Raw genomic sequence first — 57,671 nt, forward strand, 5'->3', positions numbered from 1 at the left:
TATTTCTAGCAAAATTCCTCATCCTTCCACATGCAGCCTATTGCTATTATACACCAATCTATTTGTTCTAAAAGTCGACAAAAACACTCAACCTTTTCCCGCCGTCCTTCGTCTAATTCAATGTCCAAGAAGAACAGAAAGCGAATACCGGCCGCGGCGCCAGGGGTGGGGATCCCTTCGCCGGGGCCATCCCCATCCGCCTCTCGTATCTGTTGGAAAGATGAACAGTGGAGGATACCATAATGAGGGGAACCCGATTCTCGCGAACGCGGCGCAGACGCGTCGGCTTGTTCGCCATTCTGTTGCTCGCGGCGACGATCTGCGGATTGACCGCCGCCCACTACTCCGGAGACGCGCTGTTCGCTCGGGGAGGCATCCCGGAAGCGGCCGCGGCCACTTCCGGACCGGCCGTTACGCCGGAACCGACGGCTACGCCGGCTCCGTCCGCGACGACCGATCCGAACGAATCCATGGCAACGCCGGAGCCTCCGGCCACGCAGCCGCCCGCCGAACCGTCGCCTCCGCCGGTTCAAGGAGAGACGAGCGATGACCGCAAGCTGGTCGCGCTGACGTTCGACGACGGCCCCGACGGCAAATACACGCCGCAAGTGCTGGATATTCTGCAAGAGTACGGCGTCAAAGGAACGTTCTTCCTCGTCGGACCGCAAGTCGATAAGTATCCGGATACAGCGAATCGAATCTTGGACGAAGGTCATAGCATCGGCAATCATACTTGGTCTCATAAAGATTTAACGAAGCTAACGGACAAGGAAATCAGCGAACAGATCGACAAGACGCAGCAAGCGATCGCGGACGTCACGGGCTTCACGCCTTCGCTTATGCGCGCGCCGTACGGCGCGATGTCCGACGCGCTCTTGGACGCGCTGCACGAACGCGGCATGTCCCACGTGTATTGGACCGTCGATACCCGCGACTGGGCGGGAACGTCCGTCGCCGACATGCGCAAGGACGTACGCTCGCACGCGAAACCCGGCGCCATCATCCTGATGCATTCGTTCGGCGGCCGCAAGAACGCCCTCGAGCACACGCTCGCCCTGCTCCCTCTCATCATCGAAGACTTGAAGGCGAAAGGCTTCGAGTTCGTCACCGTCGAAGAGATGATCGACGCGGGCAAAGCCTCCAAATCCGTCGTGAAATAATAGAACGCGCAAGCCCCTCCGTACGTTCGTCGCGGAGGGGCTTCTTGCTGTCTATAACTTCTCTCTGTCGGGGTGCCTTTCGGTTAAGGCGGCGACTTCTTGCTCGCGCACCTCGTGCTGGCTATAGCGGGCTTGCTCGTATAGGCGAAGCAACGCTTGCCGGACGTTCGAGAACCAGCTCCAGTACGCGGCTTGTCTTCCGTCGTCTCCGCCGGATCGCGCGACGCGCAGCCGCTCCAGCTCGCCCATCGTCTCGGCTGCCGTGCGATGCGCCTCGTGCGCGTATCCCGTCGCGATGCCGGAAGCCACGGCGTCCGCGTACAATCGCCGAACCTTCTGCGCGTTGTTCAGCCGATGCCAATCCGGTCCGCGCCGCGGCCGATGGAAGAGATCGCTCCATGGCGCTTTGCGCTTCGTCTTCGGCAGACTCCGCCGCTCTTCGACGTAAGGCAGCTTCTCTTCCTTGCGGTCTCGCAGGAACAGTCTGCGCAGGGCATCCTTCCATGCCTTCCACGACCAGGTTCTCTCCCGCCACATCCAATAAGCGAACCAAGCAAGCCCGCACGCCGCCAATCCGCCCACGACGTACGAGAGAATGTCCCAGATCGGGGAAGAACGGTACTCCCCCAGAGGCGGCAACGGCGGTCCGGCATCCTCCGGCGGCGCGGCGGGAGGCTCGGGTATCGTCGGCCCGGAGCTCTCCAGGTTCACGTGCGGCAGTCTCAACCATTGCTGGCCGTAGCTAACCGTCAAGCCGAAGACGATGAGGCCGATCGCGACGAAAGCGATCGCGTACTTGCGGCTGTCCCTTCGGACGGCGCGCGTGACGATAGCGCTGCGCAGTCCCGCTTCGTGGACGGAGACGCGGTTCATGGCGATCAACAGACCGGCTGCCCAGACGATCGCCAGCGCGATGAAGCCCATTCGATAGTCCGCGGCCTTATCCGCGTTCGAAGCGTAGACGACGCCCGCCGCGGCGATCAGGAACGCGATCCCGTATTGCCCCGGCGTAGTTTCCGTATACCGGCCGCGCCAGGCGAGCGTCGCCAGCCATGCGCCGAACGGGAGATACTCCCGATAATCGATCGCTATCGTCGCGGCGACAACCGCGAGCATCGACGCCAATACCGCTAGCAGCCGCCATGGCGGACGAAGCTGCGCGATCAGGACGCCGACGATCCAGCAGCCCGCGGCCGCCGCCAGCCATGCCGCTCTCGCGCCGGCCGTGCGGTCGATCGTGAGCAACAACCATACCGGCATCCACATGAGAAGCTCGAACGTCAATCTTCCGATCGGCTTAACCAACGCCCTTGCAATCGTGCCGTTCATGAGGCCGCCTCCTTATAGAGCAGCAGCACTTCGACCGCATTGCCGTTCTGTCTGAGCTGCTTGACGAGCGCTTCCTGCGCAGCGTCGATGAAGCCGGTCACGAACAGCACGTTCATGCCGCGCGAGCGCTCCGCGACCAACCGCTCCAGCAAGTAGTTCATGCCGAGCTTCGTCGCCGGTTCGAACCGGGCCATCGCTTCCAGCATCACTTCCAGATGCGCCGCACCGCCCTTGACGGGCAGACGGAAGACCGGGTCCGCGTGCCCCGACACCGCGCCGTTATAGATGATCCCCGCCTTGCCTCCGCCCGCGATCAAGTACTGCGCCGCCGAAGCGGCGTAACTGAGGGCGCGTTCGAATTGCTCCTTCGTCAGGCGCCGGTTGTTCGAATGGTCGAGCATCTCCGCGTTAACGAGCAGCGTCAAGTCGTTGTCGCACATACTCTCTCTCCGGTGAACGAGCAGCTCCCCGGTCTTCGCCGTCGCGCTCCAGTTCACGAGCCGGAACGAATCGCCGTCCCGGTACGGACGGACGCCGGCCACGTGGTAATGATCCTCCCGGATCGGCGACAGCATGCTGCGGACGCTGTACACGTACCGGCGCGCGGAGAGCGGCAAGTCGTTAAGCGCCATCAGCTTCGGATAGACGACCAGTTCGCTGGTCGCCGGCGTCCGCGCTTCGGACTTGACCTGCCAGCCGATCATGTCGCCCATGGAGATCGTATAGCTGGATACGGCGTAGCAGCCTCTCTGCGGACAGAGAACCTCGTGCTTGCGCACGATCTCCGTATAGGACGGAATGCTGAACAAGCTGGCATGGTTCTGCAGTTGATCGCCGCGGTTGATCGACGTGTCGGCTTCTTGCTGCTTGAATACGAGCTGCGCGGGCATGAGAGTCTCGACCCGCAGCCAAGGGAGAGGCAGACGCTTGCGGTTGGCGATCTTCTCGCTCAGCCATACCGTCTCTCCCGCGAACACCCGCGAAGAACTGAACGAACGGTCGTACGCGACCGATCGCATGCCGTAATAACGGTATGCCAGCCGCTGCAGCTGATACATGGCGACCAGCACGATCACGATCCACAGGATGATCGCCATCTCTTACTTCGACCCGATGGCCGACTCCGTCGGCACGGCGATGTCCGCCAGCAGCCGATCCAATAGCTGTCGCGTCCGCGACGCCTCGCCGCGGAACGAGTCGCGCAAGATGATGCGGTGCGCGAACGCCGGCGCGACGAGCGCCTTCACGTCGTCCGGAACGACGTAATCCCTGCCGCGTACGATCGCCCTGGCCTGCGCCGCCTTGATAAGCTGCAAGCTGCCGCGCGGGCTGACGCCGAACGCGACGTCCGGATGCGTCCGCGTCGCCGCGACGATCGCGAGGATGTACTGCACGAGCTCGTCGCTCACGAAGACGGCGGCCGCTTGCCGTTGAAGCTTGGCGATGTCCGCTTGTCCGATGACGGCTTGCAACTGCGCGAGCGGGTCGCCCGACGTGAATCTACGCAAGATCGCCTGTTCTTCCTCGGCGGACGGATACCCCATCGAGACGCTAAGCATGAAGCGATCGAGTTGCGCCTCCGGCAACGGGAAAGTGCCGTGGTTATCGATCGGGTTCTGCGTGGCGATGACAAGGAACGGCGACTCCAGCGGATAGGTCTGGCCGTCGATCGTCACCTGCCGCTCCTCCATGCATTCGAGCAACGCGGACTGCGTTCGCGGCGTCGCCCGGTTCAGCTCGTCGGCGAGCAGAACGTTCGTGAACGCCGGCCCGCGGCGAAGCTCGAAGCCGCCGGTCCGTTGGTTATAGAAGTTAATGCCCGTAACGTCCGAGGGCAGCAGATCCGCGGTGAATTGAATCCGCCGCACCTCGCAGTCGAGCGTCTTGGCTAACGTTTTGGCGAGAAGCGTCTTTCCGGTTCCCGGAACGTCCTCGAGAATGATATGCCCGGAAGCGAGCAGCGCGATCAGCAGCTGTTCCAGGACGTGCTCTTTGCCTACGACGACTTTGCCCACGTTCGCGATGACCGTGGACAGTTCATGTTGCGCGTTCGGTTCCTTCATACGAAAAAAAAAGCCCTCCCCCCATTTTCTACATTCTAGCAATGGTGGGGGAGAGCGTAAATTGTAACTTGCGCCGATCTTTTTCGGAGAGGCTCACATGGACGAAGCGGTCTGGACGCTACGCCAATACTTTCTCGCGCGCGACACCGGCAGCGGGCATCGGAGCGATCACGCTCGGCTTCGCCGTCTCCTCCGCGAGTCCGTACGGCAGGCACAGCGGCGCGCCGGTGCGCGGATCCGGAATGACGTCCGCGTCGATGCCGAATACGTCGCGCAGCATCTGGCTCGTCATAACTTCTTGCGGGTTGCCCTCGTACAGGACGGTGCCTCCCTTAAGCGCGACAAGATGCTGCGCGTACCGGGCGGCGTGGTTCAAATCGTGCACGACCATGATGATCGTCCGTTGTTGATCGCGGTTCAGCTTCTCGAGCAGCGTCATGACTTCGATCTGGTGCGCCATGTCGAGGAACGTCGTCGGTTCGTCGAGCAACAGGACGTCCGTGCCCTGCGCGAGCGCCATCGCGATCCAAGCGCGTTGGCGTTGGCCGCCGGACAGCTGATCGACCGAACGGTCGCGGAATTCGACCATGCCGGTTGCCTGAAGCGCCCACTCGATCATGCGATTGTCTTCGGCGGACAAGTTGCCGAAGCCCTTCTGGTGAGGATAGCGGCCGAACGAGACGAGCTCGCGAACCGTCAGCCCTTCCGGAGCGGTCGGGTTCTGCGGCAGAATCGCCAGTTGCTTGGCGACTTCCTTCGTCGGCTGGCGGTGGATGAGCTTGCCGTCCAGATAGACGCCGCCGTCGACTGGGTTCAGGATGCGCGCCATCGACTTCAGAATCGTCGACTTGCCGGAACCGTTGGCGCCCACTAGAGCCGTGATCTTGCCGTCCGGCACCTCTATGTTCAATTGCTGCACGATTTGTCTGCTGCCGTAGCCCAGGCATAACTCCGCCGTCCGCAAACGAGACATCTCTTCATCCTTCTTTCCGTTAATCATTGTGGTATGTATCCGAACTTTATCGTCTTGAGTAATGATAATGGTTCTCATTATCATTGTCAATGCTTAAAATGCTGGATTCGTCCGCTTTTCCGCCTTCCCGGCAACAGAAAAGCCCCGGCGCTAGGCCGGGACTCGCGAGCAAGCGCAAGGTCAATCTCCGCCGAACAAATCGCCGAAGACGTCCATGACGCTTTTCTTTTTCTTCTTGTACGGGTATTGGGAATGCTTGTGCTTGTCGCCGTAATACGGCTGTTGCTGCGGCGGATACCCTTGCTGTTGAGGCGGGTACTGCTGCTGCGGATACGCCTGCTGTTGCGGCGGGTAAGGCTGCTGCGGCTGTTGCGGATACGGCTGCTGCGGCGGATAACGGCGCTTGCGATCGTCGTCGTCGTCATCGTCGTCGCTGTAATACCATTGGTTGTATTGTTGGCGAACTTCCGTTACGCCCTGCATCAGCTTGTCTAACTCGCCGCGGTCTAACCAAACCCCTTTGCAATTCGGGCATACGTCGATGAGAATGCCGTCCTTCTCGACTTCTCTCATGCGAGTGCCTTCGCACACCGGACAATTCATACGAACCGTGCCTCCTCATCCGAATAGGTTACCCTACTTAGTACGGAAGATTCGCCATCCGGTTCCAATTCCGGAATCCGTCGCCCTCTATTGCCCCTTCTTGCCCGCGGCGATCCGTTCGGCCAGCTCGTTCAGCTCGGTCCATCGCTCGAGCAGCTCGTCGAGCTTCGACTCCAACTGCTGCTGCTCCGCCATCAACTGCTGCAGCAACGACGAATCGCTGCTGGCTTCCTCCATCCGGCGCGCCACCGCGGCAATCGCGTCTTCCGTCTCCGCGATCCAGCCGTCGATCTGCTCGAAGTCGCGCTGCTCCTTGAACGACATCTTGAGCGGGCGCTCCTTGCCGTCCGTCCGCGGCCCGGACGCCGCGGGCTTGGCCGATGCCGCCGGTTGGACGGACGCCTTCTCCTTTTCCTTCTCCGCTTCGCGTTCCCGGTATTCGGAATAGTTGCCGACGTGATGCGTGATGACGCCGTCGCCCTCGAACGCCGCGATCCGGTCGACCGTGCGGTCGAGGAAGTAGCGGTCATGCGACACCGTAATGACGACGCCCGGATAATCGTCCAAGTAATCCTCGAGCACCGTCAGCGTCGAGATGTCCAGATCGTTCGTCGGTTCGTCGAGCAGCAGCACGTTCGGAGCTCCCATGAGCACCCGCAGCAGTTGCAACCGGCGCTTCTCGCCGCCGGACAGCTTCGAGATGACGGCCCAATGCGTATTCGGCGGAAAAAGAAACCGTTCCAGCATCTGCCCCGCGGAGATCGTGGAGCCGTCGGACGTCTTCACCTGGTCCGCGCCTTCGCGGATATATTCCATGACCCGCAGCGATTCGTCCATCTCCTCGTGCTCCTGGCTGAACCAACCCAGGTTCACGGTCAGGCCGAGCTCGATCCGCCCCGCGTCCGGCGTCAGCTTGCCCGCGATCAGCTTCAGCAGCGTCGACTTGCCGCTGCCGTTCGGACCTACGATGCCGACGCGGTCTTCGGGCACCGCGATATAGTTAAAGTCGCGGATCAGCTTACGCCCTCCGAGGCTCATTTCCACGTGCTCCGCTTCGATAATCTTCTTGCCGAGCCGCGACGACGCGACCGACACGTCCAGCTTGCCGGCCGCTTGCTTCGGCGTCTGCCCTTTCAGGGCTTCGAACCGGTCGATGCGCGCCTTCTGCTTCGTCGAGCGAGCCTGCGCGCCCCGGCGGATCCAAGCGAGCTCGTTGCGAAGCAGATTCTGCCGCTTCGCTTCGGACGCCGCCTCGCGCTCTTCCCGCTCCAGCTTGAGCTCCAGGAACCGGCTGTAGTTCGCCTCGTAGAAGTAGGCGCGGCCTTGATCCAGCTCGATGACGCGGTTGCTGACGCGGTCGAGGAAGTAGCGGTCGTGCGTTATCATGAGCAGCGCGCCCTTGCGCTTCTGCAGCATGCCTTCCAGCCAAGCGACCGAATCGTTGTCGATATGGTTCGTCGGCTCGTCGAGGATGAGGATGTCCGACGGCTGCAGCAACGCGGCGGCCATCGCGACCCGCTTGCGCTGGCCGCCCGAGAACGTCGCGACCTGCTCGTCGTACCGATCGATGCCGAGTCTCGACAGCGCCGTCTTCGCCTCGCTCTCCATCTGCCACGCGTCCAGCTCGTCCATCCGGGCATTCGCCGCGATGAGGCGCCGTTGCACCGCCGCGTCGTCCGGACTCGATGCCAGCTCTGCCGTTACGTCCGCCAATTCTCTCACCGCCCGCAATTGCGGCGAGTCTCCGCCGAGCACGTGCTCCAGCGCCGTTTCGTTCGGCTGGAATACCGGGTCCTGCGCCAGCATGCGCAGCTTCACCGTCCGGCCGACGGATACGGTGCCCGAATCGGCGGGCAACAGTCCGGCGAGCACCTTCAATAGCGTGGACTTGCCCGTGCCGTTCACGCCGATAATGCCGATTTTGTCGCCCGAGTCCACGCCGAACGTTACGTTTTCGAACAATATTTTATCGCTGAAGCTCTTCGCGATTCGTTCCACGGACATTAAGTGCATGAAAGATCAACCTACTTTAACGTTATTGTGCGGAATCCATCTTACATCATAACACAAATCGCCTGACGCCTAAGCGCCAAGCGATTCGTTCGGGTTTATTCCAGGAAGTCCTTCAACCGCTTGCTGCGGCTCGGATGCCTCAGCTTGCGCAGCGCCTTCGCTTCGATCTGGCGAATCCTCTCGCGCGTGACGCCGAACGCTTGTCCGACTTCCTCCAGCGTCCGGGAACGGCCGTCGTCAAGCCCGAACCGCAGCCGCAACACGCTCTCCTCGCGTTCCGTCAGCGTCTCCAGCACGCCTTCCAGCTGCTCGCGCATGAGCTCGAACGCCGCGGCGTCGGCCGGCTCCATCGCGTCGCGGTCCTCGATGAACTCGCCGAGCTTGGAGTCGTTCTCTTCCCCGATCGGCGTCTCGAGCGACACCGGCTCCTGCGAAATCTTCATGATCTCCCGGATTTTCTCGAGCGGCAGCTCCATCTCCTTGGCGACCTCGTCGGGCGTCGGCTCCCGGCCGAGCTCTTGAAGCAGCTGTCTGGAGATTCGGATGAACTTGTTGATCGTCTCGACCATGTGCACGGGAATGCGGATCGTCCGGCCGTGGTCGGCGATGCTGCGGGTGATCGCTTGGCGAATCCACCACGTCGCGTACGTGCTGAACTTGAAGCCTTTGCGGTAGTCGAACTTCTCCACCGCCTTGATCAGGCCCATATTCCCCTCCTGGATCAAGTCGAGGAACAGCATGCCCCGGCCGACGTAACGTCTGGCGATGCTGACGACGAGGCGAAGATTCGCCTCCGCCAACCGTCGCTTCGCTTCTTCGTCGCCTTGCTCGATGCGGATCGCCAGTTCGACCTCGTCTTCCCCGGACAGCAGCTGGACGCGGCCGATTTCCTTCAAATACATGCGAACGGGGTCGTCGATCTTGACTCCCGGCAGCCATTTCAGGTCTTCGTCGTTCAGTTCGTGCTCTTCGTTGTGTTCGTACGTCATCGTGCAACCCCTCCTTGAGTAATCATCCCCGAGGCGGCTTGCCGCGTTCCGCCCATTGACGCTTCGAAGAAATTATGATATAGTGAAAAGAGACCTTTTTACTTAAAAGCGATTTTTCGTCGCTATCCGCCATTTTAACAAAATTTAATGACCATTTCAACTGTCAAAACCTTCTTGCAGCCCTGCAAGAAGGTTTTTCTACATATACGTATATCGGCCAAAAGGAGTTTCATCTGTATGCCTGTTCCCGTTCTTTCTTCCCGAGCTTTAAATCGGGCGCTGCTCGCCCGCCAGCTGTTGCTCGAGCGGGCGGAACTGCCCGCCCTGACCGCGATCGGGCGGCTCGCCGGCATGCAATCGCAAGCGCCGAACCCGCCGTACGTCGGTCTATGGACGCGTCTCTCCGGGTTCCGCCACGAGGAGCTGTCGCGGTTGATCGCTGACCGTTCGGCCGTGCGCTTGTCGATGATGCGGTCCACGATCCATCTCGTGACCGCCGAGGACGCGCTGGCGTTCCGCCCCTTGCTGCAGCCGGTCATGGGGCGCGCGCTTAAGGGCGCATACGGCAAACGCCTCGACGGCTTGCCGCTCGAAGAGATCGTTGCCGCCGGACGCGAGCTGGTGGAACTCTCGCCGCAGACGCTCGGCGAGCTCGGGGCCGCGCTGCAGGGCCGATGGCCCGACCGCGACCCCGCGGCGCTGGCGAACGCGGTGCGCAACCTGGCGGCGCTCGTCCAGGTGCCGCCGCGAGGCCTGTGGGGCGAGAGCGGACCGTCGGCGCATACGACCGCGGAAGCCTGGCTGGGCCGGCCGCTGGCCGAGGGCGAGATGCAGGAGCTCGTCCGGCGATACTTGGCGGCGTTCGGCCCCGCGTCCCCGAAGGATATGCAGGCTTGGTCCGGGTTAACGGGGCTTCGGGCCGTCTTCGCCGGCATGCGGGACGAGCTCGCCGCGTTCGCGGACGAGAACGGCAACGAGCTGTTCGACTTGCCGGGCAGCCCGCGTCCCGACCCGGAGACGCCAGCGCCGGCCCGCTTCCTGTCGGAGTTCGACAACGTCATCCTGTCCTTCTCCGACTATAGCCGTATCGTCTCCGCGCCCCATCGCAAGCTCGTCTGCTCGGACAACGGCATCATCCGTGCGGCGCTCCTCGTCGACGGCTTCGTCAAGGGACTGTGGCGGGTCGAGCAGAACAAGGGAGGCGCGGCGCTGGTCATCCAACCGTTCGAGACGCTATCGGCCGCCGATCGGGAAGCTTTCGCGGAGGAGGGCGAGCGGTTGTTAAGTTTCGTCGCTCCGGAAGCGGATTCTCGCGACATAAGGATCGAATGAAAATAGCCGGAGCCCAGCGTTGGGAGTCCGGTTTCTTGCGTTCAACGCCTGCGCTTGCCCGCGCTTGAAGCCTGCAGTTTCCGTTCGCCCCGAAATTCGTTAAAATAGGAAACAGTGCGCTCACGGAGCAGCTTAAGCAACCACGAATCGCAGCGGCAATTCATGGTATTGAAAGGAATTCACAAGCGATGATTATCAAACCGAGAACTAGAGGCTTTATTTGCACGACGGCTCATCCGACGGGGTGCGCGGCGCAAGTCCGGCAACAAATCGATTACGTGCAAGGCAAGCCCGGCATTCAAGGTCCGCGCAAGGCGCTCGTCATCGGCGCGTCCGCCGGCTTCGGACTGGCGGCGCGCATCGTGGCCGCTTTCGGCGCGGGAGCGGCTACCGTCGGCGTCTACCGCCAAGGCGAGCGCTCCGCGGGACGGACGGCATCGGCCGGCTGGTACAATTCGGCGGCATTCGAAGCGGCGGCGCAGTCTGCCGGTCTGCCGTCTTTCAGCGTCACGGGCGACGCCTTCACCGACGAAACGAAGCAGAAAACGGTCGACCTGATCCGCGAGAAGCTCGGACAAGTCGACCTCGTCATCTATAGCGTAGCGACCGCTCGCCGCACGAACCCGCGGACGGGAGAAACGTCGAACTCGGTGTTGAAGCCGATCGGCGAGCCTTACACGAACAAGACGGTCAACTTCCATACGGGCGAAGTGAGCCCGATCACGCTCGAACCGGCGACGGAGCAAGAAATCCGCGAGACGGTCGACGTCATGGGCGGCGACGACTGGCAGCTGTGGATCGACGCGCTGCGCGAAGGCGGCGTGCTCGCGGAAGACGCGACGACGGTGTCCTTCTCCTACATCGGATCGGGAATCACGCAGGCGATCTATCGCGAGGGCTCGATCGGCCAAGCGAAGGATCATTTGGAAGCGACCGCCCGGGAGATGCACGGGCAGCTGTCGGCGACCGGCGGCCGCGCGTACGTAACGGTAGCCAAAGCGCTCGTTACCCAATCGAGCTCCGCGATTCCGGTCGTGCCGCTCTACATCTCCGCCTTGTACAAGGTCATGAAGGAGAAGGGCATTCATGAAGGCACGATCGAGCAGATGCATCGGCTGTTCGCCGATCGGCTGTACGCGGGGGGCGAAGTACCCCTCGACGAAGAAGGCCGCATTCGGATCGACGATTGGGAAATGCGGGGCGACGTGCAAGAGGAAGTGGCGCGCATCTGGAACGACATCTCGACGGACAACATCGAGCGGATCAGCGACCTGGTGGGCTACCGCCGCGAGTTCTTCCAGCTATTCGGCTTCGAGACGGACGGCGTCGACTATGAAGCCGAGGTCGATCCCCAAGTCGAGGCAACGAATGTCTTCTAGGCGCGCGGGCAGCCCGCGACGCCGGGACCGGGGTCCTGCGCGTTGACGCGCTTCACCGGCCGAGCTTCCTCAGCGGGGTTGACGCTACTCGTCGCCGTACTGTCCGGCCTGCTGTTCTATGCGATCCATATGCCGATCCCTTGGCTGCTCGGGCCGATGATCGGCGTATGCGCGTTCGCCCGGACGGCGCGCTCCGTCAAGCTGTATTGGCCCGGCACGGTCCGCAACGCGGGGCTGATCGTCGTCGGCTACGCCATCGGCATCGCGTTCACGCGGGATACGCTGACCGAGATCGCGCGGCAGCTGCCCGCGATGGTGCTCATGACGACGTTGCTGCTCGCGCTCTGCGCGCTGATCGCGTACGGCGTATCGAAGTTCGCGCGCGTGCCGTATCCGACGGCGCTGACCGGCAACGTCCCCGGCGGATTAACGCAGATGGTGGCGCTCGCGGAAGAGACGAAGGGAATCGACATGACCGTCGTCACGTTCCTGCAGACGTCCCGGCTCATGATGATCGTCGTCGCCGTTCCGCTTCTCATCTTCAGCCCGTGGCTTGGCGTTGGATCCGATACCGGACATGCGGCGGAAGCAACCGTATTGGCGGCCGAGGCTCCATGGAACGAGCTATGGCCTAACATCCTGCCCTACGCCGCGCTCTGCACGGGACTTGCGCTGATCGCCGCCAAGATCAAGTTCCCGACGGCGTACTTGCTCGCCCCTCTGATCGCCGCCGCGGGGCTCCATCTGACGGGGTTGACCGCTCCCGCGCTGCCGTCGCCGATTCTCGGCGCCGCCCAGCTTATGATCGGCTGTTACGTCGGCCTGCTGCTGAAGCCGGAGAATCTGCCGAACAAGGCGCGACTCATTCTCGCCGCCGTCGTCAGCGGAATCGCGCTAATCGCGGGTGCATGCGGCCTCAGCTACTTGTTGACCCGCTTGCACGCGATGTCGCTCCCGACGTCGCTCCTCGGCCTCGCGCCGGGCGGCATGGACCAGATGGGCATCATCGCGCACGAGATCGGCGCCGACTTGTCGATCGTCACCTGCTATCAACTCTTCCGCACGTTCTTCATCTTCTTGGCGGTCCCGCCGCTGTTGCGAGTGTTGTTCAGGTACATGGGGAAAAGGGCCAGCGGCGGCGACGTTGGCGGAGGGGTAGCAAATTAGCGGTGTGCGAGGCCCTTATTCCGGCTTACTGGCGAGGTTACTTCGATTTAGAGGCCTCCAAGGCCCTTATTCCGGCGCACTTGCGAGGTTACTCCGATTTAAGGCCTCATAGGCCCTTATTCCGGTGCACGAGCGAGGTTACTCCGATTTAGAAGCCTCCTAGGCCCTTATTCCGACGCACGAGCGAGGTTACTCCGATTTAAGGGCCTCCAAGGCCCTTATTCCGGCGGCGCGCCGGCGATAGCCCCAACATACAAAAAATGGCGGCCCGAGGTTCCTACCTCGGGCCGCCTTCTTCTTTAGGTAACTTCCTTCAACTGCTTGCGGCTGTGACCGTCCAGCGCGTTCGCGTCGGGGATCTCACATCGCCTGCCGTTCATGTCGGTCAAGATGATGCGACCGCCGCCCGGGAACAGCATATGCTCGTGCAGGTTGCGCATCATGATCCGCGTCGGCCCGAGACTCGTCTGCAAGTCCCATAGCCACATATCCGCCCGCCGCTTCACGCGATCGACGCGCGTCACCAGCGGCAGGAAATAGCGGAATCGCAGCTCGGTATCGAGCTCTTCGGCGCTCTCGGCGTCCAGTTCCCCGATATCGCGCAAGATGCCGATCTCCTCGCCCTTCACGTCCCGAATCGAGATATACTCCCTCGCGTACGTGAACGGGAAAGCTCGGAAGATCATCAGTTCCGCGTAAGACTTGCCGTGGACGACTCCCTGCAGCACGCCTCCGCTCCCCCGGCTGAAGCTCGCCAGGTCCGGATCAATCAACGCGATCTCGTAAGGATCCTTCTCCTCTTGTACGGCCGCTATTGCCTCCTCGGCCTCCGCTTCCGTCTTCCATTCGGCCTTCTCTTCGGTTTCCGGCATTAACCTTCAACCCCCTTAATCTTCGACAGCTCCCGTTGCGCGTCGACCAGCTTGCGATAGAAGCCGCCTTCGATGTCCAGCAGCTCCTCGTGCGTGCCGACCTCGACGATCTTCCCATGGTCGAGCACGACGAGCCGGTCGGCATTGCGAAGCGTGGACAGCCGGTGAGCGATCGCGAACGTCGTCCGCCCCTTGATGAGCCGCGAGATCGCCCCCTGGATCTGACGCTCCGTCTCCGTATCTACCGACGCGGTCGCCTCGTCGAGGATGAGAATGCGCGGATCGTGAATGATGGCGCGCGCGATCGACACCCGCTGCTTCTCTCCTCCCGACAACCGGTGCCCGCGTTCGCCGACGCGCGTATCGTAGCCGTCCGGCAGCTTCACGATGAAGTCGTGCGCGTTCGCGATCTTGGCGGCGCGCATGATCTCGAATGGCGTTGCGTCCGGCTTCGAATACGCGATATTCTCGGCGATCGTCCCGTCGAACAGGAACGTCTCCTGCAGCACGACGCCGATCTGCTTGCGCAGGTCGGACTGGCCGATGTCGCGCAGGTCGTTGCCGTCGATGAAGATCGCGCCTTCGTCAACGTCGTAGAACCTGCAGATCAGGTTAATGAACGTCGACTTGCCCGCTCCGGAATGGCCGACGAGTCCGATCATTTCTCCCGGCTTCACGTGAAGGTCGACGTTCTTCAGCACCGGATGGTGCTTCTCGTAGCCGTACGTCACCCTCTTGAAGGACACTTCGCCTTTCAACGCGCCGATGCGCGCCGGCTCCCGGGCGTCCGGCACTTCCGACGGCGTATCCATGATCTCGAATACCCGGTCGGCCGCGGACAGTGCGTGGCTTGCCCAGTTAATCATCTGGCTGACCCATTGCAACGGTCCGAACAGCATGCCGAGATACACGATGAGCGCCAAGAGGACGCCCAGCTGCAACTCCCCGTTCATGACCGCCGAACCGCCGTTATACCAGATGAACAGCGTGCCGACGGCGGCGATAAGAGAGAAGAACGGGAAGACGCCCTGCCAGAACCCTTCGATGCGGATGTTATTGCGCACGACGTTGCGGTTCGCATCCTCGTACCGGGACATCTCGACCGGCTCCTGACCGAACGCCTTCACGACGCGTATGCCCTGAAGCGAATCGCCGACGAGCACGTTCAGACGGAAAATCGCGCGCCACTGCTGGTACCATCTGCGTCCGATTTTCGGCCATATCACCAAAGAGAATAAGATCATGACCGGCATCGGCAACAAGGCGAACAACGTAAGCTTCCAACTGAGTCCGAACATGATCGCGAAGATCGCGATCATCTTCAGCGATTCTCCGGCGACCCAGATGACGCCGTCCGTCATGAACTGCCGCATCGCCTCCGAATCGTTGTTCACCCGGCCGATAAACTGCGACGTTTGCCTGCGGTCGAAGAACGAGAGCGACAGCCGCATGAGCGCGTTGTAGACGTCCTTGCGCAAGTCGCCCATCAGCTTGGAGCCGACCCATACGCCGATCATTCCGCGCGCCGTCTGCATCGTCGCCTGCATGAGAGCCGTAGCGCCGAGCCCGAGCACGACGAGCAGGAGCGACGTTCCGACGCCGTCAGGCTGGAGAACGTCGTCGATCATGATCTTCGTCAAATACGGCGGGATCAGCTCGACCAGCGTCGTGAGAAGCAGCAGTACCGCCGCCGCGATCATCTGCGGCCGATAAGGCTTGGCGTATCGCAGCATGCGCCCGACGACTTTGCCGCTATTCTTGCAAGCCGGGCACGTCTGCGTCCCCTCGGACAGAGGCATGCCGCAGCTCGGACAATACCGCGGCAGCTCCTTCTCCGATACCGTCGGCCTCTCTTCCGCCTTCGCCATCGCGGTCAGCAGCTTGGCGGCGAAGCCGAACGCGGACGTAAGCGCCGCGGTGTACCTCGCCAGCACGAGAGGTCCTTGCTTCGTATCGGCGATCAACGCGCCGCCCCCGACGCCGCCGACCGCGCGCGCTTCCGTCATGTCCGCGATCGCGAAGCTCGCGCAGCGCTCCCCGTCCGGTTCCCACATCGATACTTCTTCCTCCGTGATCGTAAGCCACAACGTCGCGAAACGGCCGTCTTCCCGCAAGTCCGTTTTGGTGCCGAACAAAGCATCTCCGGTTAATTGTTTCCGAATGTTATCCGGTAACTCGTTAGCTATCGACATATTCTCCTCCGCCCCAAGCGATCGTCCTTCAATGAAGAGCAAAGCCGGAATTCCCATATAGAGAAATCCGGCCATTCCCGCTTATTCCTGCTTCGTTACTTGCTCCGAATGCCCGGACCGACGAATTCGAACCGGTTCACGTTGAACAGGAAGCCGTCCCCGCCTTTGAACACGAAGTAGATATCGTGCTGTCCTTCCGGCTTCGACTGAAGCGTCGATTCGATCGTCTCCCACTTCTGCCAATCGCCCGTGCTCTTGACTTGCACGCTCGTCAACAGGGGTCCGTCGACCGCGTCGGCGCGCATCTCGATCGTGCCGCCCGCTCCCGCGGAAGACACTCTGTACCGGAGCGAATCGATGCCATGCAGATTCATCTGCTTCCACATGATCCAATCTCCGTTCTCGATGAACGCGACGCTCTTGCCGCCTCCGGTGTCTGACGTATCTTCCTCTTCGACGCCGTGCATTTCGTCGGCATGCTCGGCCTGCTTATCCTTCGAATGCAGCTTCACCGTCGCCCTGCCCGTCAACGCGGGAACCGCGCCTACTCCGTTATCCGTATACGACGCTTCGATGACGTAGAACGTATTCTCGATATTCGTGTCCGACTTGACCGTCTTGAACCCGCCCGAGCAGCCGGTATGATTCGTATCGGCGTGCACGTGCTCGTCATGGCCCAAGCTTGGCAGCAAGCCGACTTTGTCGCAATTGATCGCGCTATCCTCCGTATCCGTCGCCGAGATCGTATACGAAATCGTATCTTCCCAAGCGAAGAAGCCTCCGTTAAGCGGCGTATCGATCTTCACCTTCGGCGCATTGTTGCCGACGACGATCGTCAGGTTCGCGTTCGCCACGCCGCCTTGATCGTCTTCCACCGTCAGCTTCGCCACGAACTGCCCGTTGTCCGCGTATGTGTGGGAAGGGCTCGGTTCGGTCGAATCGACCGTGCCGTCGCTCTCGAAATCCCACTTGAACGTGAACGGATTGCCTTCCGGATCCTCGGTGCCGTCCGTTCGGAATTGAACCGCGAGCGGCCCCATGCCGTCCGTCTTGTCGGCCTCGAGCTTGATGACCGGGGACTTGTTCACGCCGCCCGTGTACTTGATCTGCACGAGCATCGCGTCGTTGTTCTCGCCCCAGCCCGTGCCGTACTCGATCAAGTACATCGTGCCGTCCGGCCCGAACGTCATATCCATCGGACGCTTGAAGTCCATGTTCGGCAGGAACGGGTTGATCTTCAGCAGGTTGCCGTCCTTGTCGAGTTTCACTTCCTTGATCCAGTTGCGGGACCATTCCATAATGAACAGCGTTCTGTCGAAGTACTTCGGGAACTTATTCTGCGATTGCAGCTCCGCGTCGAACTTGTAGATCGCGCCGGCCGACGCCGTGCGTCCGCCCGGTCCGATCTCCAGCTCCGGGAACTCCTTGCTCGCGCTGTACGGATAATAAATGAGAGCCGGCTGCGCGGGCGGCAGGTTCGCGATGCCCGTATTGTTCGGCGAGTCGTTGACGATGTTCGCGCAATCGATCTTCGTGCGGAACGCGCCCGTCAAGAAGTCGTAGTCGTTATAAGGCTTATTGTCCGCGATGCAGAACGGCCAGCCGTAGTTGCCCGCCGTCTTCGCCTGGTTGATCTCGTCGTAGCCCATCGGCCCGCGCGTGATCTTGTCCTGCCCGGCATCCGGTCCGACCTCGCCCCAGTACAGCCAGTTCGTATACGGATCCGTCGCGATCTTGAACGGATTCCGGTTGCCCATGACGTAGATTTCAGGCCGCCCTTGCGAGCCGTCCGCCGGGAATAGGTTACCTTCCGGAATGTCGTACGTACCGTCGTCCTTCGGCTTGATGCGCAGTATCTTGCCGCGCAGGTCCTGCGTGTTGCCGGACTTCCCTTGCGCGTCCCACTTGGCGCGGTCCTTCCGTTCGTCCATCGGCCCGAAGCCGTCGGATTCGAACGGGTCGGTATTGTCGCCGAGCGCGACGAACAGATTGCCTTCGGAGTCAAAGTCCAAGTCGCCGCCCGCATGGCAGCACTCCGTCCGGTCGATCGGCGTCTCGAGGATTACCTTCTCGGAGGCGGCGTCCAGTTGTCCCTCGTCTCCCATCGCGAACCGGGACAGCCGGTTCACCGGCTGATCCTTCGGCGAGTAATATAAGTACAACCAAGCATTGTCCGCGAACTTCGGATCGAGAGCGAGGCCGAGCAGACCGTCCTCGTGCTCGAAGTAGACCGGAATCTTCGCCGCCAACGTCGTCGCGGCTAGCGCCGGATCGTAGACTTTCAGGTTGCCGGACCGTTCGATGAAATACACTTTGCCGTCCGGAGCGACCTTGAGCGCCATCGGCTGGGACAAGCCCGTCTGGAGCGGGATTTTCTCGAAGGAGCCTTCGTAATCGGTCGCGGAGCAGTCGCCTTCGGCCTGTCCCGCCGCCCATTGGATCCCCCCGAGCACGTGTTGCATGAACGCCGGTTCGGCGAAGCTCTCGATCGAATGTCCGCCTCCCGTATACCAAGCGCGTCCGCCGTCGTAATTCTGGCACCACGCCGTCGGATGGTCGAAGCCCATGTTGCCGCCCTTATAGCTCTTCTCGTCCAACGTGGCGAGCACGTGTACCTTGCCCCGCGGATTGTCCTTGAAGTTATACCATTCGTCCGTGCGCGTCCATACGCCGGGCAACTCGGCCGTCGACGGATGGGAAGCGTCCGCCACGACGACGTTCGCAGATTGCGGCTCCGGATGATCCTTGAAGTACGTACCGACGAGCTCGCCGTACCAAGGCCAGTTGTATTCGGTATCCGAGGCCGAGTGAATGCCGACGTAGCCCCCGCCCGCTTGGACGTACTTCTCGAACGCGGCCTTCTGCGCCGCGTCGAGCACGTCTCCCGTCGTGCTCAGGAAGACGACCGCCGCGTATTGCGCGAGGTTCGTCTCGGTGAACGCGGAGGCGTCCTCCGTCGCGTCCACGCTAAAGTGATTATCCGAGGACATCGCCTTGATCGCCTCGATGCCAGCGGGAATCGAGTCGTGCCGGAAGCCCGCCGTCTTGGAGAAGACGAGCACCTTATAGATGAGATGGCTCTTGTCGTCCGAAGCGCGCTTCGCCTCGAACTGCTGCCAGACCAGTCCGCCCGCCGCGAGCACGCATACGATCAGAATGTAAATTAGATTGCGCCTCGTCTTGCCCGTTATGTTAAACATCGATTCTCGCCTCCATAATCTGTAAGCCCCCTGTGACACTCTTATTTAACCGCTTCCGCGGGGCCGGCGCCATGAGACGATGTTAAACTTTACTCCCGCAGGATTAGCCAAAGCCTTGAACGCCAAAAAGACCGGAAATGCCCTATTCGGCATTTCCGGTCTTCGAACCCTTTATTCACCGCGCGTTACGGAACTCCGTCGGCGTCATATCGTACTTCTTGCGGAACATCTGGGTGAAATGGCGAACGTCGTTGTAGCCGATCCGTTCCGCGATGTCCGCCAGCCGGAGCTCGGACCCGGAGAGCAGCGCCTTCGCCTGCTCGAGCCGAAGCGAAGTGACGTAATCCTTATAACCCTGCCCGGTCTTCTGCTTGAACAGCAAGCTGAAGTAGGCGGGATTCAGGAAGACGACCGACGCGATCTTCTCGAGCGACAGCTCGTCGGCGTAATGAGCTTGAATATATTGAAGCGCGATCTCGATCGCCTTGTCTCCGCCGCTCTCGATCGTCTCGAACTTGCCCAGGGCGGAAGCTTGTCGGAACTGCGCCACGACGCCCGGCACGTCGCGAATTTCCGTCAACCGGTCGGAGCTCAGCACCTGGAACGGAATCTTGAGGTAATGCTTCAAGTGCGACTTCAAGTCCGCCAGCAGCGTGCCGATCGCGTCGAGATCCTCGAGCGTAACGAGTCCGAGCAGGCTCTGCCGGTCTATCGAGATGACGAACCCGTCGCCCCGCATGTCGATCAATTCGGCCAGCACGTTCTCCACGATGAAGTGCTCCAAGTGCACGTTCTTCGTCCCCGCGTCCAGCGTGATCATGACCAAGTAATAGGACGGATGCCGCTCGGAGAACGGCTGAAGATCGACCTTGCCCAGATCGAGCCCTGCCGCGAGCCGCTGGAACACCGCTTCCCGCAGGAACTTCAGCCCGTTGCGCAGGAGCGCCCCTTCGCGGGTCGCCTCCCGCTCGCGAGCGACCTCCGCCTGCAGCGTGTCGATCAACTCGGCCAACCGCTGCTTGCCGATCGGCTTGAGCAGGTAATCCCGCGCCCCTAGCTGCACCGCCTTCTGCGCGTAAGCGAACTCGGAATGCGCCGAGATAACGACCCACTTCACGTTCGGGTACTTGCGCCGCGACACCTTCATGAATTCGAGTCCGTTCAGGCCCGGCATCAGAATGTCGGTCAGCACGATATCGATCGGCTCCCGCTCCATAATGTCCGCCGCCTCGGATGCGTCCGCGGCAGCGTGCACTTCGAACGAGGGATATTGCGCCAGAATCGTCCTGCTTACGCCTTCCCGGATGACGCTCTCGTCGTCCGCGATCAAGATCTTCATCGTATGTCACCTCTCTCCGGGACGAGCCAGACCCGGATCCGCACCGACGTGCCTTCTCCCGGAGCGCTATCCACGCTTAATCCGTAGCTTTCCCCGAACATATGCTTCAATCTTCGCTGCAAATTCGATATGCCGATGCCTCCGGAAGCTAGCGCGACATCGTCAACCGGTTCGACGGCGGCGGCCGCGGCCCCGACCGGGACGACCATCGCGTTCGGCTCCCCTCCCTGAGGCTCGAGCGATCCCCGAAGCAGCTCCAGCCGCTCCGGCGACATGCCCACGCCGTTGTCCGACACCGTAATCGTCAGGCTGTCTCCGTCCCTCGTCGCGAACACGCTCAGCTTGCCGTCCCGGCCGAGCGGCTCGAGTCCGTGCTTCACCGCGTTCTCGATGATCGGCTGAAGCGTCATTTTCGGTACCCGTACCCCGCGCCATTGTTCGTCGACGTCGATGTCGACGCTGAGCCTTCCGTGCAGCCGCAGCTCGATGATCGTCAAGTAGTGCCTGATCTGCTCCAACTCGGCGCCCAGCGTCGCTTCTTCCTCCCAATGGCTGCTGTACCGGAACATATGGGATAACGCGAGCACGACTTCGGCCAAGTTGTCGTTGCCCTTCTCGTCGAGCAGCCAGTAGATCATGTCGAGCGTGTTGTACAGAAAATGAGGATTCACCTGCGACTGGAGCGCCTGCAGCTCGGCGTTCTTCTCGCTGACGGACGATATCTTGACCTGTTCGATAAGCTCCGCGATTCTCGCCACCATGTGGTTGAACGAATCCGCCAGCTGACCGATCTCCTCGTACGACTGAATCGTCAGCACCCGGTTGAAGTTCCCCGTCTCGACCTGCTTCATCTCCCGGACGACGCGCCTGATCGGCGAGGAGATCGTGCGGGAACCCCAGATGGCGATGACGATCGACAAGCAGACGAGCGCGGCCATCACGACGATCAAATAACGTTGCATGCGCTCCAGCTCGACGTTCAGATCGGCTTTGGGCGTACGGCTGATGACCGTAAGGCCGGCGGAAGGAACGTTCGCGTTCACGATCAGCTGTCCGCCCTCGCTATACACGCCCTCGTACTGCCTCTCGATGAAGACGTCCAACTCCGCGCTTCCGGGAAGGTCCGCTCCCTCGGTGGAGGCGAGCACTTCGCCCGTCTCGGAGACGATGAAGGCATCCCCGTGCTCGCTGAGCTGCAGGTTCTCCATCGCCGACTGGATCGTGCGCGGCCTGGCCTCGAACAGCACGACGCCCGCCGGCTCGTATTGGTTCAAGTCGTAGATCAATCTCCCGAAGGCGAACACGGGCTGTTCCTGCGACGTGTCGATGATCGAGGAAGGGAACACGCCCAGCCATACCATGCGTCCCTGCGAGCCCTCCAGTTTCTTGAACCATTCCCTGCTTCGGTACTCGGGATCGATGATGTTCGAGTAATCGCCGTAGCTGATCACTTTGCCCTTCGGGGTGATAATATGGATGCCCATTAAATCTTCCCGAGAATAGTAAATAGCGCTGATCATGTTCGTGATCGAGCGCTCGTTAATGAATTCGACTGCCGGGTTGACGTCCTTCTGCGACAGCAGCCGAATGATATCCGTATTCGCACTGATGGACCTCGACAAGCTGTCGTAGCCCTTGAGCAGCAGATCGAACAAGTTGACCGTCTGCGAGCTGTTCTTCTGCGACAAGTCGGATACTTTGTCACTGAAATCGGAAGACGTCCGAGTGTAGAACAGCCCGCTGACGATCAGCAAGATCGCCGTCATGCTCACGAGGAACAACAGGAACAGCCGGGATTGAATCGTATTGTAAGTAAGCCATCGCACGACGAGCGACTCCTTCGATAGAACGTAGTCCGGGAACGGAATGACTGGCGAACACCTTGCTTAGCCTTTGACGGCGCCGGCTACCATGCCCTTCGTTATTTTATCGGAGAGGAAGAAGTACAGCAAGATGACCGGCAGCGCGCCCATGACGAGGAACGCGCCGATGCTGCCGAAGTTGACCTGGTACTGGCTCACGAACGAGTATACCCCGAACGGCAGCGTCTTGAGATCCTCGGACGAGATGAACGTCGCGGCCATGATGTATTCGTTCCAGATGTTGATGAACGTCAGGATACACACGGTTACGACCGGCGGAATCGAGATCGGAATGATAATCGACCAGAACGTCCGGTACGTGTTCGCGCCGTCGATGACGGCCGATTCCTCGATCTCGTGCGGGATTCCCTTCATGAAGCCGCTCAGGATGAATACCGCGATCGGCGTCGCGAACGCGACGTACGGCAGGATCAGCGCAAGACGCGTATCGAGAATGTGCGCGTCTCTGAACATGATCATGAGCGGCAGCAGCGTCGCTTGCATCGGAATCATCATACCGAGCAGGAAGACGAGCATGACCGCGTTGCCCCACTTGAACCGGAACCGCGTAATCGCGAACGCGACCATGGCGCTCAGCAGAATGACGAGACACATCGTGATGACGGTAATGATCACGCTGTTCGTGAGATATTGCAGGTAATGGCCGGCCTTATAAGCGCTGGAGTAGTTCTCCCAGACCGGCGACTTCGGCAAGGAGAAGAACTCGCCGCTCAGAATTTCCTCGTTCGACTTCAAGGAGTACAGGAGTAGCCACAGTAACGGGTACAACTGCGTAACGCACAGAATCGCGATCAGAACATACACGATTCCTTTTTTGATTGAATTGGACATTGCCGTGTATCTCCTCTCTAGGTGTATCTGCGCTCTACGCGATTCATAATCCCGTTAATGATTACCGTGAACACGAGACACAGAATGACGAGGAACGAAGCCATCGCGCTGCCGTAACCGTATTGCAGGGACAGGAACGAGCTGTTGTACATATGCGTCGAGATGACGTCCGTCGCGTGAGCCGGACCGCCGCCCGTCATAACCATGACCATGTCGAACGACTGCAAGGAACCGATGAACGCGAGGACAAGCGATATTTTAAAGATCGGCACGATCATCGGGAGCGTAATGTAACGGTCGGCCTTGAAGCCGTCCGCGCCGTCGATCTTCGCCGCTTCATAGATTTCGCTAGGAATGTTCTGGACGCCGGTGAACTGGATCAGCAAGTGATAGCCGAAGTACTGCCACAGCGACACGATATAGATGCTGTACATCGCAATGTCGGGATCCGTTAACCAGCCGCGCTTCCAGCTGTCGAGTCCGAGCGTGTCGAGCAAGCTGTTGAGCATGCCGCCCATCGCCTCGGGCTTGTAGATCGTGCTCCACAATTGGCCGATAATAACGACCGATAGAATAACCGGCGTGAAGTACAACGATACGAATCGATTCGGCTTGCGCAGGAACCGAACGAGCAAGATCGCCACGAAGAGGCAGATCGGAATTTCGAGCATCGAGAATACGGCGTACATCAACGTATGTCTGACCGCAGGCCAGAAGTAAGGATCGTCGAACAGCATCTTGTGCCAGTTGTCGAAGCCGACGTGCTTCGCGGTATTAATGCCGTCCCAATCGAGCGTGCCCGTGTAGAACGACACGATAATCGGAATGAATACGATGCAAATATAGAGTAACAACGCCGGTAGGATAAAGACGGCGATCGTGCGGGCAGGTACCTTCAGGACGTTCAAAGACTGTCGCCTCCTTCATAAGAAAACTCGAATGGCGAAGGGGTGCCTTAGCCCCCCTTCGCGAACATTCAAGTTGATCGATGTGTGCGGTATTGCTTATTTGTTAGCTTCGAAAGCGGTTTGGTGTTCCTTGGCAACCGCAGCCGGGTCGACTTTCTGTACGAACATGTTCTGCAGGCTGTTCAAGTGAACTTGCGATACCGCAGGCTTCATCGTGTTATCGAACGACAGGTCGCCGCCGTTGATCTTGTTGAACAGATCCGCTACGGAGATCGCCAGATCGGAGTATCCCGCTTCCTTCAGGTCGCCTACGACTTTTTGCGGTTGACCTACCGCGTTCTTCAGATCGAACTGCGTCTTAGGCTGGTTCGATGCGAAGAAGTGCAGGAAGTCTTTCGCGACGTCGATATGCTTGCTGTTCGCGGAGATCGCGAACGCCGTGCCCGGAGCGAGCATGAATTGGTTCGGGTCGCCTTTGCCGTTAACGGTAGGGAATTGGAACGCCGCCGTGTTCGGACCGGCCGTCGATGCGTCGACCGAACCCGTCTCCCACGTGCCGAGCATGTACATAGCCGCTTGACCGGATTTGTACAGGTTAGCGCCTGCGTTAACGTCGAGAGCAGTCGCGCCTTCCGGGAAAGCACCGGCTTGGATCAGCTGTTGGAACGCGTCCACGGCTTCCACGAACGCCGGATCTTCAAACGTCTTCTTGCCTTCCATGACGTCTTGCAGGAAGCCTGGGCCGTTGTTCGTGCGGAGCAGGATGTTCATGAACATGAACGAGCCGGTCCACGTGTCTTTCTCGCCGATCGCCATTGGGATGACTCCGGAAGCTTTCAGCTTCTTAACATCCTCGATCAACTCTTCGAACGTTGCGGGAGGAGCAGCGATGCCCGCTTTCGCGAACAGGTCTTTGTTGTAGTACACGACTTCGATGTTGTTGCCGTCAGGAAGCGCGTAGATGTTGTTCTCGAAGCTGTAGTAGTCGAGCAGGCCCGCTTGGTACGTGTCTTTCAGGCCATCCTTCTCGACCATGTCGTTCAGCGGAGCGAACAGGCCCGCTTCTACGAACGGTTGCATTTGAGCTGCCGGGTTTACCATCGTGATGTCGGGAATCGTCTTGGAAGCCGCTTGCGTCTTGAGCTTCTGTTTCTGTTGGTCGGTGCTCAGCGTGTCGAGCTCGATCGTAACGTTCGGGTGCTCTTTTTTGTAAGCCGCGATCGTTTGCTTCAAGCCTTTCGCCGTAGGCGTCGTTTCGTCGACGTAGATGTTCTGCAGCGTGATCGTGACTTTCTCGCCGTTATTGACTTGGCTAGCCGCAGGGCCGGAAGCAGCCGGCTCGGAAGCACCAGGAGAAGAGGTGTTATTGTTGTTCTCGTTGTCGGATCCGCATGCCGCCAAGCTGAGCGTCAGCACGGATGCCGCTGCTACTGCGCTTAGCGCTTTGAACTTGTTTGCCATTGTCTAATATCCCCCTTGCGTGAATGTATCCCTATTATGGTACAGGCTTAGGATGCCTAACAATGCGGTAACTTTATGAGTTAAGGTTCACTTTTTTTAGGTCGTAAGACGGCGAACGGTCCGCAGAACCTAAAAAAAACCACACTCCGGATCGCGGAGCGCGGCTTGTTGCTGCGGTAACCCTGCTTATCCTTAAGCGATGCCCCGCCGCGACGCGGCTGTGGTACACTGGGAGAAGCGATTTCGATGATAAAGGGGATATTGTTGCGATGAAGCTGGCGTCTTGGAACGTGAACGGATTGCGGTCTTGCGCGAACAAAGGATTCTGCGATTACGTAAAGCAGTCGGAGGCGGACATCGTCTGCGTGCAGGAGACGAAGCTGCAGGAAGGTCAGATCGAGCTGGCGCTCGGGGAGGAATTCCAGTCTTATTGGAACTACGCGGTGAAAAAAGGCTACTCCGGCACCGCCGTCTTCACGAAGCGAGAGCCGCTGTCGGTGCGCTACGGCATCGAGGACAACGAGGAGCCGGAAGGCCGGATATTGACGCTCGAGTTCGAGACGTATTTCCTAGTGACGGTGTATACGCCGAACGCGAAGAGAGATCTGTCTCGGCTGGATTATCGCATGGAGTGGGAAGATCGGTTCCGCGCTTACTTGCTGGCGCTCGACGAGGTGAAGCCCGTCGTCGTCTGCGGGGACTTGAACGTCGCCCGCGAGGACATCGACATCAAGAACGCGAAAGGCAACCGCGGCAACTCGGGCTTCACCGATGAGGAGCGGGGGAAAATGCGGGACCTGCTCGCCTCCGGTTTCGTCGATTCGTTCCGCCATCTGTATCCGGATCGCGAGGATGCCTTCACGTGGTGGTCGAATATGCCGGGCGTTCGCGCGCGGAACGTCGGGTGGCGGATCGACTACTTCCTCGTATCGGAGCGGCTGGCGCCGGCGATCGTCGAGGCGGGCATCGACGCGCACGTGCTCGGCAGCGACCATTGCCCGGTTACGGTGACTCTCGCGATCGATTGACGCGGGGGCGGGGTGGCGGGCGGCGATTTAGCGCTGTGTGGTAGCGTTATTTCGGCGCGGGCGACGGGGACGGCGATTTAGCGCTGTGTGGCAGCGTTATTTCGCCGCGGGCGACGGGTTCGGCGATTTAGCGCTGTGTGGCAGCGTTATTTTGGCACGGACGCAGGGCGCGGCAATTTAGCGTTGTGTGGTAGCGTTATTTCGGCGCGGGCGACGGGTTTGGCGATTTAGCGCTCTGTGGCAGCGTTATTTCGGTGCGGGCGCCGAGTTCGGCGATTTAGCGCTGTGTAGCAGCGTTATTTTGGCGCGGGCGCCGGGTTCGGTGATTTAGCGCTGTGTAGCAGCGTTATTTCGGTGCGGGCGCCGGGTTCGGTGATTTAGCGCTGTGTGGTAGCGTTATTTCGGCGCGGGCGCAGAGTTCGGCAATTTAGTGCTGTGTCATAACGTTACTTCGACGCGATGACTTCCGGTGGCCGCCAGCCGCCCTGCAGCTCGCGGATCGAATATCCGAAGTCCATCTGGAGATGCGGATAATCGGGGAAGCTCTCCCAGTCGCCGCCCCAGGCAAAGCCGAGCTGCTTGGCTATCGTCACGACTTCCATCCAATCGGCTTCGCCGTTGCGGTTGCCGTCGTACTCAATGTCCCAGATGGCCTTGCCTTCGGGCGTAAGCAACGCAAAGTCGATCGCAAGTCCGTAATTATGGTAAGACTCGCCGCCCTTGGCTTTCGTGACGATCGACCCTTCGTCGGTCCTGCCTTGGCGGTACAGCGCATCTTGCTCCTTGCTGCTGCGGAAGTCGTCCGAGATTAACACGTCGATGCCCTCGGCCTTGGTCAGGTCGACCAACAGATCTCGATTCGCGGCTACGACAGGATGAAGCCCCGTCACATCGGGCACCTCGCGGAACCAATTGATCGGGATCAGCCGTTCGGCGAGACCCGCTTGAATGAGAATATAGCCGACTCCAACCGTAAGCAGCGCTCGCGTCAGCCATCGAACATGCCGGTTGGCGCGCTTCCTCGCGGCTGTCGCCGGAACGCGTAACGGCTTCGGATTCGGAGCAGGGATCATATCGGGCATACAAGTACCTCACTTATTCTCTATTTCGCGTGCGACTCTCGCACTCTATCAATAGCATATCCACTCTATCGATAATTATAAGATACCGACACCGCCGCAGAAAGCGACAAAGGTTGGGTACGCTACTAGACTGGAAACCAGGTACTCGCTCGCACCGCGCTATTTCCACCAACTTCCGCCCTATTGCCTGCGTAACTCGATACCACCGCGCTATCCTCACCCGCAACTTCCGAATCGCCACCGTAACTCGCCCGCACCGCGCTACTCCCTCCCGCCACCGACCACTCGCCGCCCCCCAAACTAAAGAAGCCGCCCCGAGTCCCCTCGAGACAGCCTCTTCGGCTACTTACCTTCATTGCTTCCGACCCGTGTAGATGTGGATCGCATCCCGCAGGAACGCCGCCGTGCCCGGCTGCTCCTTGTCGTAGTACGCCGTGAACCGCTCGTCGTCGACGTACATCTGGGCGAGGTTCGCGTGCGCTTCCGGGTTGTATTCGTTCCAGTGGAACATCAACCAACGCTTGTGCATGTCCGCCGCCCGCTGCGCCAGTTCGCCCGCCGGGTCGTTCGTGCGGAGCGCCTCAGCCAGCGTCTTCGCTACGTCTTCGCCGAGCTTCGTCATCTCGTTGTACTTCTCTTCGCTCATGCCTTGCAGCTTGGCGTTCGACTTATTCACGGCGTCTTCGCCGTACTTCTCCCGGATTTCCTTACCGTACTTCTGCTCATTCTCGTCGATCAGCTTCTGCTTGAACCCTTCGAACTTCTCTTGGTCGCTCATCGTCACTCTTCCTTCCGTTAGCGCGATCGTCTTCTCCACGTTCGCAATGAGTTGATCGAGCTGCCTTCTCCTCTCGAGAAGCTGCTCGCGATGCTCCTTCATGGCGGCGGTTCCGTCGAACGACGGATGGGTCACGAGCTCCTTGATCGTATCCAGCGGGACGCCGAGCTCGCGATAGAACATGATCTGCTGCAGTCGCTCGACTTCCTTCGCGCCGTAGATCCGGTAACCCGACGAGTTCGTTCTGGCCGGCTTCAGAATATCGATCCCGTCGTAATACCGAAGCGTGCGCGTGCTGATTCCCGCTAGCTGCGCCAATTTCTGCACCGTGTACTCCATGTCATCACCCCCTGAACTAACGGTACACCTTGACGCAACGTCAATGTCAAACGCTAATTTCGAATTTTTTCTTAACGATAATTCAGCTCGAATTATTCGTCCTTTTCCTTGCGACCGAACGAAATTTGATTAGGCAGATTCTCGACGTCCAATCCTTGATAAATCTCCGATAAGTTTGGAACGTTCTCCTTGGTAAGAATAATTCCCTGAAGCACATCGCCTATAATTCGCAAATCATCTTCGCTATACGAAGTCATATCGCTCGCGGAGATTCGAACCGTCTTGCCCAAGAATCGCGATAACCCGGTAACGAGTTGTTCCCGCTCCCCGCTTGTTAAGCTCTCATAGCGCGATACGATCAGTTCCATTGCGCTCATTCAGACACCTCCGTCACAGCTCCAACGTATCCTTCACCAAGAGCCCGTTATAGCCCGCCACCCCGTCCAGCTTCTCCGTCTCCAACGTCCCCAAGTCGTGAATCTCCCACTCGTCGCCGTCTAGCTTCAACGCGACTTCCAGATGCGCGGCCAAGCCGATCGCATACCAGAGGTTGAGCGTGAAAGTGAACCGGATCGTGTCGGGCGATACGTATCGGCTATCGATCGGCGTCCACGTGAACGCGCGAGACGGATTGCCGTCCGCCTTGGCTTTCGCGAAGTCGGCCTGCATTCGCTTGAGACCCGGATTGCGCAGCGCCTGCCGCGAAAATAACCCCTTCAGCCGTTCCGCATCTACCACGGCTCCCGCGTCCACGCCCTCCGTCAGGCCGAGCTCCTGTTCGATCAACTCCGTATAACGAGTCGTAATGCCCAGCAGGCGGTTGTACTCGTCGGATAGATCCGTCACGCTTACGACCGTCAGCGTTCGCTCCGCCAGGTTCGGCGATAACCGGAGCTCGCGGCTGCCGCTCGCGATCGTCCGGACGACGAGTTCTTCCCCGTCGCGCGCGACCGGTATATTGACGTCGATCGGGAGGATCGCGCTCTCTTGCCTTCCCGCTCCGGCCATCTCGTAGACGAATGTCAGCGGGAACGCCTCGCCCTTCTCCGTGACCGCGTATGCCAGCGTCTCCCGAATCCCTCCGTCGTAACCTTGGCTGAACCGATAATCCCGAGGCCGGAACAAGACGATATCGAAGCCGTCCATCTCGTAGCTGGCCATGGAACCGATGGAACCTTCCAGCATCAGCGTTACCCCTTCGAGCTTCGGCAGCTCCAGGCGCTTCCCGCCCTTGGTCGCGAACGTCATCCGATAATCGCCGTGGAAGTCCGACGCTCCCCCGTCCCTCATAGAAGCTTCTCCCGGCTCCGCGCGCAGCTCGATCGTCCCGAATCGCGTTACGCCACGGGCGCGCAGCGCCCGATCATCCCCGATCTTCACATGCTCGCCGCCATTCGTCCACCACTCGCTCGTGCCCTGCTGCTCCGCGAACGAAGCCGGAATCGCGGGCAGTCTCGTTGCCCCGGCGACCGCTTCCTTCACGATCGGCACGTAGTCGATTCGATGTTCATAACGCCGCGTATAGATCAACCACTTCCCCTCGTATACGTTCGGCGTCGCGAAGATCATTTCTCCGTTACGTGCCTCGCCCGAATCGCCGTCGACAAGCTGCCACGACCGGTCGCCAGTCTGCCAGGCGAACACATCGCTCGTCTCTTCCGACCGAAGCTGCACGTACAACGCATCTCCATCGTAGATCGGGGCCGCTTCCGGCTGCGGTTGCCAGATCAGCTTCTTTTCCCGATTGGCCAAGAGGAATGGCACCGGATAGGAGTAGCCGTAGAACAGATTCCGGCGCACGATCTCGGGCTGAGCCAGCTCGCCCGGGTCGTTCGTCGTCTTGTAATCCGTCAGCTCGCCCGTCTCGATATCGAGCAACTTATAGGTAACGTCGGTCTTGGTCGGGTCGCCTGTTTCTTGCGGAGTCGCGCGATAATATTCCAGCCACACCCGGCCATCGTCGGCCCAGCCGTATACGTTCATGCGAAGCTTCGAACCCGCCGGCGGTTCGATCGTCCGATACGCGATTCCGTCCCGATCGTAGAAAGTCACTGCCTCCGCGTACAGCCGATATCCGTTGTCGAATTGAATGCCCACGGCCCGCTCCCGCGCCCCGAACTCCAAGTAAAAGAAGCTGCCGTCCGGATTCCAGTCGATGCCCGGCTCCATGAGTATGGTATCCTCTTGGAACCCGAACGACGACAGCGACACTCCTGTATCCGTATCGACGACTTTGAAATTGCTCTTGTATTTCTCCTGATAGACGAATCGCGATAAGTCCGGCGACGGATAGACGAGCTCGCGGGGCGGCGTGCTGCCCGGATCGCCGTAAGCAGGGTACGCCGTCTGCAACGCATGGACCGCGCCGCTTCCGACGTCGATCGTCCATACGCGCCCTTGGTGGCTGGCCAGCATGATCGACCCGGCCCCCTCGCCGTTCGCCTTCGCGTAATGCGACCCGATCAGGAAGTCGTCGCCGCTTGACTGATCCTTCATATCGAGTTCCCAGAATGCCTTCGTCACCATAGCGACTTCGCCGTTCCCGACGTCGAGCGTGGCCAGATCGAAGGTAGCCACCCCCTCCATCTCTGACTGCTTAACGAACAGTAGGCGCCTGTCGTCGATAAAATAGAACGGAACGGCTCCGATCATGCGCGCGTTGGACACTTCATAGAGCGGATACGACCGGACCGACTTCTCGTCCGGACGGACGACGACCGCATCGATTCCGATCATCGTCGACCCGTACCCCTCATCGCCGCCGTACCGGAGCAAGGCATGAACGACCGCCTGCTTCGTCTCGGCTGTCGCGACGACTTCCGTAGCCTGTTCGGAATCGAATTGAAGCTGCCATCCGCGCTGCGCCGCATCAACGATCTTAATCGTTAACCCCGGTAATCGTTCCACCGCCGGTTCGCCCTTAGGAGCGGGCGACGGCGAAGCGATCGCGGATGGACTCGCCGAAGCCGGCGCGTTCGCGGGCTCCTCCTCTTCCCGCGGCGAATAGAATAGCGATGCCGCAATGACAATTAGAGCGATCCCAAGCAATATCGCAATGCCGCCTAACCAGGCAGTCGCCCTTTTGGACATTCGTGAGCCTCCATCCATTTTTTCCCTAGATACCTATTAGACGTGAGCAAGCCCGAAATCGTTGCTGCCCCCGGTTATATTCCTTGACTGGAATATTAAGATGGGAGTATAGTTAAGCCATGAACACAGCTACTTTGAGCGCTCTCGCAGAGCCCAACCGGTTACACATCGTCGAGCTGTTGCGAACCGGCCCTCGACCTGTCGGCGAAATCGCCGACGAGCTTCGCCTGCATCAACCGCAGGTCTCCAAGCATCTTCGCGTCTTGAGCGACGCCGGCCTCGTCGAGGTTCGGCCGATCGCCCAGCGGCGCATCTATCAGCTTCGTCCGCAGCCTTTTCGGGAGCTGGATACATGGATCGAATCGTTCCGACGCTTATGGGAGGAGCGCTTCGACCGGCTGGACGACTACTTGCAGGTGCTGCAGGCGCAAGCTCCGAGCGACGGAAGCAACGAATAACGCGCAACAACGGGAACGTTCGCGATATCCGCGAATCGACCACACGGACCGCCAAGGAGGACCGAGCGCACCGATCGAATCCGAGTACGACGAACAAGACCACCGGCGCCTTCGCGCGCGGTGGTCTTGTTCCGTTCTATTCCTACGAGCTCTATGAGCTCAAGTCTCCTGCGTCTCCTTGCCTAGCAACAGCTCCACGAAGCCATTGAACGCCGCCGACCGCCACTTCTTCTTCGCGTAGATAAGCTGAGAGTAGAATCGGCACGCCGGATCCTTGAACGGAACCGCGACGAGCAGCCCTTGCCGGACGGAAGGCTCCGCCGTGATGCGGGGCAACAGCGCGACGCCAAGCCCGTACGTGACGCATTGCTTGATCGCTTCGAGATTGCCGAACTCGTAGGCCAGCCTATGGTTGATCTGCCCGGCCTTCAACACGCGAAGCAGCATTGCCCGGTACGTGCAGCCGTCCTCGGTCAAGATCAGCGATTCGTTCTCCAGATGCTCCGCCCGAATCTCGTTCATGCCGGCGAACCGGTGCTCCGGATGCGCGATGATGACGAGCTCTTCTTCCCGCAGAATCTCGGTATGAAGCTCCGGATCGGAGAAAGGCGGATCGAGGATAAGGCCGACGTCGAGCGCGCCTTCCTTGACCTGGTCGATAATGAACGGCTCGTTCCCGGGATGCAACGTTACGTTAACGTCCGGAAACAGCCGCCGGTACGCTTGCAAGCGAGGAGGCAAGTAGAACGCCGCCAACGTCTCGATCGTGCCGACCGACAGCGTCCCCTTCGACTGCTTCGAGACGACTTCCCGCGACTCGTCGTGCAGCCGCGCGAGCTGTTCCGCGTAAGGCAACAACGCTTCGCCGGCCATCGTCAGCTTCATGCCCCTGCCTTGCCTCTCCAGCAACACCGCGCCGTATGCTTCTTCGAGCTTCTGGATCTGCGTCGTCACGCTCGACTGCGCGTATCCGAGCGACTCCGCCGCCTTCGTGTAGCTGCCGGTCCTGACGACTTCGCGGAAGGTTCTTAAGTACGTTAACTCCATTATTCCGCCCCCTCCGGTACCCATTACCTATCTATGCGCGTCTGCAATTGTTCGAAGAGCTTGCGCGTCTCCGCGGAATCCCTGTCGTTATAGAAGACGTACGTATTGTCGAGCTCGAATCGAATGTAGGGCGGATTGTCTTTGAAAATAAATACCCGAGACTTCCCGATTTCCTTCAACCGGAACGTGCCGCGTTTGTACTTGGTCGAATTCTCGCCGTTGATCTTCCCCCCTGACGGCACGCCGTCGACGAGCGTCATCCCTCGAACGTCGGCCAGCGCGAAGTCGTAGCCGTGCATCGGGTAATCGATCTCGATCCGCTCCTCCGGCGTGACGGTCAACGTCGGCGAGACGAACTCCGCCCGGATAATGAGGAACGAAGCGAATAGCAGCACGCCGGCCACGAGGGCGATCACGGCTTGCATGATCGTCCTCCCCGCCAGCGTGCCCGTATTGACCGTCATGCCGATGCCGACCCGCTTCGGCACGGATATGCGCTTGTCTTGCGGGTTATGGTACGTGAAGCCGTTCGCCCAATACTCATCCTCGACCGTATCGCCCCATCCGCGGTCCCGCTTCAGCTTGATCGTATCGCGGAACGCGCGGCGGAAAGGACCGACCGTAACGAACAGGAAGACCGTTAGCCAGAGGAAGAAATAGACCGTTTGCGCGGCGAACCATTGCCACATGAGCGCCACCGGCACGAAGGCGACGATCGACCAGAGGCTGATTCTGGCGAGCTGCCTGTTATACCGTTGCTGAATTCGCAGCAATTCCGCGTCTTCCATTGCCTCCGAAGGCAACTCGATAGACAGCAGCTTCCCTTCGCGGTATCGGCCTTGCGGCTTGTAGGTGGCGATCAGAACGATATACAGAATCGTTGCGGGGATAAGCAGGACGATCGTGAGCATCAAGCATCTCCTCTCCGAATCATTCGACTTGTGCTTCCATCGTACTTCTTCGAACCGCCTTCCGCAATCGCGAAAAATCACCCGCCCGAGCGCTAGCCCGGACGGGTGATTCGGTTACCCCCGGCTAACCGCTCCCCGCGGATAATCGGACATCTGGTTGACGGAAGCGACCGCCTCCGTCATCTTGCTGGGCTTGCGCCAGTAGTTCTCGTTGCCGGGCAAGTCGTCGAACCACGCGGCGTCCGGCGGGCAATCGAGCACCATGAAGCGCCCGTAGTCGCCTTCCCGCGACTGGTGGTATTTCAAGTACGCTTTGCCGTCCTCGATGGACAGGATCTCTATTTTACCGGAAGTGTGGCTCATCGACAGGCGGACGCGCTTGCCCAGCCCGGACGTCCTCGCCTTCGCTTGCTCGACCAGCTCATACACTCGGGCGAGCGGAAGCACGAAGTCCCGGTTGCCCGCGACCGGACGGTTGACGAAGAAGTAATACGGCGTTACGCCGGCCCAAGACAGCCGGTCTAGCAACTCGCCGAGCACCTTCGGATCGTCGTTGATCCCGCGCAGGATCGGCGTCTGGTTGACGACGATCGCCCCCGCGTCGTGCAGCGCCGCGAAGCCGCGCACCGCTTCCGGAGTAATTTCCTTCGGATGATTAATATGGGCCATGACGTAGATGCGCTTGTTCGCGTCGGAGAACTCCCTGATCGTCTCGAGCAGTTGCTCGTCCTCGTAAATTCGCATCGGGTTGAACACCGGGATTTTCGAGCCGAGCCGGATAATCTTGACATGGTCGATCGCGCGAAGCCTCTCCAGAATGGAGCGAAGCTTCGGCGTACCTAGAATCAAGCTGTCGCCGCCCGTGAGGAGCACGTTGCTGATCTCGGGATGCTCGGCGATGTACTTCAATCCCGGCTCCACGTCCGTCACCGCTTCCTTCACGTCGTTGCGGAACAACCTTTTGCGGAAGCAGTACCTGCAATAAGCCCCGCACACCTCCGACACGATGAGCAGCGCCGTCGATTTGTACTTATGCTGGCAGCCGGGCACGACGTAATTCGTGTCCTCGTCCGAGGCATCCCACCGGCCGTATTCCTTCAGTTCCCCTTCGTTCGGGATGACCAGCTTGCGCAGCGGGTCGCGGGGATCGTTCCAATCGATCAAGCCCAGGTAAAAGTCGTTCACGCGAAACACGAATTTCTCCACGATTCTCTTCAGTCGTTGACGCTCCGTCTCCGGTATGTGGACGATGCGGTCGATGTCGGTTATATACTTGGGTTGTGCCATTCGTAAATCCTCCTCAAGTTTATAGTCGCTCGAACGTCGGCGGAATGGTACCGGACCTGCCCTACCCCCTTCCTTCGCCATAATAAAAAGACCCTTGAGCGTACGGAAACCAGACGGTTACCGTGCTCCGGGTCTTCGGATAAAAAGCAAAAAAAGACCCGCGAAGGGTCACTGACGGCAGATTGTCTCATCTGCGCACCGAATTCCTGACCCATCTGAAGCCGACGAGGTTAGCTGACGGGCTCGGGATAGATGGTTCCCTACGATCCGTACGACCGGACCGATACGCCCCTGAAGATTGGTTCCCCCGCTTCCCGGCGTGGACCGGGAACTAAGCTCCTTCTACTATATGTCAGGTTAGCAAAAGGTGTCAAATTTTCCATGCGCACATACTCACGAGCGCGGTGGTCACCGCGGGAACGCGTACGCCCGCTCGACCTTGCAGATCTTCAGCTCGTAGCTCGCGTACCAGTCTTGCCGGCCTCGGCTTTGCGCCACGAGATGCTCCTCGTTCTTCTTCCAATCGCGAATGGCCTCGAGACTCTCCCAATAGGAGATCGTAATGCCGAACCCTTCGGCGTTCCGCACGCTCTCCACCCCTAGAAATCCGGGCTGCGCCCTCGCCAGCTCCTCCATCCGATCGGCCATCTCTCCGTAGCCGTTGTCGCCTTCCGTACGCTGGCTGGAGAAGATGACGGCGTAACACGTCTCGCTCGATCCCGGTTCAAGACCGTGGGTCATTGGCATGGGGGTTAGCTCCTAACTTCATAAATTCACAGGGAAGATAATTAATTTGAAAATTTCCGATTCAACCTATTATAACAAGAGAGGGGCAGGATGAAATGCATCCTGCCCCTCTCTTGTTACATTCCTGCCGGTATCGATGGCGTCGTAACCGGCGTTGCGCCAGGTGTTACTCCATTCCCGGAAGTCGTGGTCGTCATTATTAAATAGTAATACGTCGTTCCCGGTAGCAGGTCGATATCCCGATCAACGAACTCCATTGTACCTGGAGCTATGAGATATACAATCTCGGTCATACTTGAAACTTCGGACGTCAGACCTCTGAATACTCTATAGCTAACCCCATCTCCTGTAGCGCTATCCGTCCATGTCACGCTGTTAACGACCCTATTGTCTTCGATAGCAGAGGTTACGCCGACATTCGTAACGGTATACGGGAAAATGAGGATATCCGTGAATGGCTTCGACAGGTTATCTTCGCCGTTCACATGATACATCTTATAGGCTCCCGGGGTTAACGAGATCACGTCTAAGTTCACTGTTTCACCCGCATATACAGTCTTCGTAACGGATAGTCCGTCATCTAGATAAGAAATAAGATCCGCTTTCGAATTCGGATATTGCGAGGTCGGAACGACATAGACGGTACCGGACTGATCCGCGCTGAATTGGAGCATGGATTTCCCCATTGATGGATGCGCTGTTTTTTCCTGCATTGCAATAAGCGCAGGATTAGCCGCTTTTTTATCCGCCTCGAACTTCGAAAGCGCTTTATACATAGCGTAGATGTTCACTGCCAAGTCATAGGTCGTTATTTTCCCCGCCCCGCTGCTTATATAACGCGGTCCGGATAAATCCAACTCTAGAATCGCTTTTGCACCTGCCCGATACTCGCCAATCGCGTTACCTTCGACAGCAACGGATTTTTTCTGTTCCGCAAGTGCCACTAAACGCTTTAGTTCCGAAAGATCGTTCGAATTTAGCGCATTCTTGAATGTTTGAACTGCCGAAGTCAGCGCGGTATAGCCCGACTGAATTTGTTCCGGCGTAGCGCCCGCATGATTAAGTACGCTGGCCGCAGCTCGTATCGCCGCTTCCAAGAGCTCTTTGCTACCCGATGCAGCCAACCCTGGAGCTGTGCCTTCCGAAGTAGAGTTGTATACCAATCTCGCTTGTACATAGGCGACTTTGAAACTTTCGAGTACAGGAGTGCGTATCGCTGCGTTCCTATAATAGATTTCTTGGGTATTAAGAGTCGCAAGCGCGCCATTGACCGCCGCCTGCGTTGCTGCGCTATCGTCGGCAACAGTCCGTGCCTCTTGAATGACCGATGCTAAGCTCGCCTTAGTTCCGAAAGGAACGTGTCCGACTGCGATGCCTTCAACCATACTGTCATGAAGAGCTTGAAGTGATGCAATTTTAGAAGCCAAGGCATCCTTGTTGACCGTTGTCGGCGGGTTAGGAACTACCGGCGTAGTGTTGCCCCCCGTATTCGTAGCCGGCTTCCCGCCAACCTCCGCTTGAACGCCGCTTCCGACTTCGACGTTCTTCGGCGTCTGCTCGATCGAGGATCCGTTCGCCTGAATATCGGCATTCTGAATGAGGCCTTGACCTACGACCTTCGTGACCGCCGCGAGAATCAGATCGACGATCGAAGCATCTTTGCTAAGGTTAACGTTAACGTCGCCTGCGCCTTTATCTACGTTTAGACTACCGACTTCGCCCTTCGGAATTTCGATATTGATCTTCGCCGCGAGAACGTCGACCGTCTCGAACTTGCCGCTAAGCGTTACTTTCGAATCCGCTGGAAGCGTCTCCGCCAGCGTGACGTTCTGGAACCCTTTGCCCGTCGTGCCTTCGGCGGACTCCAGCTTCGCTCCGGATTCCAGTATCACGTCGCGGACTTCTGTCGTCCCTTCGACGACGATTCGAATCATGCCGTCCTTCTTGTTGACGACGATCTTCACGACGACGGAGTTCTCGAAGTGAACGCTGTTCGCGCCGCCGCCGTTGACAGAAGTCGTGCCGGCCACCGACACTTGCTTCAAGAAGACGTCGCCGTCGCCTACCGATTCGGCGATCGTCAGGTTGCCTTGAATGTCCATGTTCCGCAACGTTACGCCCGGGGACGAGATCAACACATCTTTGCCGACTTTCTCTACGCCGCTTTCAGGTCCATACACGCCCGGCTTGTTATAGACCGCGACCTTCTGCACCCGATAGTCCAGCGCGCGCGTCAACAAGACGACCGCTTCCGCGCGGGTAAGCGTGTCGTTCGGACGGAAGCTGCCCTTGCCGTTTCCGACCATCAACTTCGCGTCAACGACCGCACCGACGGCGTTCTTCTCGGCGTCCGACAAGTTCGCTGTGTCTTGGAGCGTACTCGCGGACACTGCAGGAGCCAGCTCGAGCAGCTTGGTCAGCGCCTTCGCGGCTTCAAGACGAGACACCGGTTGAGTTGCCGAGAATGTTCCTTCCGCAATGCTTAAGATATAGCCCTGGGCGAGTGCCGCAGCCAAATCCTGATAGAACCAATCGGTTGCTTTCACATCGCTATACGTTACCGCAGCTTGTCCTGCGAACCCGAACGAAGCGTTGATCATCTTGACCAACTCGGCGCGGGATACTTTTCCTTCCGGACGGAACGTTCCATCTTTGTACCCGTTAATGAATCCTTGATCGAGCCAAGCTTGAATCGCGTTTTCTGCCCAATGGCCCTGGACATCCTTGACCGTTCCGGCTAACGCGCTAAGACTGCCCGCGAGCGCCAACGTTACGGCCATGATAATCGCAAGTAGCTGTTTACCCATGAACTTCTTACTCATCGCTAACTCAACTTCCTTTCGACATTTTCTCCTGATATTGGACATTACACTGGAAAATATATCATATTAAAGCAGGAGAATCTCGGAATTAATTGGTAATTTTAGGTCCTTTGTCGAAAAAGTTGTCGTAGCCGATAAAAAAGACCGACCATCCGCAGATGATCGATCCCTTGTCCATTCCCCGCGTTTCCGCCTGCCACCGCTACGCCATCCTCTTCCGAACGATACGGATAAGAAGCCCCGCAGTACCTGCGGTAAAATGCGCCGACTACATTCAGGAGAGGCACGGTCCGTAAGCTGCGATCACAATTGGAGAGTATTCGTCTCCACCCGGTATCCGCGTCTCCCGATGAGCCACTGCGCGAACAGCAAGTTCGGCACCCAGCAGAGCCAGCCGATGACGACGAACGTGACGTTCGTGTCTTCGAGTCTGAATGCCGCGGCGGCGATGCCCGTATACAGACGCAGCATGATCGCCGCGCAAGTCAGCGCGTAGTTGCGCGTCATCCACCGGCCGTGGGCTTGCGCGTCTCTATCGACGATTATGCTCTTGAGACTGCGATACAGCGTATATAACCACAAGGCCGATAGCGTCGCGAAGCCGAGCTTGCCGCTTACGCCTCCATCGGCGTAATAGGCCATGTACAAGCCGGTTACGGCGCCGATCGCCAACGTGACGGCGTACAGGTAACCGATCGCGCGGTGCACGTTCGGCTTGCGGAGGCGCAGCCGTCTTACGAATTGCAGCCAACCGATCGTCAGCGCGACGCCGGACGACGCGGCGTGCGTCCATAGCACCTTGTACCAGAGCGCCGGCAACGTATCGTCCTTTTCCGTGACGAACCCTTGGTCCCTGATGCCGTCGTAATCGCCGTACAACGCGAAGGCGTACGCTCCGATTCCGACGGCCAATATCGCCAACAAGACGAACGTCCATCTCGGCATAACCGCAACCCGCTTCGCCATTTGCAATCACTCTCAGTCACTTGGAATGGAATTCCACTGTAGTGTATCACCGGATCGCGGATCGCGGTAAGCGGCTTGCGACGGTGTCTTCCCTCGACTAGAGGCGGGTCGGATCTCCGACCGACGCGAAGAAGCCGCCCCGGACGAACCCGGAAGCGGCTTGTTCAATAGCGCCTCGATTGCTTACGCCAGAATCTCTTCGATCTTCGCGACGACGTCAGCGGACAACGTTACGCCGGACGCGCTCGCGTTCTGCTCGAGCTGCTCGACCTTCGTCGCGCCGACGAGCGCGCTGGCGACGTTGCCTTGGCGAAGCACCCAAGCGAGCGCGAGCTGCGTCAGCGTCAGTCCGAGCTCCTGCGACAGCGCGATCAGTTGCTCGACCTTCGTCAGGTGCGTTTCCGTCAGGAAGTTGTTGATCCACATGTTCGACTTCGGATCGTTCGCGCGGCTATCTTGCGGAATTTGCTGGCCGAGGCGATATTTGCCGGTCAGCACCCCTTGGGCGAGCGGCGAGAACACGACCTGCGAGATGCCGTTCTTCTCGCTCACCGGAATCGTCTCCTGCTCGATGCCCCGGTTGAACATGCTGTACTGCGGCTGATGCACGACGATGCGGTCCAGCAAGTACTTGTCGGCGACGCCGAGCCCTTCCTGGATTTGCGCCGCCGTCCATTCGCTGACGCCGACGTACAGGATTTTGCCTTGGCGGACGAGATCTTCGATCGTGCGAAGCGTCTCTTCCACGGGCGTGTTCGGATCGTAACGGTGACAGTAGAAAATATCGACGTAGTCCAGCTGCAGCCGCTTCAAGCTCGCGTGCACTTGCTCGAACACGTGCTTGCGGGAGAGGCCGCGATCATTAGGCCCTTCGCCCATCGGCCAGAACGCCTTCGTCGCCACGACGTACGATTCGCGCGCGTGCTGTTGCAGCGCCTTGCCGAGCAGAATCTCCGCCGCTCCGCGTTCGTAGACGTTCGCCGTGTCGAAGAAGTTGATGCCCAGCTCGAACGCGCGGTTCGTCAGCTGTCCGACGATATCCTCGCCGACCGTCTTGCCGTACGTAAGCCAGCTGCCCAGGCTGATCTCGCTCACTTGCAGGCCCGTGTTGCCTAATTTGCGATATTTCATCCGATGATCCCTCCATGCGGTTGATTAGAATGATTGCGGAATGCGGCGAACACTCATGAACACGCGTTCACAACAGCCTATAATAGCGTACCAATACGCCAAACGGCTGTCAACTCGGCCCCTTTGCGCAAGCCGAGCCGACAACCGCTGCCCTTGTCCTTATTGCTCGGTTACATACCAGAACGGATCGCCCTTGCGAGCGGAAACGAAGACCGGCTTGATCTTCGACCAATCGACCGGCTTATCCGCGTCCGTAGACGTCCGGTAATCGAACTGCACCGGGTACCGGATGCCGCCGTCCGCTTGCTTAACGCCCTTGCCGATCCGATAGCGGGCGATCCATGGGCTGGATACGCCCGTTACCCAGTTCAATTCCTCGAACGTCGCCAACTGCCGATCGCGGGTCGCCGGATCGAGCACGGCGAATTCCATCGCGCCGTTCCGTGTCCGACGCGCTTCCGCCCACGTCCTAACCGCTTGCTCCGGCGTCTGTGCGCCAAGCGCGCGCTCGAGCAGCGCGATCCGCTGCTTCATGAGCGAGATTGCGGCGGCGTCGGCCGGCGCCTCAGCCCGGGAAGCTTCCGCGTCCTGCACCTCTAAGGCCGCAACCTCGTCGCCGAAGTCTCTCGAACCGCACGCCGTTAGCGCTAAGACAACCGCTAGCGCGATGATCATGGTCGTTCTTCTTTTGCCCATCCTATACGAGCCCCCTGCTGTCTAATGAGACGGAGGCGACTCGCCGGGCTAACCTTCTGCCTACGCCTTGCCGAACCGCTTCGCCGACCGCGCCTTCAACCGCTTGATCTCGATCTCCCGGTCCTTCGGAGGCGCGTTCGTGACGAGCGAGTCGAGCAGCTTCCTGGCCGCCTCCGTCACTTCCTGAACCGCGATATGGAACGCTTCCTCATTCGCCTTCGACGGCGCGTTGAATCCCGACAGCTTCCTTACGAACTGCAAGGCCGCCGCCCGGACCTCGTCTTCCGTCGCCGGCGGCTCGAAGTTATGCAACGTCTTAATGTTCCTGCACATCGCGCACCCTCCACTATTCCCATTTATGCTTCTATTATAACGCTTGCCTCGACAATTCGCGCGGCAACAATCCCTTTTATATATAATTGCATGCGCATGCACGCATTTTAATGAATTTAATTACACTCCGTTTGCCGAATAGGGCAACACGGAACCGACATAAGATGGAGTAGCGGAACAATGGAATCTCAAGCAGGATTTTACAATACGCTATCGAATTTTGCATCGTACGACATTTTTCCCCTTGGGAGGGTTCTCGAATGGGATTGTTCAGCGGATTGCTCAATAACTACTCCGAAGTATCCGTGCAGGAGCTTACGGCTCAATACGGCGCATACCTCATGCCGCAAGAGAAAGTCCAGATGGGCTTCAAGCTCGTGCGCGACACGTTCATGTTCACCGACGACCGGCTGATCCTGATCGATCACCAAGGCGTGACGGGCAAGAAGACGCGGGTCGCGTCGATCAACCTAAGCTCGATCTACGAGGTGACGATGGAGACGGCGGGCACGGGGTTCGACGACAGCGAGATCACGATCCACTACATAACGTCGCCGTACTACAAGACGAACAACGTGTCCACGTCCGTCTACAAGTTCGAATTCGGCAAGAAGTTCAACGTGCAGCCGATCTACGTGGCGCTCACCTCGATCGCCCACGAGAACAACAAGAGGTTGAACGGCTAACAACGCCTTATACATCAAAGACCGCCCTCTCAGGCGGTCTTGTTCGTTATCAGGAACCGTTATTCGTCCGCAGCAGCTTGATCCCGAGTCCGATGAACACCGCTCCCGTAATCCGATTCAACCATACCGTCAAACCGCCCTTGCGCACCTTTCGAGTCATGAAGTCGGAGGCGGCGACGAGCAGCAAGCACCAGATCGTCCCCGTCGTGATGAACGTCAAGCCGAGCGCGAGGAACGGCAGCGACCCGAATGCGTTGTCCGGACTGATGAATTGCGGCATGAAAGCAAGATAGAACAGCGCCACCTTAGGATTGAGCACGTTCGTAAGCAGTCCTTGCATATAGATCCGGCGATGCATCGACTTATCCTGGACCTCGATCCGCGTCTCCTCGGCCGACTTGGTCAGGAGCGACCGGATTCCAAGGTAGATCAGATACGCCGCCCCTACCCACTTGATCACGTTGAACACCGTCGCCGACTTCATCAGAATGAGCGACAGTCCCGTCGCCGCGAACGCCGTATGGATCGCCGCTCCCGTAATGATGCCCGCCACGGACAGCACGCCGGCTCTGCGGCCTTGGGAGATCGTTCTTCCGAGAATGTACAGCGTATCGTTGCCCGGGGTAATGTTCAGCAGCACGCACGACAGCACGAATACGGCAAAATGCTCGATCCCGATCATCGCGCCAGCCCCTTGAAGTAGTCCCGGACCTCCAGCCAACCGTTCAGCCTCACGTACCCCGTCTCGTTCAAGTTATGATTCGCCGTGAACAGGATGCCCTGCCCCGTGAAGCCCTGGAAATGCCTCACGTTGTCGTCGATCAGGTAATCCGCGCGGATGATGCTCTTGTCCCCGCAGAACACGAAGTTCATCTCGTCGAGGAAGCCGAAGTGCTCCTTCAGCCACTCGTACTTCGCGTTGAACGAAGTCGGCACCTCCATCGCGGCCGTGGCAATGTATATCTCGTATGTCTCCGACAGCTCCCGGATCACTTCCCGGCTGTGCGCGATCGGCTTCAGGTCGCGGAAGAAGTCCGGCTCGAGAAGCAGCTCGAACGTTTCCCGCGCCAGTTCCGGACGCAGCTCCCGCAGCTTCTTGCCGCGCAAGTCCTCGACCGTGACGTTCTCGTTGAACTTCCGATTGAACAGCTCGACGTGCTTGGTGGAAAATTCCGCAATGACTTCGTCCATATCGATCGCGATTCTCTTCATGTCTCTCGTTCGCCGCCCTTGCCGATGGATTAATTACATTATTCTGTGCCAACGCGAACGGTCTGTCAACTCCGTTAACGATGTAATCCGGACTCCGCCGCATGTACCGTATTGCCCAACAATGTAGCGATCGTTACCGGGCCGACACCTCCGGGAACAGGGGTAATCGCGCTAACATGGGGCAGGCAAGCTTCATAGTCTACGTCTCCGACATTGCCGGGGTTGTATCCCGCGTCCAACACGACCGCGCCCGGCTTTATCCACGAGCCTTGGACGAACCGCGGCTTGCCGACGGCGGCGACGACGATATCCGCAGTCTTCACGATCGAAGCCAAATCCCGCGTTCTCGAATGGCAGACGGTAACCGTCGCGTTCCGGTTGAGCAGCATGAGCGAGACGGGTTTGCCTAGTATAGGGCTGCGGCCGATTACGACTGCATGCTTGCCTTCTATCGATACTTGATAGGCATCCAGGATGGATAAGATGGCCTGCGGGGTACAAGGGGCGTAACTCGGCAGGTTGAACGCGGTTCTTCCGAATCCGAGGGTCGTTACGCCGTCGACGTCTTTCTCCAACTTGATGCGTTCGAAGGCTTCTCGTTCATCGATAAGGTCAGGTACGGGATGTTGCAAAAGAATACCGTGAACGAGCGGATCGTCATTCAGATCGCCTATCACTTCCAGCAGTTCTTCGGTTGTCGTCGCGCTCGGCAAGTGAATACGCTTCGAACGGATGCCTAGACGTTCGCAGGCGTTACCCTTCATCCTCACGTAAGTAGCCGAAGCCGGATCGTCGCCGACAAGCACCGTTGCGAGACATGGCGTAACGCCTCGCTCCGCCAACCGCTCTACTCTCGCCCGCAACTCCTCCTTTAGGTTGCGCGCAACGACCTCTCCATCCAAGACGAGCACCGCTTCTCTCATTGCAATTCCTCCCGGTAAACAGAAAGAGGCAAGGGATATGTCCCTTACCTCTGCCCAGGCGTACGGCTTACGACGCTGCGCGCTCCACCGCGGTGATCCGCGTTCGCCAGTTACGCGCAACCGTATTCAGTTGCTACTATTGTACGCCTAACGCGGTCCGCCGATCAATACCTGGCGATGAAATGACCGAAGTACAGTCCGAAATTGCAGTGAGTTCGTACGTTCTCCGCATTCCCGCCATTTCGGCCGATCTCCCGAAAAGTAACTATACGCAGTACAATTAGCCCGCTTTGCTGGCGATGGAGCCACGATGACGCAGACAATTACCTCGTCCACGCGCACGCCAACGTCAGCTCGCCGCCCTGCTCCGATCCATGCTTCTCGCCGTTCGGCAACGTGACGTCCACCGGCACGCCCGCCGGGGCGTCGACGCGAAGCTTGAACGCGCCGTCCTCGATCCGCCAACCGACGCGAACGTCGCCGCGCGGCGTGACGACGGTGCCTTCCGCCCAGTCTTGCCCCGGCAGCGGCTTCGGCGCGACCTCGATGCGCGAGTAGCCGGGCGCCGCTGGCTTCACGCCGAGCACCTCGGACGGGAACTCGTACAGCGGCACCGAGCCCCACGCATGGCAATCGCTGCGCTGGCCGACCGGATCTTCCATCCACGTCGTCAAGTTCAGCCCGACCATCTCGTGCCACATGTCCCACAGCCCGAGGGAGCGGTCGTACAGCCCGGCCTCCGCCAGCGCGCGGAACTGGTAGAACGACATCGAGAACGACGTCTTCGGCAACGAAGGTTCGTTAAGCATCTTAACCATTAACGCCGTCGATCGTTCGCCGCGTACGACGCCGGAGAGCACAGCCCAGATCTGCATGTGCTGACTGTACGACTCCGCGTGAGGCCCGTCCCGGAACAGCCCCCGCTCCTCCGACCAGCAGCTCTCCCGCACCGCCTCAAGGATCCGGTCGGCCCGGCGCCGGTATTCGGCCGCCGTGTCCGTCCGGCCGATACGCTCCGTCAAGTCAGCTGCGTTCGCGAGCGCAACCGCGTAGACGAGGCTCGTAATGCCGTTCGGTCCGTCTTCCGTGCAAGGCGGCGTGCCGTTCGGCCACTCGGCGACCCAGTCGACGTAATTCCAATAACGCTTGTCGTTCGCCCCGAGCAAGCCGCAGTCGTCCAGCCGCTCGTCGAACCAAGCGAGCACACCGTCTATCGTCGGCGCGTAGCGGCGCACGAGCGACAGGTCGCCGTAGTACCGGTCGTGGTCGTGCAGCATGAAGATCCAATGCAGCGCGAAGCCCGGAATGACCTGGCGATCGACACTCGGATAACGGGACTGCAACATGCCGGTCGACAGGCGCGAGGAATGGAATTCCTCCAGCGTCTTGCGCGCCAGCCTGTCGTCGCCGTTGACCGTGTACGTGAACAGCATCTGCAGCCGCGTGTCCATAATGTACTGCAATTGCTCGTAATACGGGCAATCCTCGTACGTCTCGTGCATGCAGCGCCGGAGCGTGCGCAAGCTGATGTCCCATAACGGGCGCAGCGACGCGTCCAGAGAAGAAGAGAAGCTCGTCTTCTCCTCGAGCGGGTATCCGGTCTCCCGGTAAGCGAGCCCGCGAATCGTCAGCGGCGCCGCGCCCGTCTCCACCTCGACGCGAAGGAACCGGAACGTGCGGAACCAGAACGGCTCGTACGACTCGCCTCCCGCCAATCCGGCCGGCCGATAGTTATCGGCGTCGCCCTTGAGCACGCGGCCTTCCGAACAATCGTCGCGCACGCCTTTGAGCCGTTCGCCGGGCTTGTTGCTAGGCGTCTCGTAGCATTCCGCGTAACGCAGCTTCGCGACGCCGCCGCTGCCCCCCGACAGCGACAGGCTCACGTAAGACGTCGTCAACTCGCCGGCGTCCAGCTCGATCCAGCCTCGGCTATGCGGAGGAATCGTCATTTCGCCTCTTCCTCCGAACGCCGCCAATGCCGCTGCCGCATCCCCGAAGAACGCCCCTTCCGCCCGCATGACGCGATGCCAGCGTTGCTCCCGCTCGTACAGGAACGGAATGCTTCTCGGCGTAAGCACCCACGGCGACAGCTCCCCATGCATGCCGGTCGGCTGCCTGAACGGCACCGCATGCGCCCATGCCGAATCGTCGTACGCCGTCTCTGCCCATCCGTGCGGATGCCGATTGCCGTCCACCCTCTCCACGCCGCCCAGGAACAGCGTCAGCCACGACTCTACTTCGAAGGACAGCGCCTCGTCCCTCTTGCATCTCCATTGCCCGTCGCTCTTCAGATCGTCGAGCACGGTGCCGTCGACGTCCGCGAGCTTGCCTTCGAACAAGAGGCCTCCCGCGTCCGAACGCATGACGGACACCATGCCGGAGCCGATCATGAACGGCTCCGAGCTATGCGTATGCAGCACCTTGGCCGCAAGCACGTTCGTTCCCGGCCGCAGCCGCCCGGTTAAGTCGACGGTCTCGTAATAATGCGCCAGCGCGTCGCCTTTGGCCGGCCCGATGCTGACCGATTCGCCGTTCAGATAGAGGCGGTAGCGGGTGTCCGCCGTTACGCGAACGATGAACGGAACGGCCACGGCGGAATTCGGCACCTCGAACGTCCGCCGGAAGTAGACGAGGTCGTGTCCGCCCATTCGCGACGTCCTAGGCAGCCCCTCGTCCCAGATCCATTGTCCGCTCCAAGTATCTACGGTCTTCATTGCCCGGCCTCGCCCTTGTAACCGTATTTGCTCAGCCACGATTCGCACAGCGAAGTCCACGTGCGAATGCGCTCCTCGCCCTCGGCGAGACCGAGACCGTGGACGCCCTCGTCATAGACGTGCAGGTCGAACGGGATGCCGTGCCGGGCGAGCGCCGTCGCGAACGCCAAGCTGTTCTCCACCTTCACCCGGTCGTCGGACGTATGCCACAGGAACGCGCGCGGCGTGTCGGCAGCCACCTTCTCGTCGAGCGAATGCTCGCTCACCTTGTTCGCGTCCGAAGCCGCTTCGCCGAGCAGATTGTCGCGCGAGCCTTCATGGCCGAACCGATCGAAGGAGATGACCGGGTAGCACAGCACGACGTGGTTCGGCCGGCTGCTCGCGCGGTCGATCGGATCGGCCGCGCCCGGGTCGCCCTCGTCGTGCTTCGTCGCCGCGGAAGCCGTCAGATGGCCGCCGGCGGAGAAGCCAAGCACGGCGATCTTGTCCGGATCGACGTTCCACTCCGGCGCGCGCGAGCGCACGGTGCGAATCGCCCGTTGCACGTCCAGCAGCGGCGCGGGATGACGGTTCGGCTGTACCCGGTATCGCAGCACGAACGCCGTAATGCCCGCCCCCCGCAGCCACTCGGCGATCGGCTCGCCTTCATGGCCGGCGCGCGTCCCGTAGCCGCCCCCCGGACAGACGATGACGGCGCCCGTAGGCTTGCCGTCCGACCTGCCCTCCGCCAAGTAAGGCGTAATTGCCGGAATATCCTCGACAGTTTCCCCCAAAGCCAACGGTGCGTTTCCTAACCACAATCTGATCTCTTCCATTGCCCGTATCCCCCTCTTCAATTCGACTAGTTATAGATTTCAATAATAGGCTCGCCCTGCGCGGAAGCGCAATCGACGATATACGCATCCGTTCCTTCGCCCGGGGACCATTGCGCTTCCGCTCCGTCGACGGTTACGCGGGAAGGCGCGGTCGACCGCATGAAGACGAATGACCCGCCCTCGCGAAGCTTCACGATGCGCCGGTCCGCGTCTCCCGCCTGCCAAGCGATCGTCGCCGGAGCGACGTGCTTGCCCGACAAGCCGATCGCCGCGAATCCGTCCGAAGCCGCCGGGACGATCGCGTACATTCGCGTCTCGCCGCTCGCCAGCCGAAGAGGCAGCTCTTCCCCGTCGCCGCCAAGCCAGCATCCGACGCCGGACAACGTCTCGTAGACGGCGAACCGATCGCCTTCGAGCCCCGGCACATCGCCCGCGCGAAGCTGTCCCGTAACGTCCCCCTCGTCGAACCCGATATGGAAAGCCGCGACGACGCCGCTCTTCCCTACCCGGTTCCATACCTTAAGCGGCACCGGGGCCGTATTCGGATCGACGAACAACCCGTCCTCCGTCGGCAAGCCGGGCTGATCGCAGCGCAGCACCGTGCCGTCGCGCAGCAGCAACGGCCATAACCGCGCCGGATCCGTCGCCCCGACGCCGTCGCTGACGTACAACGGCCCGCCGCTGACCGCGCGCAGCACGCCGGACGCGAGCGCGTCGTCGTTGCGCGTCCACCACATGTCCCAATCTCCCCAATGAAACGCGCCGTGGTAGAGAGAGTTGTAGGCGTTCTGAAGCGCGTGCTCGCGGAACGAGCCCGCCCTCTTCGGGAAGTAATCGTCGCTGTTGCGGTTGATCGCCGAATACGGACGCGCCCATAGATTTTCTTCGGCCATTCCCATGCAATTAATGATACGTCCTTGAAAATGCGTCGCCACCGACGCCTCGAGCGCTTCGTGCGTGCCCGCCGACGCTTCCCCGACCGGGTAGGCGCTGCCGAGCAGGTCCCCGAGGGAACTCTGCGAATCTACCTTCACGAGATCGATGCCTTCGCGCTGCAGCTCCGCGTGCCAAGCCCGCCAGAAGGCGTAGCCCTTCTCCGGCTCCGGATGCGGAATCAGACGGTCCGTGCCCGTGGCGAGCAGTTGCCCGCGGAAGCGAACGGCGAGCTCGCTATCCGGGTCAATGCCGTACCAATAGCCGTTCATCGTATGCCAGACGCCGACTTCGCCGATGCCGTATTGCTCCTTCAGCCGCCGAACGGCGGGAGCGAGACCGCCGGGGAACTTCGTCCGGTCGGTACCGAACGAGACGAGCTGACGATCCTTGACGTCCATCCAGCCGTCGTCGATCATGAACCAGCCGACGGGCAGCCCTAACGCCTTGAACTCTTCCGCCTTGTCTATCAGCCCTTGCTCGCTTACGGCGTGATAGAAGGCGTCCCAGCTGCACCAACCGAGCTTGTCGAACATCGGAGGGTACGTACGCTCGCGACGAAGCATTGCTTGCCTCCCGAGCCCGAGATACCCCACCGACGCCACCCGCTCCGGCAGCGCGAACGGATCGTTCCCGATCGCACCGGCGAGCAGCAGCGAGGATACGCGGCGGCCGCCGATGCGGTTCGGAGACACGGCGACGATTAGCCCGCCGTCCTTGTCCGAGCCGTCCCCGCGAAGCGTCGTCTTCTCCCGTTCGGCGCTCACCGTCGTCCATTGCACGTAGGAAGAGCTCCCCGCCGCTTGCCAGAGCATCGACTGCGTCTTGTCCGGCACGTCCGCGAACCGGTCGCCGAAGTGCGGCCTCGTCCACCACGACTTGTAGAAGTGGTAGGAAGACATCGCCCGTCCGCCGCCCTCCGGCTCCGACACGCGCAGCAGAATGCCGTCCTTCGGCGCCAATCGGTTCGATACGCCGAACGGATCCTGCGTCACCTCCGCCTCCGCGTGAACGAGCAGCGTATCCGCGTAACAGCGCAGCGTCAGCTTCAGCCGCGCATGTCCTTCCGCGTCCGCATAGCTCGCTTCGTACGCCAGACCTTCTCCCAGTCCGCGCGCCTCACCGTCGGTCAACGCCGACGAGACGATTCCGACCAGCTCGAGCGGAGGCTGAACCCCGTCCTCGTATGCCAACGAAGGACGAAAAGCCGGCAATGCTTGCCCCCCGTCCTTCCGAAGCTCCAACCATCCGCCGCCCTTATCCAACAGTTCCATCCTCGTTATCCCCCTTAACGATTCGCTCCGTTAACTCTTCGCATCCTCGCACGATATTCCGACGGCAATACGCCCGCGTGCTCCTTGAACACCCGGCTGAAATACTTCTCGTCCTGGAAGCCCGAGCGCTGAGAGACGGCGTAGATCGGATCGTTCGTCTCCTCCAGCAGCTCCTTCGCCCGGTCGAGCTTCAATAGCTTCAGATAGTCGCTGAACGGCTTGCCCGCCACCTCTTTGAAGCAATCGCTGAAGTATCCCCGGCTGAGGTTCACCCGCTGGGCGATATCCTGCTGGTGAGCCCCCTCCTCCAGACGGTTCTTCATAGCGTCGATCGCTCGGAAGATCGCGGTGAAGATTTCCGGGGAATACGAGCATTTCTCGGCATGGGCCGCGATCGAGTCCCGGGCTTCGTTCAGCCATCGCGCCCATTCCTCCCAATAGCGGAATGCTTCCGTCCGCGCAGGCCAATCTTCCGCCCCCGGCAACCGCTCGATATGCGACCACCCGACCGCCGCGGCCCGAAGCATCGCGACGAGCGCGCCGCTCGGCGGCCGGTTCGCATGAATCCGGTCCAGCAGCCGTTCGTAGGCCGCTTCGCTCAGCAGCCAATCGAAGCTCGTCCACGACTCTCGCGCCTGTCCGAACCGGACGTTCGCATCTCCGTCCGCCAAGCTGCCGCTCACCGGGATCCATGCCGGCGATCCCCCGCCGCCTCCCCAGTAGAACGCGACGTCGTCCTTCCACGCCCGCAGCTTGAGCGAATCCATCTCCCGCACCGTCTGAGCCGCGCTCACATCCACCCGGAACGCGAGCCACTCGCGGTCTTGGCTGGCCGTCCATTCATTGAACGCCCGCTCGTCCGCGGACGAGCGGGGCAGCCACCAAGAACTCGCGTCGACGGACGCCGCCTTGCCCCATTCCGGAGGAGGTACCGGCGCTCCGCCCGCTCCCGCCGGCGAAGCCCGCACGAGCAGCAGCCCCGAGCCCGGTTCCGTCACCGCCTGACCCGCGGCCGCCGGCCCGCGCGCGGCATCGTCCCGCTCGATCCGTTCGGCGATGCGGCGCAGCACGTCCTCGACCTGTTCCTGTTCCAGCTGCGTCTTGACGATATAGTCGATCGCGCCGAGCCTCATCGCGTCTTGAATGTAATGGAAGTCCTGATGGCACGTCAGCACGACGAACTTCACGAGCGGATGGCGCTCCCGGATTTGCTCCATCAGCTCGAAGCCGGACATCGACGGCATCGTCAGGTCGGTAATGACGAGCTGCACGTCGCTCTCCGCCAGGAAGTCGAGCGCCTTCGCGCCGCTCGCGACGTCCCCGACGACCCGTATGCCCGATTCGCTGTCCTTGATCGAGAAAATCAACCATTTGCGCACCAGGTTCTCGTCGTCGACGATGAGCGTATTAATCATGTTGGAACCCCCTGCCCTCTTCGATCGGCCCGATCGGCAACCGCCAGCTCATCTCCGTCCCTTCTCCCGGCGCGCTGACGATCCGAAGCGTCACGTGGTCGCCGTAATGCACTTTGACCATATTATTGACGAAACCGAGTCCGATGCCAAGTCCTACCTTGCGCAATTCGGAACGCCGTTCCCCGAGCAGCTCCGCGATCTTGTCCTCGGACATGCCGACTCCGTTATCCTTCACGCTTAATAGGAAGTGCGCGGGACCGTCGCGCTTCGCCTTCACCTCGATGATCCCGTCCGTATCGCTGAGACCGTGGTACAGCGCGTTCTCGACGAGCGGCTGCATCAGGAACCTCGGAATCTGCTGCGTCTGCAAGTCTTCGTCCGCTTCGATGCGGACGTCGAAGTTGTAGTCGTACCGGACGCGCTGCAGATCGACGTAATCCTGCAACGCGCGCAGCTCCTCCCGGATCGAGACGATGCTGCCTTCCTTGCCGAGGTTGTAATGCAGCACGCGGGTGAACAAGGTGACGAGCCGGTCGATTTCCGCTTGCCCGTTCATGCGGGCGATCAATTGAATCGAGTTGAGCGTGTTGTGCATGAAGTGCGGATTGATCTGGTATAGCAGCTTCTCCACTTCCAGATGGCGCTTCAGCTTCTCCTTCTGCTCCACCTCTTGGACGAGCTCGAGAATCCGCGTCCGCATGAGCCGGAATTCCTGAAGCAAGCCGTCGAATTCCCGGATTCTCGTCGCGTCGATCTCCGAGGTGAAGCGGTTGTTCGAGACGTACTTGATCTCCTTGCTCAGCTTCGCGATCGGACCGTAGACCGTGCGCCAGATGAGCCAGCCGAGGCCGAAGCTGACGAGCAGGGATAGCAGCACGAGGCCCGTGAACCGCGTCGTCCAGCTGCGGATCTCACCCGAGAAATCCCGCTTGTCCACCGCCACGATGGCGCGATAACCGTACTCGCTGCCCTGCTCGTACACGTAATAGTCGCCCCGCTCCGTTGCCGTCTTCCATGCGGATCCGATCGGATACAGGTCCGGCGCCTCGCTGAACGCGACGGTTCCCGAACGGTCGACCAGGATCGACTTGGCGGGCACGCCGTATTGTTCGCTGCCGAGCAGTCTGCGGTACAGGTCGAAGTTGGTCTCGATATAGACATAGGGCACGTCGTCCAAGCCGGTATAGCCCGTCTTACGGGTTACCGACAGGACGAGCTTCGTGCCCCCCTTGTAGATCGTCGTATGCGGTCCGTAGAACGCGACGCCCGAACCGCTCGCGAGTACCGGATGGTTCAGCACTTCGCGCGTTCGGTCGACGCCGACGTTCTGGAACAAGTAATCTTGCGCCCGCGGAAAATAATACGACATGATGCCGAGGTCCGGATTCGTGTAATTGACCAGCGTCATGTTCCTGATGATCTCTTGATAGATATCGTAGCGGTCGCTCTCCGTCTCCGCCGTCAAGTACGCCTGCACCTCTTCGCCGATCCGCCCGTCGAGCGACAGCTGGCGCGAGGCGTAATCGAGATTGTGCAGCGTCCCGTCGAGGCCGTCCCGGACTTTCTCCAGGTTCTCCTCGATGCCGCGCTCAATCTTGTTCTCCAGAATCGAAGAGATGGCGAAATACGAGATCATCCCGATCGCCAGCACCGGAATAAGCGTGCAGACGAGCAGGATGATCATAATGCGCGTGCGAAGGGAATAGGGATACCAGCGCGGCGGCCTGCTCCAAGCTTGATCGTCCTTCCGTCTCATCGACGACTCCCCCTCCGACTGCGCGCGTTAACGTTATTTTACCGATACTGGCCGATCTCGACTCTTACTCCTTCACCGATCCCAGCATAATACCCGAGATGAAGAAGCGCTGCAGGAACGGATAGATAATAAGAATCGGCAGCATCGTCAGCATGATCTTCGCGGCGTTCAGCGTCTGATCCGACACCTGAAGGAGCATGCTCAGATCGCTGGACGTGACCTTCGTCGGGTCGATCTGCACGATGAGCGACTGCACGTACGTCTGCAGCGGCATGTGGCTCGGGCGCGTCGTCAGGATAAGCCCGTGGAAAAACTCGTTCCAAGCGTTGACGACGTTGAACAATGTAATCGTCGCCAGTACCGGCAACGACAGCGGCATGTAGATCTGGAACAGCATCCGCCACGGTCCCGCTCCGTCCATGCCCGCCGACTCGTCGATCTCCCGCGGAATGCTGCGGAAGAAGTTGACGACGAGAATGACGTTGAACACGTTGACGAGCCCGGGCAGGACGAGCGCCCAGATGGAATTGATCAGGTGAAGATCCTTAATGACCATATAGAACGGAATAATGCCGCCGTTGAACATCATGACGAAGACGAGCAGCCACATCCAGACGTTGCGCAAGGCGTACTGGTTCGTCGTTCTGGACAACGGGAACGCGAGCAGGAGCGTGACGATGAAGCCGAGCGTCGCCGTAAGGACGACCCGCTGCGCGGATACGTAGAACGCTTGGAAGAACCGTTCGTCGGCCATGATCTTCGAATAGGAGGCGAGGTTGAACCCCTTCGGCCAGATCGTAACCATGCCCGACGCGGCTTGCGCCTGATTGCTGAACGACAGAGCCAAGTTGTGCAGCACAGGCGCCAGCGAAGTGAACGCGATAAGCGCCAAGAGCGCGATATTGACGTAGTCGAAGAGACGGTCGCCCGCCTTTCTGGATCGAACCATGCGGATAACCTCCTTCTTGTTAGAAAATACGGTAGCCCGCGAACTTGCTGGCCAGCTTGTACGTAATGGCGATCAGCGTGAAGCTGATGATCGATTTCAGGAGACCGATCGCGGTCGCGATCTCGTATTGGGCTTGTTGGAAGCCCGTGCGGTAGACGAACGTATCGATAATGTCCCCCGTCGGATAGACCAGCGTGTTGTACAGGTTGAAAATCTGGTCGAAGCCGGCGTTGAGCACATTTTGTAGGCTAAGGGTAGCGAGCAGCACGATCGTAGCGGCGATGCCGGGAAGCGTAATGTGACGCAGCTTCTTCCACCGCGAAGCGCCGTCGATTTCCGCTGCTTCGTATAGGCTCGGATTAATGCCCGTAAGCGCGGCCAAGTAGATGATCGTCGAGAAGCCGAATTCTTTCCAGATGTCCGTGCCGACGACGATCGGCCGGAACCATTCGTTGCTGCCGAGGAACATCGTATCGCCGGAGAAGCCGATATGTCCGAGCATCGTATTCAGGATGCCGTCAAGCGAGAAGATGTCGCGCACGATGCCCGCGATAAGAACCCAAGACAGGAAGTGGGGCAGATAGACGACCGTCTGGATCGTCCGTTTGAACCATCGGATGCGCAGCTCGTTCAGCATGAGCGCGAAGACGACGGGAACGATAAGTCCGAAAACCATTTTAAGCACGGCGATAATGACGGTGTTACGGAAAATCATCATGCTCGAAGGCGAATTCAGCACGAACTTGAAATGCTCCATGCCCGCCCAAGGCGAACCCCAGATCCCTTTGGTCGGGTTGAAATCCTTGAACGCGAGAACGACGCCGAGCATCGGGTAGATGCTGAATACGGCGACGAGAATTAGTCCGGGGATGAGCATGGCAGTGTAATGAAAGCTTTCTCTGCGGAAGATCCTATGCACGAATCCCCTCTCCTTTCGAATCGAAGAAGGAGCGCCAAGCACTTGCCGGCCCGGCGCTCTATTCCTTCGATGTTGCGTTGTGTTGCTTCGCGTCGCGTATGGTGACGCGAATCGCTACTCTTATTGCGCGCTAGCCGCTTGTACTTCGGTCGTGATTTGGTCGCCGCCTTGGCTCTTCCATTGCGCGACGAATTCGTCGAACGCTTCTAGCGGCTTGTTGCCCATGATGATCTTCACGTACGTTTCTTTCTGAAGATCGACGAGCGCTTGCCATTTGTTCTTCATCGTTTCCGTCGTGCCGCCGAATTGCTGTACGACGAACTTCGCGTTCGATGTCGCTAGCGTATCGATGCCGCTGGACCAAGCCGTATCCGTCGCCCATTTGCCGAGCTCCTTCTTCGGATTGTCGCGGTTAGCCTTGATGTCGTTGTAGATCGTCACCTCGCTCGGGTCGAGCGTCGAGACGTCGGCCGTACCGGCAAGCACGTCTTTGAATTTCAACCACGAACGTTGCGTCGTATCCGCGTATACCGCGCCCGCGCCGTTCAGAATGAACGGGTTTTTCTCGGAAGCGTCTTTGTACAGGTTCGCTTTCAGCTCCTCGAGCTCCGGAATCAAGCCCGCGCTCACGTCTTCCATGACGTTGACGTATTTCATCGCCAGCTCCGGATGCTCGAAGCCTTTGCGTACGACCACGTAGCTCGTCGTCGCTTTGTTCGTCGCGTTAATGAATTCGCCGTTCGCGTTGTTAAGCGGGTATGCCTTCCAATCCGCGTTCGCGTTGTTCTGCAGCGCGTTCATGAGCGGGAACGTCGGCGCCCACCAAGGCTGGAACAGCATGCCGGTCGTGCCGCTGCCGACGTTCTCGATCGCTTTGCCGAAGTCGGTCAGCGCGAAGTCTTTCGGAATAAGGCCTTGCTTGTACATGTCGGCCAGCTTCGCCAGCGCGTCCTTGATCTCCGGTTGAACGCCGCCGTATTGGAGCTTGCCGTCCGCGCCCGGTACCCACAGCAACGGGAATGCGTTCAGAGCGGAGAAGATCGGGGTGAACGTCTGAATGCCGCCGCCTACGCCGATGAAGTCCTTCTGTCCGCCGAGACCGTTCGTGTCGGCTTTGCCGTTGCCGTCCGGATCTTGCTCGACGAACGCTTTGGCGACCGCCATCAGCTCGTCCATCGTCGTCGGAGCCGGAAGCTTCAGCTTATCGAGCCAATCCTGACGGACCCACACGAGCTCGGCGCCGTCGTTGTTCATTTGGTTCGGAATCGCCATCAGCTTGCCGCCGAACGTCGCGTACTTGAACGATTCGCTCGCGTCGCCGCCGATCTTCGTCCGGAACAGCTCGCTTGCGTACGATTGGTATACGTCCGACAGGTCCGCGATCATGTCGTTGTCGACGAGACGCTTCAGGATGACGTCCGCGTTAGCGCCGCCGATGATGAACACGTCCGGCAAGTCGTCGCTTGCGATCGCCAGGTTCAGCTTCTGGTCGAACGCGTCGCCGTATTGCGCCGTCCACAGAATTTCTTCCTTGATGTTCAGGCGGTCGTTCACGTAGCTCGTGAATTTATTGCTCTCGTAGCTTTCGCCTGCCGGGAATTTCGGATCCGGGCTCGTCGCGAGCACGGTCGTGTAGCTGATCGTCTCGTCGTACTTGCCGAACGGA

The 57,671-nt window shown here is 59.8% G+C and carries 46 protein-coding genes, 1 pseudogene and 2 riboswitches (2 of these 49 cut by a window edge); of the genes and pseudogenes, 7 read left to right on the plus strand and 40 right to left on the minus strand.

The window, feature by feature from the left end; translation table 11 throughout:
• Positions 1–12 carry the start of a DUF6509 family protein gene (locus ACFQZG_RS23825; protein WP_378157137.1) on the minus strand. Its footprint begins 279 nt before the window's first position, so only the first 12 of its 291 coding nucleotides appear in the window; it begins with the start codon at positions 10–12; its stop codon lies beyond the left edge, outside the window.
• A 230-nt stretch (positions 13–242) separates the two neighbouring features.
• Between ACFQZG_RS23825 and ACFQZG_RS23830 the strand changes: the two genes are divergently transcribed.
• The gene (locus tag ACFQZG_RS23830) at positions 243–1,160 is read left to right on the plus strand and encodes a polysaccharide deacetylase family protein (RefSeq protein WP_378157139.1); all 918 of its coding nucleotides are present in this window, start codon (positions 243–245) and stop codon (positions 1,158–1,160) included.
• A gap of 51 nt (positions 1,161–1,211) precedes the next feature.
• Here the strand turns inward: ACFQZG_RS23830 and ACFQZG_RS23835 are convergent, their stop codons facing one another.
• The 7 genes and pseudogenes from ACFQZG_RS23835 to rpoD form a co-directional block, all read right to left on the minus strand.
• Positions 1,212–2,489 (minus strand): hypothetical protein, encoded by a 1,278-nt coding sequence (locus tag ACFQZG_RS23835; protein ID WP_378157141.1) that lies wholly within the window; start codon positions 2,487–2,489, stop codon positions 1,212–1,214.
• On the minus strand, positions 2,486–3,586 hold the full coding sequence (locus tag ACFQZG_RS23840; protein ID WP_378157143.1) for a DUF58 domain-containing protein: 1,101 nt from the start codon (positions 3,584–3,586) through the stop codon (positions 2,486–2,488). Before ACFQZG_RS23840 ends, ACFQZG_RS23835 begins: the two co-directional genes overlap by 4 nt.
• Before the next feature lie 3 nt (positions 3,587–3,589).
• Complete coding sequence (locus ACFQZG_RS23845; protein ID WP_378157145.1) at positions 3,590–4,552, minus strand: AAA family ATPase; 963 nt, start codon at positions 4,550–4,552, stop codon at positions 3,590–3,592.
• A gap of 118 nt (positions 4,553–4,670) precedes the next feature.
• Entirely contained in the window at positions 4,671–5,525 is an 855-nt protein-coding gene (locus tag ACFQZG_RS23850; protein ID WP_378157147.1) for an ABC transporter ATP-binding protein, read from the minus strand.
• Between the two features lie 180 nt (positions 5,526–5,705).
• Positions 5,706–6,128, minus strand: a complete 423-nt coding sequence (locus ACFQZG_RS23855; RefSeq protein ID WP_378157149.1) for a TFIIB-type zinc ribbon-containing protein — start codon at positions 6,126–6,128, stop codon at positions 5,706–5,708.
• A gap of 87 nt (positions 6,129–6,215) precedes the next feature.
• Entirely contained in the window at positions 6,216–8,141 is a 1,926-nt protein-coding gene (locus ACFQZG_RS23860) for an ABC-F family ATP-binding cassette domain-containing protein (protein WP_378157151.1), read from the minus strand.
• 95 nt (positions 8,142–8,236) lie between these two features.
• Positions 8,237–9,121, minus strand: a pseudogene (rpoD, locus tag ACFQZG_RS23865) (RNA polymerase sigma factor RpoD); the annotation flags it as partial.
• A gap of 246 nt (positions 9,122–9,367) precedes the next feature.
• Between rpoD and ACFQZG_RS23870 the strand changes: the two are divergent.
• The 3 genes from ACFQZG_RS23870 (at position 9,368) to ACFQZG_RS23880 (ending at position 13,008) form a co-directional block, all read left to right on the plus strand.
• Complete coding sequence (locus tag ACFQZG_RS23870; protein ID WP_378157153.1) at positions 9,368–10,462, plus strand: winged helix DNA-binding domain-containing protein; 1,095 nt, start codon at positions 9,368–9,370, stop codon at positions 10,460–10,462.
• Positions 10,463–10,650: 188 nt separating this feature from the next.
• Entirely contained in the window at positions 10,651–11,841 is a 1,191-nt protein-coding gene (fabV, locus tag ACFQZG_RS23875) for an enoyl-ACP reductase FabV (protein ID WP_378157155.1), read from the plus strand.
• Positions 11,842–11,883: 42 nt separating this feature from the next.
• Entirely contained in the window at positions 11,884–13,008 is a 1,125-nt protein-coding gene (locus ACFQZG_RS23880; protein ID WP_378157156.1) for an AbrB family transcriptional regulator, read from the plus strand.
• A 299-nt stretch (positions 13,009–13,307) separates the two neighbouring features.
• Here the strand turns inward: ACFQZG_RS23880 and ACFQZG_RS23885 are convergent, their stop codons facing one another.
• The 8 genes from ACFQZG_RS23885 to ACFQZG_RS23920 form a co-directional block, all read right to left on the minus strand.
• Positions 13,308–13,880: a DUF1854 domain-containing protein gene (locus tag ACFQZG_RS23885; RefSeq protein WP_378157158.1), complete on the minus strand. Its 573-nt coding sequence runs from the start codon at positions 13,878–13,880 to the stop codon at positions 13,308–13,310.
• A complete protein-coding gene (locus tag ACFQZG_RS23890; RefSeq protein WP_378157160.1) occupies positions 13,880–16,072 on the minus strand; it encodes an ABC transporter transmembrane domain-containing protein in 2,193 nt (730 codons plus the stop codon). The genes ACFQZG_RS23885 and ACFQZG_RS23890 overlap by 1 nt, the downstream gene beginning before the upstream one ends.
• A 95-nt stretch (positions 16,073–16,167) precedes the next feature.
• The gene (locus tag ACFQZG_RS23895; RefSeq protein WP_378157162.1) at positions 16,168–19,272 is read right to left on the minus strand and encodes a ThuA domain-containing protein; all 3,105 of its coding nucleotides are present in this window, start codon (positions 19,270–19,272) and stop codon (positions 16,168–16,170) included.
• 175 nt (positions 19,273–19,447) lie between these two features.
• Positions 19,448–20,611, minus strand: a complete 1,164-nt coding sequence (locus ACFQZG_RS23900; protein ID WP_378157164.1) for a response regulator — start codon at positions 20,609–20,611, stop codon at positions 19,448–19,450.
• Positions 20,608–22,437, minus strand: coding sequence for a cache domain-containing sensor histidine kinase (locus tag ACFQZG_RS23905; RefSeq protein ID WP_378157166.1), 1,830 nt, complete (start codon positions 22,435–22,437; stop codon positions 20,608–20,610). Before ACFQZG_RS23905 ends, ACFQZG_RS23900 begins: the two co-directional genes overlap by 4 nt.
• Before the next feature lie 60 nt (positions 22,438–22,497).
• Positions 22,498–23,325 carry a carbohydrate ABC transporter permease gene (locus ACFQZG_RS23910; RefSeq protein WP_378157168.1) on the minus strand — a complete coding sequence of 276 codons (828 nt, stop codon included), beginning with the start codon at positions 23,323–23,325 and terminating at the stop codon, positions 22,498–22,500.
• A 17-nt stretch (positions 23,326–23,342) separates the two neighbouring features.
• Positions 23,343–24,233 (minus strand): carbohydrate ABC transporter permease, encoded by an 891-nt coding sequence (locus ACFQZG_RS23915; protein ID WP_378157170.1) that lies wholly within the window; start codon positions 24,231–24,233, stop codon positions 23,343–23,345.
• A 96-nt stretch (positions 24,234–24,329) separates the two neighbouring features.
• Positions 24,330–25,694 (minus strand): extracellular solute-binding protein, encoded by a 1,365-nt coding sequence (locus ACFQZG_RS23920; protein WP_378157172.1) that lies wholly within the window; start codon positions 25,692–25,694, stop codon positions 24,330–24,332.
• A gap of 269 nt (positions 25,695–25,963) precedes the next feature.
• Here ACFQZG_RS23920 and ACFQZG_RS23925 point away from each other — a divergent pair, with 269 nt between their 5' ends.
• Positions 25,964–26,722 carry an exodeoxyribonuclease III gene (locus tag ACFQZG_RS23925; RefSeq protein WP_378157174.1) on the plus strand — a complete coding sequence of 253 codons (759 nt, stop codon included), beginning with the start codon at positions 25,964–25,966 and terminating at the stop codon, positions 26,720–26,722.
• A 446-nt stretch (positions 26,723–27,168) separates the two neighbouring features.
• Here the strand turns inward: ACFQZG_RS23925 and ACFQZG_RS23930 are convergent, their stop codons facing one another.
• From ACFQZG_RS23930 to ACFQZG_RS23945, 4 genes are all read right to left on the minus strand, one after another.
• Positions 27,169–27,804, minus strand: coding sequence for a M15 family metallopeptidase (locus ACFQZG_RS23930; protein WP_378157176.1), 636 nt, complete (start codon positions 27,802–27,804; stop codon positions 27,169–27,171).
• A gap of 352 nt (positions 27,805–28,156) precedes the next feature.
• On the minus strand, positions 28,157–28,921 hold the full coding sequence (locus ACFQZG_RS23935) for a MerR family transcriptional regulator (RefSeq protein ID WP_378157178.1): 765 nt from the start codon (positions 28,919–28,921) through the stop codon (positions 28,157–28,159).
• A gap of 92 nt (positions 28,922–29,013) precedes the next feature.
• Positions 29,014–29,289: a hypothetical protein gene (locus ACFQZG_RS23940; RefSeq protein WP_378157179.1), complete on the minus strand. Its 276-nt coding sequence runs from the start codon at positions 29,287–29,289 to the stop codon at positions 29,014–29,016.
• 22 nt (positions 29,290–29,311) lie between these two features.
• On the minus strand, positions 29,312–32,011 hold the full coding sequence (locus ACFQZG_RS23945; RefSeq protein ID WP_378157181.1) for a hypothetical protein: 2,700 nt from the start codon (positions 32,009–32,011) through the stop codon (positions 29,312–29,314).
• A 119-nt stretch (positions 32,012–32,130) separates the two neighbouring features.
• Here ACFQZG_RS23945 and ACFQZG_RS23950 point away from each other — a divergent pair, with 119 nt between their 5' ends.
• Positions 32,131–32,469, plus strand: a complete 339-nt coding sequence (locus tag ACFQZG_RS23950) for an ArsR/SmtB family transcription factor (RefSeq protein WP_378157182.1) — start codon at positions 32,131–32,133, stop codon at positions 32,467–32,469.
• Between the two features lie 159 nt (positions 32,470–32,628).
• Here ACFQZG_RS23950 and ACFQZG_RS23955 read toward each other — a convergent pair whose 3' ends face one another.
• From ACFQZG_RS23955 to ACFQZG_RS23995, 9 genes are all read right to left on the minus strand, one after another.
• Complete coding sequence (locus ACFQZG_RS23955) at positions 32,629–33,516, minus strand: LysR family transcriptional regulator (RefSeq protein ID WP_378157184.1); 888 nt, start codon at positions 33,514–33,516, stop codon at positions 32,629–32,631.
• A gap of 23 nt (positions 33,517–33,539) precedes the next feature.
• Positions 33,540–34,427 carry a DUF5808 domain-containing protein gene (locus ACFQZG_RS23960; RefSeq protein WP_378157186.1) on the minus strand — a complete coding sequence of 296 codons (888 nt, stop codon included), beginning with the start codon at positions 34,425–34,427 and terminating at the stop codon, positions 33,540–33,542.
• A 114-nt stretch (positions 34,428–34,541) separates the two neighbouring features.
• A complete protein-coding gene (locus ACFQZG_RS23965) occupies positions 34,542–35,714 on the minus strand; it encodes a KamA family radical SAM protein (protein ID WP_378157188.1) in 1,173 nt (390 codons plus the stop codon).
• A 204-nt stretch (positions 35,715–35,918) separates the two neighbouring features.
• Positions 35,919–36,062, minus strand: a riboswitch (cyclic di-AMP (ydaO/yuaA leader).
• Positions 36,063–36,122: 60 nt separating this feature from the next.
• Positions 36,123–36,455: an antibiotic biosynthesis monooxygenase family protein gene (locus ACFQZG_RS23970; protein ID WP_378157250.1), complete on the minus strand. Its 333-nt coding sequence runs from the start codon at positions 36,453–36,455 to the stop codon at positions 36,123–36,125.
• A gap of 122 nt (positions 36,456–36,577) precedes the next feature.
• Entirely contained in the window at positions 36,578–39,328 is a 2,751-nt protein-coding gene (locus tag ACFQZG_RS23975) for an S-layer homology domain-containing protein (protein WP_378157190.1), read from the minus strand.
• Between the two features lie 258 nt (positions 39,329–39,586).
• Positions 39,587–40,249 carry a DUF2306 domain-containing protein gene (locus tag ACFQZG_RS23980; protein ID WP_378157192.1) on the minus strand — a complete coding sequence of 221 codons (663 nt, stop codon included), beginning with the start codon at positions 40,247–40,249 and terminating at the stop codon, positions 39,587–39,589.
• A 183-nt stretch (positions 40,250–40,432) separates the two neighbouring features.
• Complete coding sequence (locus ACFQZG_RS23985; protein ID WP_378157194.1) at positions 40,433–41,380, minus strand: aldo/keto reductase family protein; 948 nt, start codon at positions 41,378–41,380, stop codon at positions 40,433–40,435.
• A gap of 159 nt (positions 41,381–41,539) precedes the next feature.
• Complete coding sequence (locus tag ACFQZG_RS23990) at positions 41,540–42,076, minus strand: hypothetical protein (RefSeq protein ID WP_378157195.1); 537 nt, start codon at positions 42,074–42,076, stop codon at positions 41,540–41,542.
• 60 nt (positions 42,077–42,136) lie between these two features.
• On the minus strand, positions 42,137–42,409 hold the full coding sequence (locus tag ACFQZG_RS23995) for a DUF2277 domain-containing protein (RefSeq protein WP_378157197.1): 273 nt from the start codon (positions 42,407–42,409) through the stop codon (positions 42,137–42,139).
• Between the two features lie 260 nt (positions 42,410–42,669).
• On the opposite strand from ACFQZG_RS23995, the gene ACFQZG_RS24000 reads away from it, so the two are divergent.
• A complete protein-coding gene (locus tag ACFQZG_RS24000; RefSeq protein ID WP_378157199.1) occupies positions 42,670–43,095 on the plus strand; it encodes a PH domain-containing protein in 426 nt (141 codons plus the stop codon).
• A 49-nt stretch (positions 43,096–43,144) separates the two neighbouring features.
• On the opposite strand, the gene ACFQZG_RS24005 is transcribed toward ACFQZG_RS24000, so the two are convergent.
• The 11 genes from ACFQZG_RS24005 to ACFQZG_RS24055 all read right to left on the minus strand — a co-directional run.
• A complete protein-coding gene (locus ACFQZG_RS24005) occupies positions 43,145–43,777 on the minus strand; it encodes a LysE family translocator (RefSeq protein ID WP_378157201.1) in 633 nt (210 codons plus the stop codon).
• Positions 43,774–44,307, minus strand: a complete 534-nt coding sequence (locus tag ACFQZG_RS24010) for a 5' nucleotidase, NT5C type (RefSeq protein WP_378157203.1) — start codon at positions 44,305–44,307, stop codon at positions 43,774–43,776. Before ACFQZG_RS24010 ends, ACFQZG_RS24005 begins: the two co-directional genes overlap by 4 nt.
• Before the next feature lie 74 nt (positions 44,308–44,381).
• On the minus strand, positions 44,382–45,230 hold the full coding sequence (locus ACFQZG_RS24015; RefSeq protein ID WP_378157205.1) for a bifunctional 5,10-methylenetetrahydrofolate dehydrogenase/5,10-methenyltetrahydrofolate cyclohydrolase: 849 nt from the start codon (positions 45,228–45,230) through the stop codon (positions 44,382–44,384).
• 45 nt (positions 45,231–45,275) lie between these two features.
• Positions 45,276–45,354, minus strand: a riboswitch (ZMP/ZTP riboswitch).
• Positions 45,355–45,553: 199 nt separating this feature from the next.
• Complete coding sequence (locus tag ACFQZG_RS24020) at positions 45,554–47,944, minus strand: alpha-L-rhamnosidase-related protein (protein ID WP_378157207.1); 2,391 nt, start codon at positions 47,942–47,944, stop codon at positions 45,554–45,556.
• Positions 47,941–48,759, minus strand: a complete 819-nt coding sequence (locus ACFQZG_RS24025; protein WP_378157209.1) for an alpha/beta hydrolase — start codon at positions 48,757–48,759, stop codon at positions 47,941–47,943. The genes ACFQZG_RS24020 and ACFQZG_RS24025 overlap by 4 nt, the downstream gene beginning before the upstream one ends.
• A 26-nt stretch (positions 48,760–48,785) precedes the next feature.
• Entirely contained in the window at positions 48,786–50,966 is a 2,181-nt protein-coding gene (locus ACFQZG_RS24030; RefSeq protein ID WP_378157211.1) for a Sip1-related alpha-galactosidase, read from the minus strand.
• A gap of 14 nt (positions 50,967–50,980) precedes the next feature.
• The gene (locus ACFQZG_RS24035; protein ID WP_378157213.1) at positions 50,981–52,381 is read right to left on the minus strand and encodes a response regulator transcription factor; all 1,401 of its coding nucleotides are present in this window, start codon (positions 52,379–52,381) and stop codon (positions 50,981–50,983) included.
• Positions 52,374–54,137, minus strand: coding sequence for a histidine kinase (locus ACFQZG_RS24040; protein WP_378157215.1), 1,764 nt, complete (start codon positions 54,135–54,137; stop codon positions 52,374–52,376). Before ACFQZG_RS24040 ends, ACFQZG_RS24035 begins: the two co-directional genes overlap by 8 nt.
• Positions 54,138–54,201: 64 nt before the next feature.
• Positions 54,202–55,086 (minus strand): carbohydrate ABC transporter permease, encoded by an 885-nt coding sequence (locus ACFQZG_RS24045; protein WP_378157217.1) that lies wholly within the window; start codon positions 55,084–55,086, stop codon positions 54,202–54,204.
• A gap of 19 nt (positions 55,087–55,105) precedes the next feature.
• On the minus strand, positions 55,106–55,963 hold the full coding sequence (locus tag ACFQZG_RS24050) for an ABC transporter permease (protein ID WP_378157252.1): 858 nt from the start codon (positions 55,961–55,963) through the stop codon (positions 55,106–55,108).
• A 162-nt stretch (positions 55,964–56,125) separates the two neighbouring features.
• Positions 56,126–57,671: the 3' portion of a type 2 periplasmic-binding domain-containing protein gene (locus ACFQZG_RS24055; RefSeq protein ID WP_378157219.1), read on the minus strand. It continues 146 nt past the right edge of the window; the window shows 1,546 of its 1,692 coding nt (coding positions 147–1,692); its start codon lies beyond the right edge, outside the window; its stop codon occupies positions 56,126–56,128.

Origin of the sequence: Cohnella sp. GCM10027633 (assembly GCF_042675445.1) — a bacterium.
Classification (GTDB): Bacteria; Bacillota; Bacilli; order Paenibacillales; family Paenibacillaceae; genus Cohnella.

Excerpts from the sequence above, each read along its gene's own strand:
- ACFQZG_RS24050 (WP_378157252.1), bottom strand. The coding sequence starts at position 55,963 with ATGCTCATCCCCGGACTAATTCTCGTCGCCGTATTCAGCATCTACCCG.
- ACFQZG_RS23890 (WP_378157160.1), bottom strand. The coding sequence starts at position 16,072 with ATGTCGATAGCTAACGAGTTACCGGATAACATTCGGAAACAATTAACC.
- ACFQZG_RS23855 (WP_378157149.1), bottom strand. The coding sequence starts at position 6,128 with ATGAATTGTCCGGTGTGCGAAGGCACTCGCATGAGAGAAGTCGAGAAG.
- ACFQZG_RS23835 (WP_378157141.1), bottom strand. The coding sequence starts at position 2,489 with ATGAACGGCACGATTGCAAGGGCGTTGGTTAAGCCGATCGGAAGATTG.
- ACFQZG_RS23985 (WP_378157194.1), bottom strand. The coding sequence starts at position 41,380 with ATGAAATATCGCAAATTAGGCAACACGGGCCTGCAAGTGAGCGAGATC.
- ACFQZG_RS23860 (WP_378157151.1), bottom strand. The coding sequence starts at position 8,141 with ATGCACTTAATGTCCGTGGAACGAATCGCGAAGAGCTTCAGCGATAAA.
- ACFQZG_RS23955 (WP_378157184.1), bottom strand. The coding sequence starts at position 33,516 with ATGGAGTTAACGTACTTAAGAACCTTCCGCGAAGTCGTCAGGACCGGC.
- ACFQZG_RS24000 (WP_378157199.1), top strand. The coding sequence starts at position 42,670 with ATGGGATTGTTCAGCGGATTGCTCAATAACTACTCCGAAGTATCCGTG.
- ACFQZG_RS23850 (WP_378157147.1), bottom strand. The coding sequence starts at position 5,525 with ATGTCTCGTTTGCGGACGGCGGAGTTATGCCTGGGCTACGGCAGCAGA.
- ACFQZG_RS23920 (WP_378157172.1), bottom strand. The coding sequence starts at position 25,694 with ATGGCAAACAAGTTCAAAGCGCTAAGCGCAGTAGCAGCGGCATCCGTG.
- ACFQZG_RS23930 (WP_378157176.1), bottom strand. The coding sequence starts at position 27,804 with ATGCCCGATATGATCCCTGCTCCGAATCCGAAGCCGTTACGCGTTCCG.
- ACFQZG_RS23975 (WP_378157190.1), bottom strand. The coding sequence starts at position 39,328 with ATGTCCAATATCAGGAGAAAATGTCGAAAGGAAGTTGAGTTAGCGATG.
- ACFQZG_RS23840 (WP_378157143.1), bottom strand. The coding sequence starts at position 3,586 with ATGGCGATCATCCTGTGGATCGTGATCGTGCTGGTCGCCATGTATCAG.
- ACFQZG_RS23935 (WP_378157178.1), bottom strand. The coding sequence starts at position 28,921 with ATGGAGTACACGGTGCAGAAATTGGCGCAGCTAGCGGGAATCAGCACG.
- ACFQZG_RS24035 (WP_378157213.1), bottom strand. The coding sequence starts at position 52,381 with ATGATTAATACGCTCATCGTCGACGACGAGAACCTGGTGCGCAAATGG.
- ACFQZG_RS24005 (WP_378157201.1), bottom strand. The coding sequence starts at position 43,777 with ATGATCGGGATCGAGCATTTTGCCGTATTCGTGCTGTCGTGCGTGCTG.
- ACFQZG_RS23895 (WP_378157162.1), bottom strand. The coding sequence starts at position 19,272 with ATGTTTAACATAACGGGCAAGACGAGGCGCAATCTAATTTACATTCTG.
- ACFQZG_RS24030 (WP_378157211.1), bottom strand. The coding sequence starts at position 50,966 with ATGGAACTGTTGGATAAGGGCGGCGGATGGTTGGAGCTTCGGAAGGAC.
- ACFQZG_RS23965 (WP_378157188.1), bottom strand. The coding sequence starts at position 35,714 with ATGGCACAACCCAAGTATATAACCGACATCGACCGCATCGTCCACATA.
- ACFQZG_RS24025 (WP_378157209.1), bottom strand. The coding sequence starts at position 48,759 with ATGGAAGAGATCAGATTGTGGTTAGGAAACGCACCGTTGGCTTTGGGG.
- ACFQZG_RS23885 (WP_378157158.1), bottom strand. The coding sequence starts at position 13,880 with ATGCCGGAAACCGAAGAGAAGGCCGAATGGAAGACGGAAGCGGAGGCC.
- ACFQZG_RS23830 (WP_378157139.1), top strand. The coding sequence starts at position 243 with ATGAGGGGAACCCGATTCTCGCGAACGCGGCGCAGACGCGTCGGCTTG.
- ACFQZG_RS23950 (WP_378157182.1), top strand. The coding sequence starts at position 32,131 with ATGAACACAGCTACTTTGAGCGCTCTCGCAGAGCCCAACCGGTTACAC.
- ACFQZG_RS23845 (WP_378157145.1), bottom strand. The coding sequence starts at position 4,552 with ATGAAGGAACCGAACGCGCAACATGAACTGTCCACGGTCATCGCGAAC.
- ACFQZG_RS23970 (WP_378157250.1), bottom strand. The coding sequence starts at position 36,455 with ATGACCCACGGTCTTGAACCGGGATCGAGCGAGACGTGTTACGCCGTC.
- ACFQZG_RS23945 (WP_378157181.1), bottom strand. The coding sequence starts at position 32,011 with ATGTCCAAAAGGGCGACTGCCTGGTTAGGCGGCATTGCGATATTGCTT.
- ACFQZG_RS24015 (WP_378157205.1), bottom strand. The coding sequence starts at position 45,230 with ATGAGAGAAGCGGTGCTCGTCTTGGATGGAGAGGTCGTTGCGCGCAAC.
- ACFQZG_RS23990 (WP_378157195.1), bottom strand. The coding sequence starts at position 42,076 with ATGGGCAAAAGAAGAACGACCATGATCATCGCGCTAGCGGTTGTCTTA.
- ACFQZG_RS23900 (WP_378157164.1), bottom strand. The coding sequence starts at position 20,611 with ATGAAGATCTTGATCGCGGACGACGAGAGCGTCATCCGGGAAGGCGTA.
- ACFQZG_RS24040 (WP_378157215.1), bottom strand. The coding sequence starts at position 54,137 with ATGAGACGGAAGGACGATCAAGCTTGGAGCAGGCCGCCGCGCTGGTAT.
- ACFQZG_RS23960 (WP_378157186.1), bottom strand. The coding sequence starts at position 34,427 with ATGCTCACGATCGTCCTGCTTATCCCCGCAACGATTCTGTATATCGTT.
- ACFQZG_RS23925 (WP_378157174.1), top strand. The coding sequence starts at position 25,964 with ATGAAGCTGGCGTCTTGGAACGTGAACGGATTGCGGTCTTGCGCGAAC.
- ACFQZG_RS23870 (WP_378157153.1), top strand. The coding sequence starts at position 9,368 with ATGCCTGTTCCCGTTCTTTCTTCCCGAGCTTTAAATCGGGCGCTGCTC.
- ACFQZG_RS23940 (WP_378157179.1), bottom strand. The coding sequence starts at position 29,289 with ATGGAACTGATCGTATCGCGCTATGAGAGCTTAACAAGCGGGGAGCGG.
- ACFQZG_RS23980 (WP_378157192.1), bottom strand. The coding sequence starts at position 40,249 with ATGGCGAAGCGGGTTGCGGTTATGCCGAGATGGACGTTCGTCTTGTTG.
- ACFQZG_RS24045 (WP_378157217.1), bottom strand. The coding sequence starts at position 55,086 with ATGGTTCGATCCAGAAAGGCGGGCGACCGTCTCTTCGACTACGTCAAT.
- fabV (WP_378157155.1), top strand. The coding sequence starts at position 10,651 with ATGATTATCAAACCGAGAACTAGAGGCTTTATTTGCACGACGGCTCAT.
- ACFQZG_RS23995 (WP_378157197.1), bottom strand. The coding sequence starts at position 42,409 with ATGTGCAGGAACATTAAGACGTTGCATAACTTCGAGCCGCCGGCGACG.
- ACFQZG_RS24020 (WP_378157207.1), bottom strand. The coding sequence starts at position 47,944 with ATGAAGACCGTAGATACTTGGAGCGGACAATGGATCTGGGACGAGGGG.
- ACFQZG_RS24010 (WP_378157203.1), bottom strand. The coding sequence starts at position 44,307 with ATGAAGAGAATCGCGATCGATATGGACGAAGTCATTGCGGAATTTTCC.
- ACFQZG_RS23910 (WP_378157168.1), bottom strand. The coding sequence starts at position 23,325 with ATGTCCAATTCAATCAAAAAAGGAATCGTGTATGTTCTGATCGCGATT.